The organism is Mycobacterium sp. 1245805.9 (genome assembly GCF_001672915.1).
Taxonomy (GTDB): Bacteria; Actinomycetota; Actinomycetes; order Mycobacteriales; family Mycobacteriaceae; genus Mycobacterium.
In genome coordinates this window covers 57,672-112,766 of sequence record NZ_LZKR01000064.1, presented here as the reverse complement: position 1 = coordinate 112,766, position 55,095 = coordinate 57,672, and the positions used below count along the sequence as shown (strand labels likewise).

General features: G+C 69.6%; 37 protein-coding genes (1 of these 37 cut by a window edge). 13 read left to right on the top strand and 24 right to left on the bottom strand.

Features of this window, described 5'->3' with window-relative positions:
* From A9X00_RS31810 to hrcA, 6 genes are all read right to left on the bottom strand, one after another.
* Positions 1–2,004, bottom strand: a 2,004-nt coding sequence (locus A9X00_RS31810) for a PE family protein (protein WP_232006737.1), incomplete at its 3' end; no start/stop codon positions are given.
* Between the two features lie 188 nt (positions 2,005–2,192).
* Positions 2,193–2,726: an rRNA maturation RNase YbeY gene (ybeY, locus tag A9X00_RS09975; RefSeq protein WP_067152457.1), complete on the bottom strand. Its 534-nt coding sequence runs from the start codon at positions 2,724–2,726 to the stop codon at positions 2,193–2,195.
* A 7-nt stretch (positions 2,727–2,733) separates the two neighbouring features.
* The gene (locus tag A9X00_RS09970) at positions 2,734–3,780 is read right to left on the bottom strand and encodes a PhoH family protein (protein WP_067152431.1); all 1,047 of its coding nucleotides are present in this window, start codon (positions 3,778–3,780) and stop codon (positions 2,734–2,736) included.
* Between the two features lie 141 nt (positions 3,781–3,921).
* Positions 3,922–4,683: a 16S rRNA (uracil(1498)-N(3))-methyltransferase gene (locus tag A9X00_RS09965; protein ID WP_067152428.1), complete on the bottom strand. Its 762-nt coding sequence runs from the start codon at positions 4,681–4,683 to the stop codon at positions 3,922–3,924.
* 18 nt (positions 4,684–4,701) lie between these two features.
* Complete coding sequence (gene dnaJ / locus A9X00_RS09960) at positions 4,702–5,847, bottom strand: molecular chaperone DnaJ (protein WP_067152426.1); 1,146 nt, start codon at positions 5,845–5,847, stop codon at positions 4,702–4,704.
* Positions 5,848–5,917: 70 nt separating this feature from the next.
* A complete protein-coding gene (gene hrcA, locus A9X00_RS09955; protein WP_067152424.1) occupies positions 5,918–6,961 on the bottom strand; it encodes a heat-inducible transcriptional repressor HrcA in 1,044 nt (347 codons plus the stop codon).
* A 164-nt stretch (positions 6,962–7,125) separates the two neighbouring features.
* Between hrcA and A9X00_RS09950 the strand changes: the two genes are divergently transcribed.
* The 3 genes from A9X00_RS09950 (at position 7,126) to A9X00_RS09940 (ending at position 9,108) form a co-directional block, all read left to right on the top strand.
* Positions 7,126–7,440: a type II toxin-antitoxin system VapB family antitoxin gene (locus tag A9X00_RS09950; protein WP_067152422.1), complete on the top strand. Its 315-nt coding sequence runs from the start codon at positions 7,126–7,128 to the stop codon at positions 7,438–7,440.
* A 175-nt stretch (positions 7,441–7,615) separates the two neighbouring features.
* Complete coding sequence (locus A9X00_RS09945; protein WP_067152421.1) at positions 7,616–8,212, top strand: carboxymuconolactone decarboxylase family protein; 597 nt, start codon at positions 7,616–7,618, stop codon at positions 8,210–8,212.
* Positions 8,209–9,108, top strand: coding sequence for a sigma-70 family RNA polymerase sigma factor (locus tag A9X00_RS09940; protein ID WP_156772019.1), 900 nt, complete (start codon positions 8,209–8,211; stop codon positions 9,106–9,108). The genes A9X00_RS09945 and A9X00_RS09940 overlap by 4 nt, the downstream gene beginning before the upstream one ends.
* On the opposite strand, the gene A9X00_RS09935 is transcribed toward A9X00_RS09940, so the two are convergent.
* From A9X00_RS09935 to A9X00_RS09895, 9 genes are all read right to left on the bottom strand, one after another.
* Positions 9,102–9,605: a hypothetical protein gene (locus A9X00_RS09935; protein ID WP_067152419.1), complete on the bottom strand. Its 504-nt coding sequence runs from the start codon at positions 9,603–9,605 to the stop codon at positions 9,102–9,104. The two genes, A9X00_RS09940 and A9X00_RS09935, sit on opposite strands and share 7 nt — an antisense overlap.
* 150 nt (positions 9,606–9,755) lie before the next feature.
* Entirely contained in the window at positions 9,756–10,235 is a 480-nt protein-coding gene (locus tag A9X00_RS09930; RefSeq protein ID WP_067152417.1) for a hypothetical protein, read from the bottom strand.
* 99 nt (positions 10,236–10,334) lie between these two features.
* Entirely contained in the window at positions 10,335–10,550 is a 216-nt protein-coding gene (locus tag A9X00_RS09925; RefSeq protein WP_067152415.1) for an MbtH family protein, read from the bottom strand.
* Complete coding sequence (gene mbtG, locus A9X00_RS09920; protein ID WP_067152413.1) at positions 10,528–11,826, bottom strand: NADPH-dependent L-lysine N(6)-monooxygenase MbtG; 1,299 nt, start codon at positions 11,824–11,826, stop codon at positions 10,528–10,530. The genes A9X00_RS09925 and mbtG overlap by 23 nt, the downstream gene beginning before the upstream one ends.
* The gene (locus tag A9X00_RS09915; protein ID WP_197515115.1) at positions 11,823–16,166 is read right to left on the bottom strand and encodes a non-ribosomal peptide synthetase; all 4,344 of its coding nucleotides are present in this window, start codon (positions 16,164–16,166) and stop codon (positions 11,823–11,825) included. Before A9X00_RS09915 ends, mbtG begins: the two co-directional genes overlap by 4 nt.
* On the bottom strand, positions 16,163–21,328 hold the full coding sequence (locus A9X00_RS09910; protein ID WP_067152411.1) for a non-ribosomal peptide synthetase: 5,166 nt from the start codon (positions 21,326–21,328) through the stop codon (positions 16,163–16,165). The genes A9X00_RS09915 and A9X00_RS09910 overlap by 4 nt, the downstream gene beginning before the upstream one ends.
* A complete protein-coding gene (mbtD, locus tag A9X00_RS09905; RefSeq protein ID WP_067152409.1) occupies positions 21,321–24,317 on the bottom strand; it encodes a mycobactin polyketide synthase MbtD in 2,997 nt (998 codons plus the stop codon). The genes A9X00_RS09910 and mbtD overlap by 8 nt, the downstream gene beginning before the upstream one ends.
* Complete coding sequence (locus A9X00_RS09900) at positions 24,307–25,620, bottom strand: polyketide synthase (protein WP_067152407.1); 1,314 nt, start codon at positions 25,618–25,620, stop codon at positions 24,307–24,309. Before A9X00_RS09900 ends, mbtD begins: the two co-directional genes overlap by 11 nt.
* Positions 25,610–29,836 carry a non-ribosomal peptide synthetase gene (locus A9X00_RS09895; RefSeq protein WP_067152405.1) on the bottom strand — a complete coding sequence of 1,409 codons (4,227 nt, stop codon included), beginning with the start codon at positions 29,834–29,836 and terminating at the stop codon, positions 25,610–25,612. The genes A9X00_RS09900 and A9X00_RS09895 overlap by 11 nt, the downstream gene beginning before the upstream one ends.
* A 100-nt stretch (positions 29,837–29,936) precedes the next feature.
* Between A9X00_RS09895 and A9X00_RS09890 the strand changes: the two genes are divergently transcribed.
* Together A9X00_RS09890 and A9X00_RS09885 are read left to right on the top strand one after the other, a co-directional pair.
* A complete protein-coding gene (locus A9X00_RS09890) occupies positions 29,937–31,583 on the top strand; it encodes a (2,3-dihydroxybenzoyl)adenylate synthase (protein ID WP_067152403.1) in 1,647 nt (548 codons plus the stop codon).
* 81 nt (positions 31,584–31,664) lie between these two features.
* On the top strand, positions 31,665–33,929 hold the full coding sequence (locus A9X00_RS09885) for a S1/P1 Nuclease (protein WP_156772018.1): 2,265 nt from the start codon (positions 31,665–31,667) through the stop codon (positions 33,927–33,929).
* A 61-nt stretch (positions 33,930–33,990) separates the two neighbouring features.
* Here the strand turns inward: A9X00_RS09885 and A9X00_RS09880 are convergent, their stop codons facing one another.
* Both A9X00_RS09880 and A9X00_RS09875 read right to left on the bottom strand, forming a co-directional pair.
* Complete coding sequence (locus tag A9X00_RS09880) at positions 33,991–35,007, bottom strand: acyl-ACP desaturase (RefSeq protein WP_067152399.1); 1,017 nt, start codon at positions 35,005–35,007, stop codon at positions 33,991–33,993.
* 130 nt (positions 35,008–35,137) lie between these two features.
* Entirely contained in the window at positions 35,138–36,490 is a 1,353-nt protein-coding gene (locus A9X00_RS09875; RefSeq protein WP_067152398.1) for a salicylate synthase, read from the bottom strand.
* Between the two features lie 363 nt (positions 36,491–36,853).
* Between A9X00_RS09875 and A9X00_RS09870 the strand changes: the two genes are divergently transcribed.
* From A9X00_RS09870 to A9X00_RS09860, 3 genes are all read left to right on the top strand, one after another.
* Positions 36,854–38,092 carry a sodium-dependent bicarbonate transport family permease gene (locus A9X00_RS09870; protein ID WP_067152397.1) on the top strand — a complete coding sequence of 413 codons (1,239 nt, stop codon included), beginning with the start codon at positions 36,854–36,856 and terminating at the stop codon, positions 38,090–38,092.
* A gap of 236 nt (positions 38,093–38,328) precedes the next feature.
* The gene (locus tag A9X00_RS09865; protein WP_067152451.1) at positions 38,329–39,567 is read left to right on the top strand and encodes a sodium-dependent bicarbonate transport family permease; all 1,239 of its coding nucleotides are present in this window, start codon (positions 38,329–38,331) and stop codon (positions 39,565–39,567) included.
* Between the two features lie 174 nt (positions 39,568–39,741).
* The gene (locus A9X00_RS09860) at positions 39,742–41,574 is read left to right on the top strand and encodes a SulP family inorganic anion transporter (protein WP_067152396.1); all 1,833 of its coding nucleotides are present in this window, start codon (positions 39,742–39,744) and stop codon (positions 41,572–41,574) included.
* Between the two features lie 3 nt (positions 41,575–41,577).
* Here the strand turns inward: A9X00_RS09860 and hemW are convergent, their stop codons facing one another.
* Positions 41,578–42,750, bottom strand: a complete 1,173-nt coding sequence (gene hemW, locus A9X00_RS09855; protein ID WP_067152395.1) for a radical SAM family heme chaperone HemW — start codon at positions 42,748–42,750, stop codon at positions 41,578–41,580.
* 424 nt (positions 42,751–43,174) lie between these two features.
* Here hemW and A9X00_RS09850 point away from each other — a divergent pair, with 424 nt between their 5' ends.
* The 3 genes from A9X00_RS09850 to A9X00_RS09840 are packed head-to-tail and all read left to right on the top strand — an operon-like array spanning position 43,175 to position 46,316.
* Positions 43,175–44,854: a nitrite/sulfite reductase gene (locus A9X00_RS09850; protein WP_067152393.1), complete on the top strand. Its 1,680-nt coding sequence runs from the start codon at positions 43,175–43,177 to the stop codon at positions 44,852–44,854.
* Complete coding sequence (locus A9X00_RS09845) at positions 44,851–45,594, top strand: phosphoadenylyl-sulfate reductase (protein ID WP_067152391.1); 744 nt, start codon at positions 44,851–44,853, stop codon at positions 45,592–45,594. Before A9X00_RS09850 ends, A9X00_RS09845 begins: the two co-directional genes overlap by 4 nt.
* Positions 45,573–46,316: a sirohydrochlorin chelatase gene (locus tag A9X00_RS09840; protein ID WP_082974962.1), complete on the top strand. Its 744-nt coding sequence runs from the start codon at positions 45,573–45,575 to the stop codon at positions 46,314–46,316. The genes A9X00_RS09845 and A9X00_RS09840 overlap by 22 nt, the downstream gene beginning before the upstream one ends.
* A 12-nt stretch (positions 46,317–46,328) precedes the next feature.
* Here the strand turns inward: A9X00_RS09840 and A9X00_RS09835 are convergent, their stop codons facing one another.
* The gene (locus A9X00_RS09835; protein ID WP_156772017.1) at positions 46,329–46,493 is read right to left on the bottom strand and encodes a hypothetical protein; all 165 of its coding nucleotides are present in this window, start codon (positions 46,491–46,493) and stop codon (positions 46,329–46,331) included.
* 199 nt (positions 46,494–46,692) lie between these two features.
* On the opposite strand from A9X00_RS09835, the gene A9X00_RS09830 reads away from it, so the two are divergent.
* Positions 46,693–48,639, top strand: a complete 1,947-nt coding sequence (locus A9X00_RS09830) for a gamma-glutamyltransferase family protein (RefSeq protein ID WP_067152385.1) — start codon at positions 46,693–46,695, stop codon at positions 48,637–48,639.
* Positions 48,640–48,656: 17 nt separating this feature from the next.
* Here the strand turns inward: A9X00_RS09830 and A9X00_RS09825 are convergent, their stop codons facing one another.
* The 5 genes from A9X00_RS09825 to A9X00_RS09805 all read right to left on the bottom strand — a co-directional run bounded on the left by A9X00_RS09825 (position 48,657) and on the right by A9X00_RS09805 (position 52,987).
* Positions 48,657–49,748 (bottom strand): sulfate/molybdate ABC transporter ATP-binding protein, encoded by a 1,092-nt coding sequence (locus A9X00_RS09825; RefSeq protein WP_067152383.1) that lies wholly within the window; start codon positions 49,746–49,748, stop codon positions 48,657–48,659.
* Between the two features lie 21 nt (positions 49,749–49,769).
* Positions 49,770–50,585, bottom strand: a complete 816-nt coding sequence (cysW, locus tag A9X00_RS09820; protein WP_067152381.1) for a sulfate ABC transporter permease subunit CysW — start codon at positions 50,583–50,585, stop codon at positions 49,770–49,772.
* Positions 50,582–51,430 carry a sulfate ABC transporter permease subunit CysT gene (gene cysT, locus A9X00_RS09815; RefSeq protein ID WP_067152379.1) on the bottom strand — a complete coding sequence of 283 codons (849 nt, stop codon included), beginning with the start codon at positions 51,428–51,430 and terminating at the stop codon, positions 50,582–50,584. The genes cysW and cysT overlap by 4 nt, the downstream gene beginning before the upstream one ends.
* The gene (locus tag A9X00_RS09810) at positions 51,427–52,473 is read right to left on the bottom strand and encodes a sulfate ABC transporter substrate-binding protein (RefSeq protein WP_067152377.1); all 1,047 of its coding nucleotides are present in this window, start codon (positions 52,471–52,473) and stop codon (positions 51,427–51,429) included. Before A9X00_RS09810 ends, cysT begins: the two co-directional genes overlap by 4 nt.
* A 310-nt stretch (positions 52,474–52,783) precedes the next feature.
* Positions 52,784–52,987: a hypothetical protein gene (locus A9X00_RS09805; protein ID WP_067152449.1), complete on the bottom strand. Its 204-nt coding sequence runs from the start codon at positions 52,985–52,987 to the stop codon at positions 52,784–52,786.
* An 83-nt stretch (positions 52,988–53,070) separates the two neighbouring features.
* On the opposite strand from A9X00_RS09805, the gene A9X00_RS09800 reads away from it, so the two are divergent.
* Positions 53,071–55,095 carry the 5' portion of a glycoside hydrolase family 15 protein gene (locus A9X00_RS09800; RefSeq protein WP_067152375.1) on the top strand. Its footprint extends 27 nt past the window's final position, so the window shows 2,025 of its 2,052 coding nt (coding positions 1–2,025); the start codon lies at positions 53,071–53,073; the stop codon falls past the right edge of the window.

Genomic DNA, 55,095 nt, shown 5'->3' with positions numbered 1-55,095 from the left:
CGGCGCCCTGGCCCCCCCCCCCCCCCGCGGCCCCCCGGGCCCCGCGCCCGCGGGCGGCGCGGGCGCCCCCGGCGGCCCGGGCGCCACCGGGGCGCGGCGGGGGCGGGGGGCGGGGGCGGGGCCGGCGCCGCCGCCGCCTGGGCCAACAACGCCCCCGTCAGCGGCGGCACCGGCGGGACCGGCACCGCTAGCGGCACCCTGCCCGGCGGCGCCGGCGGTCAGGGCGGTAATGCCAATGGCGGCAACACCACCAACCCGGGCCTGGGCGTCGCCGCCGGCGGCAGCTAGGCCGGCGGTCCCGCTGCTTGTGGAGAGGAATAGGGCTGCGCCGCCGCCGTGGCCGCCAGTGCCGCCATCGCCAGCTACGCCGCCAGCGCCGCCAGATCCGGCGCCCCCGCCGGCGCCGCCGCCGCCACCACCGCCGCCGCTCGCGATGGCGGGAAGACCGGTGGTGGCGCCAATGGTCGAACCGCCCCACCCGCCGGTGCCGCCTTGGCCGCCGTTACCGTTGAAGCCACCATTGCCGGCGCCGCCCTGGCCGCCGTTGCCGCCGGTGCCGCCGTTGCTGCCCAGGGTGACGGCAACGCCGCTGGTGTCGCTCTCGCCGGCCCCGCCGGTGCCGCCCTGACCTCCGGTGCCGCCGGTGCCCGCGCTGCCCGCGTGGCCGCCGGTGCCGCCGGTGCCCGCGCTGCCCCCGGCGCCAGCGGTCCCGCCGGTGCCGCCGGTGCCGCCGGTGCCGGCACCCGAGCCGGTGTCGGCGGCACCGGTACCGCCCTGGCCGCCCTGACCGCCGGTACCACCCACTCCGCCGGTGCCGTTGATGCCGCCGTTGCCGGCCCCACCTGCGCCGCCCTGACCGCCGGCACCACCCTGAGTGCCCGGGCCGCCCAGCCCAGCGTTGACACCACTAACCCCTGCGGTGCCCTGCATGCCGGCCCCACCAGTGCCGCCTTGACCTCCGGTGCCGCCGGTGCCTGCAGCACCATCGACGCCGCCAGCCCCGCCGCTGCTGCCCCCTAATCCGGCTGCCCCGCCCGCGCCACCCTGACCACCGGCCCCAGCACCAGAACCGACATCAGCGGCACCCACACCGCCCTGGCCGCCGGTGCCGCCGTCCCCGCCTGCGCCACCGTCGCCCGCGGTGCCCGCGGGGCCCGCAGTGCCGCCAAAGAATCCTGCGCGCCCACCGGCGCCCGGCGCCCCGCCGCTCCCGCCTTGGCCTCCGGCTCCGGCGTCGCCGCCGGCCACCCCCGTTTGGTAGGCGTTGTAAGCGCCGGCCCCGCCGTGGCCACCCATCGCGCCGTTGCCGCCGCCACCACCGGCCCCGCCGGTACCGGACAGCAGCCCGCCGGCTCCGCCGGCCCCGCCGTTCCCGCCGTTCCCGCCGTCATGGCCGGTCGCGCCTAGCCCACCCGCGGCACCGGACACACCGTCCCCACCGTGACCGCCGAACCCGCCATTACCCACCAGCAGGCCGGCCCTACCTCCAGCACCCCCGGACCCGCCGTTCCCGCCGGCGAGGCTGGCCGTCCCGCCGGCCGCCGAATTGATTCCCGACCCGCCAGCCCCGCCGTTGCCGATCAGCCAGCCGCCGTTGCCGCCGGGTTGCCCCGTCCCAACCGCCCCGGGCGCGCCGTTGCCGATCAGCGGTCGGCCGGACAGCAACAGGAAGGGTGCGTTGACGGCGCCCAGCAGATCTTGTTGCACGCTCTGCAAAGGCACGGCGCTCGCTGCCTCGGCGGCCGCGTAGGCGGACCCCGCCCCACTCAACGCCCGCACGAACTCGGAGTGAAATGCCGCCGCCTGAGCGCTGAGCGCCTGAAAGGCTTGCCCATGCCCGGAGAACAGTGACGCGACGGCCGCCGAAACCTCATCGGCAGCGGCTGCCGCCACCCCCGTGGTGGGCGCGGCCGCGGCATTCGCCGCCGTCAGCGCCGAGCCGATGTTGGACAGATCCGTTGCCGCCGAAGCCAGGAACTCCGGGGCCGCCACCAAATACGACATCGCAATCCTCTCGGAAGATCGTCGACATATCGCGGGGATTTGACGCACGTGTAATTGTGTCGAGAGCGTACGCCCATTCCGGGCCGATATTCCAGTACCGCGCTGAACAATTTCGCACGCGGCGCTAGATCACTTGTACTGCAAGGGATCTTCGGAGAGAGGTGTTGGCTATGCCGCGGTTGCGGAGCTCAATTGTCGAAATACCTTGACTTGTCGAGCAATCGGCGGTCGCGTTCCTCTTGGCGGTCCTGCTGGTAGGCCTCGACCTGTTCGGCGACCCATTCTTCGAGCAACCGGCCCTGCAGGGCGAACATCTCTTTTTCCTCGTCCGGCTCGCTGTGGTCGTAGCCGAGCAGATGCAGCACGCCGTGAATTGTCAACAGCGCCAATTCATGTCCCAGGCTGTGGCCCGCCGCCGCCGCCTGCTCGGCGGCAAATTCCGGACACAACACGATGTCGCCCAGCATCGACGGCCCCGGCTCGGGCGCGTCGGGACGCCCACCCGGCTCGAGCTCGTCCATCGGGAAGCTCATCACGTCGGTCGGCCCGGGCAGGTCCATCCAGCGCATGTGCAGGTCGGCCATCGCGGCGGTGTCGAGCAGCACCATCGACAGCTCCGCGCTCGGGTTGACGTCCATCCTGGCGATGACGAACTTCGCGACGCTGACCAATTCCGCTTCGGAGACGTCGATGCCCGACTCGTTGGAGACTTCGATGCTCATGTGATGCTCATCGGCGGCTTCGGCCACCCGACGCCCGACGGGCCGCCCGGTTCATCCCGGAGCCCGGCTCCTCGTAGCGGGCATAGGCTTCGACGATCTCCGAAACGAGCCGGTGGCGCACCACATCCACACTCGTCAGCTCCGCGATGCAGATATCGTCCACCCTGTCGAGGATGTCGATCGCGGACCGCAGGCCCGATCGCGCCCCGCCCGGAAGGTCGATCTGCGTCATGTCACCGGTGACGACCATCTTCGACCCGAAACCCAGCCGGGTGAGGAACATCTTCATTTGCTCGGCGGTGGTGTTCTGCGCCTCATCGAGCACGATGAACGCAGAGTTCAAGCTTCGGCCACGCATATATGCCAACGGCGCAACCTCGATCACCCCGGCCGACATCAGCTTCGGGATCAGCTCGGCGTCCATCATGTCGTACAGCGCGTCGTACAGCGGCCGCAGATACGGGTCGATCTTCTCGCTCAGCGTGCCGGGCAAAAAGCCAAGGCGCTCACCGGCTTCCACCGCCGGCCGGGTCAGGATGATCCGGCTCACCTGCTTGGTCTGCAGCGCGTGCACGGCCTTGGCCATGGCCAGATACGTCTTGCCGGTGCCCGCGGGGCCGACCCCGAAGACGATCGTGTTTGCATCGATCGCATCGACGTAGCGCTTCTGGTTGAGCGTCTTGGGCCGGATCGTGTTGCCACGCCAAGACAAGACGTCCAGGGTCAGCACCTCGGCCGGTGACTCGTTGCCGGTGCCGACGAGCATCGCCACGCTGTGCCGCACCACCTCCGGCGTCAGCGGCTGGCCACCCGCCACGATGGCGATGAGCTCGGAGACCGCACGCTCGGCCAGCGCCACGTCGGCCGGCTCGCCGGAGATGGTGACGGCATTGCCGCGCACGTGCAGGTCGGCACTGAGGATGCGTTCGAGGGCGCGCAGGTTTTCGTCGGCCGAACCGAGCAGGCCCACGACTAGATCGGGCGGAACGTTGATGCTGCTGCGAACCTGGGAGGTCGATGCTGCGTCAGCAGCGCTGGTCTCGCGGGGCGTCACGTGGTTTCCGATGCCTGCTTTCTGTGCTTCTCAGGGGTTTGCTCGGCCGCCTCAGTCTACGCCGGGCCCTCCGTTGGTCAGCGCTCTATTCCTCGCGAGACTGTAATTTTGCAGGGAAAGTGCGAGTTGCGGCCTGCAAAACTACAGGCTCGACGATACGTCCCAGCGCCCGGTGAGCACGCCCAGCGCCCCAAGCGCCACCGCGGCCGCGCTGGACGTCCGCAGCACCTGCGGGCCCAGCCGGACCGCCACCGCGCCCGCCTCGGTCAGCGCGGCGATCTCGTCCGGCGCGATGCCCCCTTCGGGCCCAACCACCAGGAAAACCGAATCCGCTTGGGCCACAAGGCTATCCGCGAGCCGATCGGTCGCCGACTCATGCAGGGCCAGCACCGCGGCCCCGGCCGCCACCTCGTCGCGAACCCGCTGAGCCAACGCCGCGGTGGACACCACGCCGTCGACGGGCGGGATGTGTGCGCGGCGCGACTGCCGGGCGGCCGAACGGGCGACGGCACGCCACCGGCGCAGGCCCTTGTCGACCCGGGCGCCCTCCCAGCTGGCCACGCAGCGGGCCGCCTGCCAGGCCAGGAACGCGTCGGCGCCGGCCTCGGTGGCCAACTCGATCGCTAGCTCCGAGCGATCGGACTTGGGCAGCGCCTGCACCACCGTCACCGCCGGGCGGGGCGGCTGCACGACCCAGCGCTCCAAGACCCGGGCCCGCAGCCCGTCGCGGCCCGATTGCTCCACCACGCATCGGCCCAGGGTTCCGGCGCCGTCACCGAGCACCAATTCTTCGCCGGGACGAATGCGCCGCACGGTGGCGGCGTGGAAGCCCTCGTCGCCCTCGACGACGGCCAGCTCGCCGGCGCCGGGCAGTGCGTCAACGTAGAACAGCGTCGCCACCATGTGCGGGGCTCCTGGGGACTAGCGCCCGGTAAAGGTCTCGCGGAGCCGGCTGAACAGCCCGCCGCCGGCGTGCGTCGAGCGGACCTCGGCCACATCGCGGCCGCGGCGGTCCTTGAACTCCCGCAGCAGCTCGGTGTCGCGGTGGTCCAGGCGGGTGGGCACCACTACCTCGACGTGGACGTTCAGGTTGCCCCGCACCCCCGAGCGCAGGTGCGGCATCCCGTGGCCGCGCAGCGTGATCACCGTGCCGGGCTGCGTGCCGGGCGGGATGGTGATCTCGCTGGTGCCGTCCAGGATGGCGTCGATGCTGATGGTCACGCCCAGCGCCGCGTCGACCATCGGCACCGAGACCGTGCAGTGCAGGTCGTCGCCGTCGCGGACGAAGATGTCGTGGGCCTGCTCGTGCACCTCGACATACAGGTCACCGGCCGGCCCTCCCCCGGGCCCGACCTCGCCCTGCGCGGCAAGCCGGACGCGCATGCCCTCGCCGACGCCGGCCGGGATCTTGACGCTGATCTCGCGGCGGGCCCGCACCCGACCGTCGCCCATGCACTGGTGGCACGGGTCGGGAATGACCACCCCGACGCCGCGGCAGGTGGGACAGGGGCGCGAGGTCACCATCTGGCCCAGCAGCGAACGCTGCACGGTCTGCACCTCGCCGCGGCCACCGCAGGTGTCGCAGGGAACGGGCACGGAATCGCCGTTGGTGCCCTTGCCCTGGCAGCGGTCGCACAGGACCGCGGTGTCGACGGTGACCTGCTTGGTCACCCCGGTCGCGCATTCTTCGAGGTCTAGCCGCATCCGCAGCAGCGAGTCCGAGCCGGGCCGGACCCGCCCGATGGGCCCGCGCGAGGCCGACCCCGCGCTGAATCCGCCGCCGAAGAAGGCCTCGAACACGTCGCCCAGGTTGCCGAAGCCACCGAACCCGCCGCCGGCCGCGGCGGCGTTCTCCAGCGGGTCGCCGCCCAGGTCCACGATCCGTCGCTTCTCCGGGTCGCTCAGCACCTCGTAGGCGACGCTGATCTCCTTGAACTTCGCCTGCGCGGCCTCGTCGGGGTTGACGTCGGGATGCAGCTCGCGCGCCAACTTGCGGTACGCGCGCTTGATCTCCGCATCGCTGGCGTTTCTGCTCACGCCGAGCAGCCCGTAATAGTCGCGTGCCACGCCTGACTCTCCTGAAACGTCTTAAGCCGCGGCTACGCGGCCGTCCACAAACTCCGGTGCGGGTGCACGGTCATCGGGCACCCAGCACTTCGCCGATATACATCGCAACCGCAGCCACGCTGGCGATAGTTCCCGGATAGTCCATCCGGGTGGGGCCCAGCACACCCATGCCGCCGTACACGGTATCGGAGTGGCCGTAGGCGGTGGACACCATCGAGGCCCCGACGATCTGCTCGGCGGCCGTTTCGTGGCCGATGCGCACCGTCACCTTGCCGGCTTCCTGCTGCGCGGCCAGCAACCGCAGCACCACCACCTGCTCCTCGAGGGCCTCCAGGATGGACCGCAACGAGCCGCCGAAGTCGGCGGCGTTGCGGGTCAGGTTGGCGGTGCCGCCCATCAACAGGCGTTCCTCGCTGTGCTCCACCAGCGACTCCAGCAACACCGTCGCCGATCGGCCGACGGCGTCGCTCAGGCTGGTGGCCAGCCCGCTGCGCCCGTGCAGCTCCCCGGCCAGGTCGGCGACCGCGGTCGAGGCGGCCGCGAGCTTCTTGCCCACCAGGGCCTGGCCGAGCATCTCGCGCAGCTGGGAAAGCTGGTGGTCGTCGATGACGTCGCCGAGCTCGACGATGCGTTGGTCCACCCGGCCGGAATCGGTGATGACCACCATCAACAGCCGCGCCGGCGTCAGCCCGACCACCTCGAGGTGGCGGACCGTCGACGTCGACAACGTCGGGTACTGGACGACGGCCACCTGGCGGGTCAGCTGCGCCAGCAGGCGCACGGCGCGGCGCAGCACGTCGTCGAGGTCCACGCCGGACTCCAGGAAGCTTTGGATCGCGCTCCGCTCCGCCGACGAGAGCGGCTTGACGTCGTCGAGCCGGTCCACGAACTCGCGGTAGCCCTTTTCGGTCGGCACCCGCCCGGAGCTGGTGTGCGGCTGCGTGATGTAACCCTCGGCCTCCAGCACCGCCATGTCGTTACGGACCGTGGCGGACGAGACGCCCAGGTTGTGCCGCTCCACCAACGACTTCGAGCCGATTGGTTCCTTGGTGGCGACGAAGTCGGCGACGATGGCACGCAGCACCTCAAAGCGACGCTCGTCGGCGCTTCCCATCGGCTCCCACCTCCTTGATTGCGTCCATTTTACGGGTCGCGAAAGGTGCCAACCGCCATTAGCGGTCCTCTGGCGGCGAACTCCGGCGGATTCCCGGCTAGCCTGTCCTGCATGTACCGGTCGGGCCGAGGCGACGCTTCGCGGACGCCGAAGAAGGCCCGCCAATGATTTTCAAGGGCGTGCGCGACGGCAAGCCGTATCCGGATCACGGGCTGTCCTATAGGGACTGGTCCCAAATACCGCCCCAGCAGATTCGCCTCGACGAGTTGGTCACCACGACGACCGTGCTGGCGCTGGACCGCCTGCTGTCGGAGGACTCCACCTTCTACGGCGACCTTTTCCCGCACGCGGTGCGCTGGCGCGGCATCACCTACCTGGAGGACGGCCTGCACCGCGCGGTGCGCGCCGCGCTGCGAAATCGAACGGTGCTGCACGCCCGGGTGTTCGACATGGACATGCCGCTGAGCCAGCAGACGTAGTGGCGATCGCAAGCGCGGCGTAGCCGGGCGCAGCGGGTCGCCACCATCGAATTCCGTGGCGATCGCAAGCGCGGCGTAGCCGGGCGCAGCGGGTCGCCACCATCGGGCCAGCCGCGTCACGTTTGGGCGTCTCCGGGTGTCGACCTAAGTAGGACGACATTCAAGGAGGACCGCCATGCCCCGACTGCAAGGAGTCTCGGACCGCGACGCCGGCCTGGGCGCCAAGATCGCCTTCTTCTTCACCAAGCGCAAGCTGGCGCAGATGGCCGGGCTGGAAACCGCGGGGATGCTGGAACCGCTGCGCATCTACGCGCACATCCCGCAATTACTGAACGCCTACGGCAAGCTGGAGCAGGCCGAATCGAAGATGGACATCCTCAGCCCGCGCCACCGCGCGCTGGCCGAGCTGAAAGCGGCGACGACCGTGGGCTGCGAGTACTGCATCGACCTGGGTTCACAGATCGCGCGGCAGTGGGGAATCACCGACGAGGAGCTGCTGGCGATGGCCGACTACCGCAACGCCTCGTGCTTCTCGGAGCTCGACAAGCTGATCCTCGAGTACGCCACCGCGATGAGCCGCACCCCGGTCGAGGTGACCGACGAGCTGTTCGACGCGCTACGCGCCCACTTCGACACGCCGCAACTGGTCGGCCTCACCCATGTCATCAACCTGGGCAACATGCGCGCCCGGTTCAACATCGCGCTCGGCATCGGGTCGGCCGGCTTTTCCGGCAACCGGGTCTGCGCCCTGCCCGAAGCCGGTCGCGCGTGACGGCGGCGCACGCTTCGCTGTCCGCGCGCTTCGAGGCGGCGCGGCCCAGGCTGGGCGCCCTCGCCTACCGCATGCTGGGCTCGGTCGACGACGCGCAGGACGCCGTGCAGGAGGCATGGCTGCGGCTGACCAGCGCGGGGGGCGCAGACGGCCCCGGCGAAATAGCCAACCTCGACGCCTGGCTGACCACCGTGGTGGCCCGCATCTGCCTAAACGCGTTGCGCGACCGCCATGGGCGCGGGCGTGAAGAGCCGGTCGGGCAGCTGCCGGATCCGCTCGTGGATGCCGAGGGCGAATTCGATCCCGAACACCGGGCGATGCTGGCCGACGCGGTGGGGCTGGCGCTGTTCGTCGTGCTGGACACGCTGCCGCCGGCCGAGCGGCTGGCCTTCGTGCTGCACGACGTGTTCGCGGTCCCGTTCGACGAGATCGCGCCCATCGTCGAGCGGACGCCGGAGGCGACGCGCAAGCTGGCCAGCCGGGCGCGCCGGCGCATCGAGGAGGCCGACCCGGCCCCCGACGGCGGCGTCGCCGCGCAACGGGAGGCCGTCGACGCCTTTTTCGCGGCGGGCCGCGCCGGCGATTTCGACCGGCTGGTGTCGGTGCTCGATCCCGGTGTCGTCCTGCGCGGCGATTTCGGCAGGGGCGCCAGCGTGTTCCGCGCCGAGGGTGCGGAAACCGTGGCCAAACTCGCCCGTGGCTACGCGGGACCGGAGCGCGAGGTGCGCCCCGCCATCGTCAACGGCGCCGCCGGCGCGGTCGTGTTCGTTGCAGGGCGGCCCACGGCCATCATGGGATTCGTGGTGCGCGACGGGCTGGTGGCCAGCATCGATGTGCTGGCCGACCCGGAGCGGATCGCCAAACTAGACCTGCGCGCCGTGCGCGCCGATCACTGACCGGCGGCCTGCAGCAACTCCATCGCCGATGCACGCGACAGCACCCAGCCGCCCTGGTTGACGAACGTGACGTTCTGGGTGACCGGCGACGTCAGCTTGGGACCCGAGACCGCCACGTCGGCCGTCGCCGACCCCGCCGCGGCGGGTTGGATGTTGGTCACGCCGAACGCCAGCGGCAAGTCGCCGTTCTTGGCCGCCTTCTGCAGCTTCTTGTCGGCGACGTGCGCTTCGAGCCCGCTGATGCCGCCTTGCACCAGATTGCTCTTGTTGGAGAACGAAACGCTGGGGTCGGCAAGGCTGTTCAGCAGACCGGTCAACTGATCGGCCGTCGGCACGTTCACCGCCTGCGGCGGGTCCAGCGGCAACGGCGCGCCGACCGCGATCAGCCGCACCGAGGCCCACTCACCCGGCGCCACCATCGACGTGACGCCGGCGGCCGCTCCCCCGATGACGGCCAGCGCTGCCGCACCGCCGGCAAAGAATTTAACGGATTTCATGGTCCCCCCTTTGGGTGGGCACGCGTCGACGGACCGTGCCAGTGTGCGTCTTCCGATCGTTGTTTCGTATTAGCGCACCGTGACGTTACGGCCACGCCATGTGAGCAGCCTGTGCGCCCGCTGTGTGGGTACACAGGCTGCTCGACTTTGCTAGTTCGTCGCGGTGGCGGCCTGTATCAGGGCGATCGCGGCGTCGTGCTGCAGGATCCAGTTGCCGCCCTCGTTGACGAACGCGAGGTGCTTTTCGACGGGCCCGGCGAACCTCGGCCCCGAGATGGCCACGTCGGCCTGGGCCATGTTCGGACCGGCCGGCGCAATGTTCGTCACGGCGAACGTCTCCGGGAAGTTTCCGTTGCGGTACGCCTTGCGCAGGTCATGGTCGGCCACGTGGCCCTCGTCCGGAGCGATGCCGTTTTGGACCAGGTTGGTCTTGGTCGTGTACGACACGCCGGGATCGGTGGCTTGAACGCACAAGTTGGACAACTGGTCCGGGCTCGGCAGTCCCGGCGCCGGCGGCGGATCCTGTGGCAGCGGTGCGGCGGCGGCGGGAGCGACGAACGTCACGCCGACGGCCGCCGCGCCCATGGCTATCGCGCCGATCGCCCCAGATTTGAAGGGTTTTGTTCTCATGGCAGGTCCTCCCCCTGGTGAGTAAGAGTTGTGATTCTGCCCGGGGAGCCTGTTGTTCTTGGTCTCGGAGGGGTCACGGTACGGGCACGCTACCGGCGCTCAGTCGCCGGCCATGGCCTCGCGCAGGGTCTTGGGGCGCAGGTCGGTCCAATGTTCTTCGACATAATCCAGGCACTCCGGCCGGCTCGCTTCGCCGTAGACCGCGCGCCAGCCGGTCGGGATTTCGGCGAACGCGGGCCACAGGCAGTGCTGCTCCTCGCCGTTGACAAGCACGTAGAAGGAGCCGCCGTCGTCATCGAAGGGGTTGGTGCTCATCGCTTCTCCTCGTCGTTCGTTGTGTCCCCGAACCTGCTAATAGCTTAGTCGCGCCCAGCACCCGGTCGGAAAGCAATCCGAGGCAGCTCAGGTTGGGAAATCCGGGACCCTGGGTGAGTCCGGAAAGGTTGGGCAGGAACAGCTTTGGGCTGACGTCGGTGACGGCCAGGTCGTAGCCGATCGCCTCCTGCAGGCTGTCGGCGGTCAGCGGACCGCCCAGCCCGAGTTCGAGCAAGTCGAGCACGTCCTGACCGAACAGCGAGGTGAACCACAGCGGGTCCGCGCCGGAGCCGTCGATCACCAGATCGAACCCGTGCACCGTCTCGAGGTTCTCGCTGCCGCGGTTGGTGGACAGCGTCAACCGGATCTGCCCCTCGCGCCCCACGGCGTGGGCGACCCGGCCGCGCAGGTGGTGGATGCGGTCGTCGGCCAGCAGCGCCTCCTGCACGTTCGCCGAGAACACCCCGCGGTCGGTGCGCGCCAGCGCGTCGCGGCGCTCGTCCAGCGTCAGGTCGGTCCAGTCGGTGGGGTCGGAGAACAGCGAATTCTCGAAGAACCCCTCGCCCCGGGTGAACAATGTCGCCTGCGGGGAGATGACGGTGATGCTGGAAACCCGGTGCCGGAACAGCTCGTTGAGCATCGACGCGGCGGTCTCACCGCCACCGATCACCGCCACCCGCTCGGCGCTGATCCGGTCGTCCGCCGCGGCCCGGTCCCAGAACTGGGCGATCGACAGCACGCGCGGATTGCCCGGCAGCAATGACTTTTCGGCCTGGCCGGGGCCGGTGATCATCAGGGCGTCGGCGTGCACGATGGTTTCGTGGGTTTGCAGGAGCCAGCGATCGCCACCGACGGCAAGCCGTTCGACCTCGCCGTGCACCACGTTCAGGCCGACCTGGTCGGCGACCCAGGCGAGGTATTGGCTCCACCGGCGGTGGGTCGGCGCCGGCCGGCCGCGGTCGATCCACTCGGCGAACGACGCGGTTGCGATCAGGTACGACTGCCAGCTGTAGCGGGTCATCCGCTCGTCGAGTTCGGCGTTGCGCCGCGGTACCAGCGAAGAGCGGTACGGGAACCCGACGTCTTTTTCCGGGCTGGTGCCCAGCCGGTGCGCGCCGTCGGTCCATCCGCCGCTGGCCTGCCAATTGGCCGCCACCCCGATGCGTTCGACCGCGACGATGTCGGGGACCTCAACTCCCATGTCGCGCAGCGCCGCTGCCTTGGCCGCGACGGCCACCGCCTTGGCTCCGGCGCCGAGGATCGCCAGTGTGCTCATTCCGCCATCTCCCGCAGTGTCTCGGTCCAAAGTCCTTGCAGCTCACCGATTTCCGCCGCGCTCAGAATGTCCGGCAGCGCCCGCCACTGGGTGGCCAGCACGCGCGCGGCGCCCGTCCCGAGGATGCCCGCCACCACGGTCAGTTCGTGGCGCACCGCCTGTTCGGGCTCGGGCACCCGGCCGACCTCGGCCATCAGCTCGCGGTCCAGCTCGAGGTCCCCGACGCCGACGTGAAGGTTGCCGAGGTAGTTGAGCAGCAGTTGGGGTTCGGGGAGTTCGCGCAGCCGCGTATCGGGCCGCAGGTAACGCAGCAGGCCGTAATCGACACCGCTGCCGGGGATGCGGGCCAAGTCGGTGGGCCCGTCGGAGTGGATGCGCAACGGGTAGATCGCGCTCAGCAGCCCGACGGTGTCGCCGGTATCGGTGTCCAGCCCGAATTCCGTGCGGCCGTGCGTCTCCAGCGCCAACAACGGCGCCGGCGTGTCCTGACCGCGTCGCCGCCGCCACGCGGTGACCGTGCGGGCGGCCGCGGTGATCAGCAGTTCGCCTATCGGCTGCGCCGCCGAGAGCAGCCGACCGGTGACCTCCGGCCCGCAGGCCGAGACGGTGATCGCCAGGTCGCCGGCGCGGTCGGTCTGCGGGCGCAGCCTGCGGGCGCCCAGCGGCGGATCGTCGCCCCGCAGTTCGGCCGCCCAAAATGCTTCGGTGGTCAGCGTTTTGGCCCGCTCGGCGAGTAGACGCGACCACTGTCGGTAGGTGGTGTGCTCGCGGGCCGGCGTGGGCGTGCGTCCCGCGGCCAGGGCGTGCAGGCCCGCGTCGAGTTCGCCCAGCACGATGCGCCACGAGGCCGGGTCCATCGCCAGCACGTGGGCCGTCAGCACCAGAACGCCCGGCTCGTCCGGTCGGCGCAGCCACACCGCGGACAGCAGCCGACCGGCCTGCGGGTCCAGGCTCTCCACCGCCGCGCGGACATGCTTGGCGACGTCGTTGGTCGGATCGCCCCCCACCCACGCCTCGCTGAGGATGTCGACATCCGGCTGTGCGACAAGCGTCATCGCATCGCGGTCCAGCCGGCATCGCAACGCCTCGTGCCCGTGGATCACCGCGCGCAGCAACGCGTCCAGACCGTCCCGGGTGATCGTGTCGGGCAGCCTGATGACTTCGGTCTGCGCGAGCCGCCGGGCATCGCCGTGCTCGTAGAGCCAATGAACGCTGGGCAACACCGGGATCGGTTCACCGGCCTCGGCCGCGCCGTCCGGGGCCGTGCGCCGGGCGGTGTCGGAGTCGATCGCCGCGGCGAGTTCGCGGATGCTGTCACACTCCACCATCGACCTGGCCCGCAGCGCGATGCCGCGGCGGCGGGCGGCCTGCACGACCGACAGGGCCGAGATGCTGTCCAGGCCCAGTTCCAGGAAGCCCGCCGTGACGTCGACGTCGGTGCCGCCCAGGACGTCGGTGAACGCCTGGGCCAGCGCCGACTCGGTCGGCGTCGCGGGCGGGACGGCGGGGCCATCGACGATATCGGTTGCCGCCAAGGCCTTTTCGTCGATCTTGCCGTGCGGGGTCAGCGGCAACTCTTCCAGGACGACGATGTGATGAGGAACCAGGTAACGCGGCAACCGATCGAGCAGCATCGCACGCAGTTCGGCCGCCGCCGGCCGGTCGGGCCCGCCCGCGACGTACGCGGTCAGCCGGGGCCCGTTTGCGTGGTGGCGGGCCAGCACGTGGGCGCCGCGCACCCCGTCATGGCCGCAGAGCACCGCCGCGATCTCGCCGGGCTCGACGCGGAACCCGCGGATCTTGAGCTGGTCGTCGCTGCGCCCGAGGAACTCCAGCCCCCCGTCGGGCATGCGGCGCACCACATCTCCGGTGCGGTACATGCGGGCGCCCCGGCCGTTCGGCTCGGCGACGAAACGCGTTGCAGTCTCGGCCGCGCGCCCCAGGTAGCCGCGGGTCAGCTGGTCGCCCGCCAGGTACAGCTCGCCGGCGACCCCGTCGGGCACCGGCCGCAGCCAGGCGTCCAGGACATAGGCGCGGGTGCTCCGGGTCGGGCGCCCGATGGTCGGCCGGGCGTGTTCGCCGATGGCCGCGACGACGGCCTCGACCGTGGTCTCGGTGGGTCCGTAGCAGTTGAAGGCGGTCATCGCCGTTCGGGCGCATTCGGTTTGGATCGCGCGCCACGCGGCGACGCCGAGGGCCTCGCCGCCGAGCGCGAGGACCGCCAGCGGCACCCGGCGCAGCAGCCCCGCGTTGTGCAACTGGCCGAACATCGACGGTGTGGTGTCGATCATGTCCAGGTCGAAGCGGTCGATCACGTCGACCAGCGTCTCGGCGTCGCGCTGACGCTCGTCGTCGACGACGTGCACCGAGTGCCCATCGAGCAAGGCCGCCAACGGCTGCCACGCCGCGTCGAAGGTGAACGACCAGGCATGCGCGATGCGCAGCGGTCGCCCGATGCGCGCGGCGGCCGGCCGAAGGACGCGCTCGACGTGGTCGTCGATGTACGCGGCTAGCGCGCGGTGCGTACCGATGACGCCCTTCGGCGCCCCGGTGGTGCCCGAGGTGAAAACGGCGTAGGCCGCGTGGTCCGGCGGCACCGTGACCGCGCGGTAATCGGCGCTCCCGGCAGCCGAATTGGTGACGAATCCGTCGTCGACGACGATCGGGGCCGACGTCTGGCGCAGGATCTCGGCGACCCGCTCGCCCGGCATCCCCGGGTCCAGCGGCACGATCATGCCGCCGGCTTTCAGGACGGCCAGCATGGCGGCCACGTAGTTCGGGCTTCGGGGCAGCATGATCGCGACCGGGGTCTCGCTGCCGACGCCCGCCCGCCGCAGCGCGGCCGCCAGCCGGTCGGCGAGCGCGTCGAGCTCGCCGTAGGTCAGCCTTCCGTCTTCCCAGCTGACCGCCGTCGAATCGGGTTGCGCGGCAGCGATTTGGGCGAACCGGGTGTGCACCGCGACCGCCGGCGCCTCCAGAGGGTCCGCGGCGGCCGGGTCGCGCTCGCCGTCGAGCAGAATATCGACCTCGCGCAGCGGCCGGTCCCACTTGTCCACCAGCCGTTGCGCCACCGCCAGCAGCCGACTGCCGAGGTCTTCGGGCGCCAGCGCGCCCAGCGCGCCGTCGAGCACCTCCACCAGCACCGTGAGCCCCTCGGCGCTCGGGTGGGCGGCGATGGTCACCGGGAAATGCGACACGCTCTCGAGCGCCACCGGACGAAACGTCGCGCCGTTTGCGACGAATTCGGTGGCCCCCACGACCTCGCCGGGCGGGAAGTTTTCGTACACCAGCAGGGTGTCGAACAACTCACCGACACCGGCGATGGCCCGCAGCTCGGCGTGGCCCAGGTAGCTGTGGTCCCGCAGCGCGGCGGATTCGCGTTGCAGCGCAAGGCATTGCGTCCCGGCCGGCTCGCGCGGGTCCAGGCGCACCCGCAACGGGACGGTGTTGATGAACATGCCGACCATCGATTCGACGCCCGGCAATTCGCCCGGCCTGCCGGACACGGTCACCCCGAACGTCACGTCGTCGCGGTCGGTGAAGACGGATAGTATTGCCGCCCAGGCTATTTGGACGAGCGTGTTGAGGGTGACGCCGCGGGCGCGGGCGGCGTCGGCCAGCGCGGCGGTGGCCTCGGGGTCGAGGCGCAGCGTGGTGCGGCGGGGCACGCCCGCCGCCGGTGGGGTTGCGGCCAGCGCCGGCGAAAGCAGGGTGGGCCCGTCCATGCCGCGCAGGTGCTCGGCCCACAAGGCGCGGCTGGCCGCCTGGTCCCGGTCGGCAAGCCAGCCGATGTAGTCGCGGTACGGCCGCGGCGGTGGCGGCAACGCGGCGGCGTCTCCCCCGGCCCGATACAGGGCGAGCAGTTCGGACACCAGCAGCGGCAGCGACCACCCGTCGATGACGATGTGGTGCGCGACGATGACCAGGTGCCACCGCTGCTCCGGCAATTCGACGAGCAGGAACCGGATCAGCGGTCCGCGACCCACGTCGAAACGGCGTTGGCGCTCTTCGGCTTCCAGCGCCTCGACCTGGTCCGGCTCGGCGCGCACACAGCGCCATGGCAGCTCGGCGCTGCTCGGTATCACCTGGACGGGCCGGCTCAGGTCGCCGTGGATGAAGCTTGCCCGCAGGTTGGGGTGCCGCATCAGCAGCGTCGCGGCGCATTCGCGCAACAACGCGACGTCGAGCGGGCCCACCACGTCGGCGGCCATCGCGATGACGTACGGGTCGGCGTCCGGGCCCTCTTCGGAGGCCAGCGTCGCCATCGAGAACAGCCCCTGCTGCAGGGGGCTGAGCGCCATCACGTCCTCGATGGCCGGCCGCGGGTCGGCTCGGGTCACGGCCGATCACCCCAGGACGAGGTCAGGGCAGCCAGCTCCTCGGCGGAAAGCCCCGAGGTGCTCATCGGCGCGTGCGAACTTACCTGCGCGCTCTCGGGTTCGGTTTCGGCCGTCGACTTGGCGTCCAGCGCGGCGGCGAGCTCGTGGAGCACGGGGTGTTCGAAGATCATCCGCGGGGTCAGCGGCAGTCCGGCGTCGCGGGCCCGCGCGGCGGCCCGCACGGCGAGGATGCTGTCCCCGCCGAGGTTGAAAAATTCGTCGTGCCGGCCGATTTCACCCGTCCCGAGCATCTCGGCGAGGATTTCGGCGAGTGCCCGCTCGGTGGCGGTGCCGGGCGGTTCGGCCGGGCCCGCGGGCGCCGGTGCCGGCGCGGGTGGCTCGACATCGGCGACCAACTGGAGTTGACCGTCCTCGGTCCAGATGCCGCGCTCGCCGTTGCGGTACAGCCTCGAACCCGGTTGGGCGGCAAACGGATCGGCGACGAAACGTGTCGCGGTGAGCGATGGCCCCGCCAGCCGGCCGACGACCGCCGGGGTGCCACCGTAGTAGACGTCCCCCACCACCCCGGCCGGGACGGGGTTCAGCCAGGAGTCCAGCAGGTACACCCCGGCGGCCCCGGCTCCCGCGTCGGACCGGGCCAGAATGCGCTGTCGTTCTTGCGCGTCGGCGATCTCGACGTCGCGCAACCGTTGATCGGGATCGTCGGCGAACGCCTCGATGACACGGATCAGCCACTCGGCGAACCGTTCCGCGGTGGCGCGCCGGTACAGCTCGGGGCGATAGATGACGTGGCCGCGGTAGCCATCAGACAACGAATCGGGTGCGAAGAAGTTGACCGACATGTCGGCGTGCGCCACGTCGAAGTCCGGCTCGAGCGCGGTGAAGGTGGTGTCACCGTCCGGCCCGCTGTCGATCACGCGGTCTTGCGGCAACTGTTCGCGAACGTGGACCACCACGTCGAACAGCGGGTTGCGCGACAGCGCGCGCGCGGGACGCACCGCGTCCACCACTTGGTCGAACGGCAGATCCTGATGTGCGTACGCGGCCAGCGCCATGTCCCTGGTCCGTAGCAGCAGCTCACGCAGGGTGGGGTTGCCGCGCAGGTCATTCCGCAGCACCACGATGTTGATGAAAAACCCGACGAGGCGATCCAGGTCGGATTCGTTGCGCCCGGCGACGGGGGTGCCGAGCGGGACGTCGGCGCCGCCGCCGGCCTTGTGCAGCACCACCGCGACGGCGGCCTGCAGCAGCATGAACTCGGTGATGCCGAGCTCGCGGGTCAGGGCGGCCAGCTTGGCGCGGGTGGCGGGGCCGAACCCGAACTCGACGGCATCACCGGCGCCGGAGAGCGCGGCCGGCCGCGGGAAGTCCGGGCGCAGGCCGTTTCCCTGTGCCAGCCCCTCCAGCTGGCGGGTCCAGTAGTCCCGCTGCGGTCCGGCGATGCCGGCGCTGTCCTCCAGCAGCGCCGCCTGCCACGCGGCGTAGTCGGCGTATTGCACGGGCAGCGGTTCCCAGTCGGGAGCGCGGCCGCCGCGGCGGGCCCGGTATGCGGTGAGCAGGTCGGTGAACAACACACCGGCGGACCAGTGATCGCCGGCGATGTGGTGCGTCACCACCGACAAGACATTGCGGTCGGGCGTGCCCAGCACCGCCGCCCGGATCGGCAGGTCGGTCTCCAGGTCGAAGACGTAGCGGCGCTCCGCATCCAGTTGGGCCCCAAGCCATTCCTCGTCGGGCCCGTCGGCGCGGCGCACCGGAACCACGGCGGGCGGGCGGACGATCTGGTGTGGGACGCCGTCGATCTCGCGGTAGGTGGTGCGCAAGATCTCGTGTCGCGCCACGACGTCAGTGACGGCCGCCGCCAGCGCGTCGGTGTCGCAGGGGCCCCGCAACGCCGCCGCGAACGGGATGTTGTTGACGGCGTTGGGCCCGTCGAAGCGATAGGTGAACCAGCTGCGCAGCTGCGACGGCGAGAGCCGAGCCGGCCCGCCGTGGTCCAGCGCGATCAGCCGTGGCCGCGCCGACGCCTGATCCGTGGCGTCGATGCGCGCGGCAAGCCGCGCCACCGTCGCGAGTTCGAAAACGTCGCGCACGCCGATGTCGACGCCGAATGCGGTACGGACCGACGCGACCAACTTCGTCGCGAGCAGCGAGTGGCCACCCAGGTTGAAGAACGAGTCGTCGGCGCCGACCCGGTCGCGGTCGAGCAGCTCGGCGAACAGGTCTGCGACCCGCCGCTCTGTCGCCGATTCCGGTTCGCGGAACTCCGCGCCGGAACTCACCTCCGGGGTTGGCAGCGCGGCCCGGTCGATCTTGCCGTGCGCGGTGATCGGGATCTCGTCGAGCACAACGTATGCCGCCGGGACCATGTACTCGGGCAGCGCCGCGGCGACGCGGGCCCGGATGCGGTCGAGGTCGACCTCGGGCGTTCCCGCGGCGGGCGTCACGTAGCCGACCAGGCTCTTGCCCAGTCCCGGCAGGTCGCTGACCACCACGACCGCCTGGCCGACCGTCGGGTCGACCGAGATGGCCGCGGCGACGTCGCCCAGTTCGATCCGGAAGCCGCGGATCTTGACCTGCTCGTCGGCGCGGCCCACGAACTCGACGTCGCCGTCCGCGTTGCGGCGCGCCAGGTCCCCGGTCCGATACATGCGGGCGCCGGGATTGAACGGGTCGGCGACGAACCGCTCGGCGGTCAGCCGGGCACGGCGATGGTATCCGTGCGCCAGATGCGTTCCGCCCAGGTATATCTCGCCGATCACGCCGACCGGCACCGGTCGCAGCGAATCGTCGAGCAAGTGCATCGTGGTATTGATCTTGGGCCGGCCAATGGGCACGATGCGGGTGCCTTGCGGCCCCTCGACCTTGAACCGGCTGGCATTGATCACGGTTTCGGTCGGACCGTAGAAGTTGTGCAGCAGCGCGTCGAAGGTCGCGTGGAACTTGTCGGCCACCTCGCCGGGCAGCGGTTCGCCGCCGATGGGCACCCGCTGCAACGTCCGCCACTGGTTGACGCCGGGGAGCGACAGGAACAAGCCGAGCAGCGAGGGCACGAAATGCATTGCCGTGATTCCCTCGTCGCGCAACAGGGCGGTGAGGTAGCCGATGTCGTTGAGTCCCCCGGGGCGCGGGATCACCATGCGCGACCCGCAGGCCAGCGTGCCGAAGATCTCGGCGATCGACACGTCGAAGCTTGGCGAGGCGACCTGCAGCAACCGATCGGAGTGGTCCACCCCGTACTCGCCCCGGAACCAGACGAAGTATTCGGCGACGGGAAGGTGCGGCACCGCAACGCCTTTGGGCAGCCCGGTGGTACCCGACGTGTAGATCAGGTACGCGGTGTTGTCCGGCCGCAGCGGCCGGACCCGCTCCGCGTCGGTGGGGTCCTCGGCTCGGTAGGCGTCCAAGCCGGCCATCGGCTCGCGCAGCACCAGCTTCGCGTCGCAATCGTCGAGGATGAACTCGAGCCGGTCGCGCGGGTAGGTGGGGTCCACCGGTACGTACACCGCACCGGACTTGGCGATGCCGACCGCGGTGATCACCAGGTCAGGCGACCTGTCCAGCAGCACGGCGACGCGGTCCTCGCTGCCGATCCCCTTCTCGATCAACCAGTGCGCCAACCGGTTTGCCGCCTCGTTGATGTCGCGGTAGCTGAACCGGCGGCCCTCGTACGCGACGGCGATGGCGTCGGGGGTCCGCGCGGCCTGCTCGGACACCAGGTCGGCGAGGGTCCGGGGGGCGGTCCGGAACGCCTCGCCGTGCGACACCTCACGCAGCCAGGCGGCGTCGGCCTGGTCCAGCAGCGCCAGCCCAGATAGCGGCCGGTCCGGTTCGGTCAGCGCATCGTCGAGCAGCACGGCGAAGTGCTGCAGCATCTGGCGCACCAGCGCGGGTTCGAGGATCTCGAGCAGGTGTTCGGCCTCCACCAGCGCACCGGTGCCGTCGAATTCGACCATGAAGCCCAGCGGCAGCTGAGTCACGTTGCTGCGCAACCCGTAACGCTCGCACTCGACGCCGGGTGGCCGGAACCCGCCGCCGTCGGGCTCACGGAACCCGAAGCTGACCCGGGTCATCCGCTCCGCGCCGTGGCGGCGATCGGGGTTCAGTTCGCGCACGGCGCGGCCGAGGCCGACCCGTTGGTGCGCGAACGCCCCGGTCGCCACGTCGCGGGTGGACTTGAGCAACTCGCGGAAGCTCATCGCCGGCCGCGGTCGCAGCCGCAGCGCCACCGTGTTACCGAAATATCCGATGGCATCGTCGGTTCCGGCGCCGCGGTTGAGCACCGGTGCGGCCACCAGGAAGTCGTCGCTGTGGGTATAGCGATGCACGAGGGCGCCGAAGGCGGCGAGCAGCACCATGTATGGGGTGCAGCCGGTGTCGCGCGCCACCGCGATCACCCGCTGGGCGGTGTCGCCGGACAGCCGCAGTTCGGTGCGGGCGGCCCGCCAATTGGTCGGCATGGTCGTCCCGGCCGGCCCGGGGAGCTCGAGCGGTTCCGGCGGGCTGGCCATGACGGCGCGCCAGTAGTCGAGGTCGGCGTCGGTGGTGTCGGGTGCGGGTGGCGCCGAGCCTCGGTAGGGCGCCAGTTGGGCGCCCCGGTAGGCGTCGGTGAGGTCGTCGAAGAACACCCGCCACGAGCCGTCGTCCCAGGCGATGTGGTGGGCCACCAACAGCAGCACATGCTCGTCGGCCGCGATGCGCACGGCGGTGATCCGCAGCGGCGCGTCGGTGGAAAGGTCGAAGGGGGTGGAGAATTCGCGCTGGGCGAGCACCTCGAGCCGAAGCCGGCGCGCGTGTTCCGACAGCGCGGTCAGGTCGTGTTGTGCCCAGCCCGGGCGCAGATCGTCGTGCACGGCCGGCCGGGGGGTGCCGTCGTCGCCGCCGGAGTAGGTGGTGCGCAGGATCGGATGCCGACCGGCGACCGCGTCGACGGCGTCGTGCAGCCGCGCGAGATCGATGTCGCCGGTGAGCCGATAGGAGACGCACACGTTGAGCAGCGCGCCGCTCGGATCGGCCAGGTGCACGAACCACATTCGGGCCTGGCCGTCGGAGAGTCGGTCGTCGGGAGCATCGGGTTCGCCGGTGTCCGCCGAGAGGCCGCGATCGGCCAGCCTGCGACGAAGCAGTTCCAGGCGGGCGCCGGTGTCGGCGATGTCAGTCACGCGAAACGTCCACCTTCTGTGCTGTGTCGGGGCGCTCGTCGGCGCCCTCGAGTTGTTCGACAAGTTCGGCGCCGGTGATGTCGCCCATCAGCGTCGCCAGCGAGACCGTTCGGCCGATCGTCCGTTTGAGGCGCTTGCGCAGGTCCAGCGCCAGCATCGAGTCGACGCCCAGGTCGAACAGCGATTCGCCGAGGTTCAGTTCGCCGGTCCGCTCGATGCCGAGGACGGCGGCCAACTGGCTGCGCACCGCGTCGACGACGGGCAGCTCGGTGGCGCTGGAGCGGTGGTCGGTCGGTTCGGACCGCCTGCCGCTCAGGAAGATTCGCAGCCGGGCCGCGTCGGCGGAGAACACCAGCGGGTCGTCGCGCCAGTCGCGCAGGCTGGCCTCGATCGCGTCCCGCGGCGCCATCGGGCGCAGGCCCGAACGCTCGATGTTTTCCACCTCGGCCGCAGCCACGATGCCCCGCCCCGACTCGCCGCTCGCGGGTTGCCACAGGCCCCACCGCACCGCCACGCAGTGCCGGCCCGCGGCGCGCAGCTCGGCGGCCAGGTGGTCCAGCAGGCGGTTGGCCGCCGAGTAGGCGGCGTGCCCGCGTCCGCCCCACAGCCCGGATACCGACGAGCACACCAGCATTCGCGCTTGCGCGCGGGCGGGCCACAGTTCGGCGAGGTGGGCCAGGCCGGTGATCTTGGCGGCGAAGGCGTCCGTGAGGGCGGCCTCCGTCGGGGTGGCCCCGGCGCCGAAGCCGGCGCTGCCGGCCGCGTGCACGATCAACGACGCGCCGGCGCCCCCGTATTTTGTTGCGGTGAGCGCCAATTGGGCCCGATCGGTGATGTCGCAGGGCGCGGCCACCAGCTCGGTGCCGTGCTCGGTCGCCAAGGCCTTCAGCACCCCGGGATCCGCGCTGCGGCGGCTCAGCAGGACGATGCGCCGCGCGCCGCGCTCGGCGAGATGGCGGGCATAGTGCAGGCCGATGGCGCCGGCACCGCCGGTGATGACGACGTCGTCGAGCACCCCGGAGTCGAGTGGCCATGGCGCCGCGGCCGGCACGTCGCGAAACGAGCGCTCGAACAACGCGTGCCCGCGCAGCGCGAGTTCGCCCGCGCCGGACAGCAACGCGTCGACGGCGGCGGACCCGGCCGCGGGCGTCAACTCCCACGACGGCAGGTCCACGTGGGTGAAAGCCCGCTCGGGGTGGTCGAATCCGGCGCTGCGGTGCATCGCGGCCAGGGCCGCGTGGGCGGCGGACGGCGGCGCGTCGTGCGGGCCGACGCGCTCGGCGGCGACGGTGAGCAGGCCTACCGTGTGGCAACGGGGACCCAGCGCGTCCGCGTAGTCGAGCAGCCCGGCCGCGGCCAGGCCGGTGAGCGCCTCGGCGGCCCGTTGCGCGTCGGCCCCGTCGAAGGCCGGCGCGATCACCGCGACGATCTCCGCGTCCCGAGGTGCGCTGAGGGCGGCGGCGGGATGCGAATCGATCGCCGCGCGCAGCGGTCGGGCCAACGGGCTTTCGGCGCCGAGTTCGATCACCGCGACCCGCGCCGACGATCCCGCGACCGCGGTAGGCGGCGCCACCCGCTCCCAGTGCTCCATCGCGACGTCGGGCGCTCCGGCAGCGGCCACGGGTGGCAGCGGCGCCGGGTGCGCCCACATAGGGACCGCGCGCATCGGTGCGTTCGGAAATCCCCGTAGGCCAACGTCGCCGGCGGTCGGGCCGCCGAGGTAGTCACCCCAGGCGTAGCCGGGGTCGGCCGCGGCGGCGGCGACGATGTTCGCCGACAGCGCCTCGAGCACCGGCTCGTCGCGGTGACCCGAACCGACCAGCACCGCCGGGCCGTCCGGCGCGTCCGCCTCGAAGATCTGGCCGATCGTGAACAGCAGCGCCGGATGGGCCGACAACTCGACGAAGGACCCCGCGCCGCGCCGGATCGCCGCCGCGAACGCGCGGTCCAATCGCACGGTGTTGCGCAGGTTCGCATACCAGTAGTCGGCGAAGGGCTCGTCGGACGCGACCACGTCGCCGGTGGCGCCGCCGATGAATTGCACGGGGGCCTCGATGAATTCGGAGGCCGGCAGCCGCGCCGCGAACTCCTCGCGCAGCGGCTCGAGCACACTGGTGTGCCCCGGGAATCCCGCGGTGATCTCGCGGGCGAACTGACCGCTCGAGCGAACCGCGTCGGCGATCGCCAGCACGGCGTCGCGTTCGCCAGACACCGCCACGGTGGACGCGGAGTGCACCACCGCCAGCTCGACCCAGCCGTCCGCCGCCGCAATGAGCGCGCCGGCCGCGTCGGCGCCGACGCCCAGTGTCGCCATCGCGTAGCGACCCGGAAGGCGGTCCACCACGGCGGCCCGGGCCGCGACGACGGCAACGGCGTCCGGCAATGTCATGGTGCCGGCGACGAAGGCCGCGGCCACCTCGCCGAGGCTCTGGCCGACGGTGAGGTCGGGAAGCACGCCGCACGACCGCCACACCTCCGCCAGCGCGACCGCATGGACGAATTGCCCGCCCTGCACCTCGATTTCGGAGAAGGCCTGCGATTCGTCCGCGGCCGTCAGGTAGCGCAGCGGTGACACGTGGCCGGCGGCCTCGAAGGCCGCGACGCAGTCATCGGCCGCCGCCCGATAGCTCGGCAGCGCCCGGTACGCGACGGCGCCCATGCCCGGCCAGTGGACACCCTGACCGGGAACCACAAAGGCCTGCCGGGGCGCGGAATTCAGCGCGGAACGGACGACCAGCGGATGCTCGCGCCCAGCTTCCAGCGCCCGCAGCCCGCCGATGAGCTCGGCCCGGTCGGCGGCGCGCAGCACCGCGCGGTGTCGGCGCACCCGCCGGGTCCTCAGCAATTGACCGCCCACCTGGGCCACGGTCGTTTCCGGACACCGCTCCAGGTAGTCGGCGATCGCGCCGGCGTTCGCGCACACGAGATCGTCGGCGTGCGCGCTGAGGAGCACCGGGACGCGACCGTCGGGCAGTCGTTTAAGGGGCATCGGGCGACCCGTTATCCGGCATCGAGACGATCAGATGGGTGTTGGTGCCGCTCATCCCGAACGCGGACACCGCCGCGGTTCGCCACCCGTCGACGGCCCGCCACGGTGTCAGCTTGTCGGCCAGCCGCAAACCCTGGTTCTCCCAGTCGATTTCGTGGCTGGGCTCGTCGACGTGCAGCGTCGGGGGCACGGCGGCGTGCTCGGCGGACAAGATCACCTTGGCGAGGCCCAGCCCGCCGGCGGCAGCTTGGGCGTGGCCGATGTTCGACTTGACCGAACCCAGGAGCGGCCCGCGCCCGGGCGGCGCGGTGCCGTAACTGGCCGCCAATGACCACAGTTCCGTCCGGTCGCCGAGCCGGGTGCCGGTGGCGTGCCCCTCGACCATCCCGACGTCGACGGGCTCGACTCCGGCCTGCACGATGGCGCGCCGGAACAGTCGCAGCTGCGCGTCGTCGCTGGGGGCCATCAGCCCGTCGCTGCGTCCATCGGAGTTCAGGCAGCTGGCGCGCACCTCGGCGAGGACGCGACGCCCGTCGGCCACCGCCCGGGACCGGCGCTGCAGCACGAACATGGCCGCGCCCTCCGCCCAGACGGTTCCGCTGGCGAGCGCGCTGTACGGTCGGCAATGGCCGTCGTCGGACAGCGCGTGCTTCGAAGAGAATTCGACGAAATAGCCGGGGCTACCCATCACGCACACGCCGCCGGCGAGCGCGAGGTCGCAGTCGCCGGCCCGGATCGCCTGGACCGCGGTGTGAAACGCCGCGAGCGCCGACGAGCAGGCGGTGTCTATCGTCAGCGCCGGCCCCGCCAGGTCCAGCGTGTAGGCGATGCGGCCCGAGATGACACCCAGCGACGTCCCGGTCATCAAATGTCCGCTGTGGTCGGAGAACTCGGAAAGCGCCGGGCCATACTCCAGCGCGGAGGCGCCGACGTAGCAGCCCACATCGTGACCGGCGAGGTCGTCGGGGTTGATGCCGCTGTTCTCCACGCTCCGCCACGCCACCCGCAGCCCGACCCGCTGCTGGGGGTCCATGGCCGTCGCTTCCCGTCGTGAGATGCCGAAGAACTCCGGATCGAATGTCGTTGCGCTGGACAGGAATCCGCCAAGGTCGTGGATGGGCTTGAAGCCGTCCCGGCGGGATCCGTCGAACACCTCACGAAGCTCCCAGCCCCGGTCGGTGGGGAACGGGCCGAGCGCCTCCCGCTGTTCGGACAGCAACGCCCAGAAGTCGTCGGCGGTTTCCACGCCGCCGGGCGCCTCGAGGGCGAACCCGACGATAACGACCGGGTCGTTATCGGACATCGGCGCTCACCATCCGGGCCACCGCGTCGAGGTGATCATCGAGGTAGAAGTGGCCACCGTCGAATTCCGACACCGTGAATCGGCCGGAGGTGTGGGCTCCCCAGCGCGCCAGGGTTTCCCGGCTGATCCGGTGATCGCGATCGCCACCGACGGCGTGAATGTCGGCGGCGATGCGCACGTCGGGGCGGCATGAGTAGGCGTTCAGGGCGCGGTAGTCGGCCTGCACCGCCTGGACCAGGAGTTCGACGAATTCCTCGTCGTCCAGCAGCTCGGGGTCGGTGCCGCCGAGATCGATCATGTCCGCCAGCACCCCGCTGCCGCTGGTCGGCAGCGGTCCGTAGGCGTCGACCGTGGAGGGGGCCTGCCCGGCCGAGGCCCACAGGACGCGCACCGGCACGCCGTTGCGTTCGGCGACCCGGGCGAACTCGAACGCGACGACGGCGCCCATGCAATGGCCGAACAGGCTCAGCGGAGCCGCCGAGCTCCAGTCGCCGGCCTCGAACAACTCGTGGGCCAGCTCACCGATGCTCTCGGCCGCTGGGTGGTTCCGCCGGTCGGCCCGCTGCGGGTACTGCACCACGTAGGTGTCGACGCCGTTGGCCGACAACGCTTTCGCCAGTGGCCGATACGCCGCGGCGGCACCGCCGGCGTGTGGGAACACGACCACCGAGCCGCGCGCGGTGGCAGCGGTGAACCGCTTCACCCACGGCTTGAACTCGCGCCGCGCCGGCTCGGGCTGGTCGAGCGCGGAGAACACGTCGACGCTGGACATGTCCGCGATCTCGAGATACACGTCGGCCACCTGCTCGAGCCGGTCGCCGTTGGCTTCCCGGCCGGTCAGCAACTCGGCCAGCGTGGCGACGGTCCGGGCGGCAAAGACGTCGGCGACCATCACGCTCGGCGAGTCGAGCCACTGGCGGATGCCGACGACGGCCTGCGTGGCGTGCACGGAATCGCCACCGAGCGAGAAGAAGTCGTCGTGCACACCCACCGCATGGGTGTCCCGGTCGAGGAGGTCCGCGATGATGTGGCACAGCGCCCGTTCCAGTTGCGTGCGCGGGCCCTGGTACGGCGCGGACGCGTCGCCGGAGGCGACCGCCGCGGCCAGCTGACGGCCGACCGCGCGCCGGTCGATCTTGCCGCCGTCGGTGAACGGGATGCGGTCGGCCAGCGATATGTGCTGCGGAACCATGTGCGCGGGAACGAGATCGGTGAGAAGCTCGCGGATCCGCGGTGCGGTCAACGCGGCGTCGTCGAGGCGGACTGCGGCCGCCAGCACGTCGGCGCAGCCGGAGCCGGGCACCAGGGCGGCCACGGCCGCGCGCACCCCGGGCACCCGCGCCAGCGCCGCCTCGATCTCGCCGAGCTCGACGCGATACCCGCTGATCTTGATCCGGTGATCGGCGCGGCCGACGAACTCGAGGGTGCCGTCCGGCCAGTAGCGGGCCAGATCGCCGGTGCGGTACCAGGTTCGGCCGTCGTGGACGACGAAACGCTCGGCGGTCAGCTCGGGGCGTCCGCGATAGCCCCGGGCGATGCCGCGGCCGGACACCCACAGCTCACCGGCCACCCAGTCCGGGCAGTCGGCGCCGGTGTCGCCGACGACGCGGCAGGCGATGTTGGGGAACGGCTTGCCGTAGGGCACCGCGGTCCACTCCCCGGGCATGTCGGCGTCGACCTCGAAAATGGTTGCGTGGACCGCCGTTTCGGTGGCGCCGCCCAAGCCGGCGAAGCGCAGGTGCGGTGCACGCGCCAGCAGCCGGCGGGCCAGGCCGGGCCGCACCCAGTCGCCGCCGGTGGCCACCACCCGCAGCGACGACAGGCTGCTGGCCTCGACCTCGACCAGCATCTCCAGCCAGCCCGGCAGGAAGTTCAGCACCGTGACCTGATGGGTGTCGATGAGCCGGGCCCACGCGTCGGGATCGCGTCGCTGCGCCTCGTCGACCACGACGATCGAGCCGCCGGCCCGCAGTGTTGCGAAGACGTCGAGCACCGACAGGTCGCATTCCAGCGTCGAGAGGGCAAGGCAACGGTCCGCCGTGCCGATATCGAAGTGGCGGCTGAGGAATTCGACGGTGTTCATGGCGGCGTCGTGGGTCAGCTCGACGCCCTTGGGTTCGCCGGTCGAGCCCGACGTGAACAGCACGTAGGCGAGCTCGGCGGGATCGGTTGCGGCGGCCCGGAAGTCGGTGACCGCGGGTGCCTCGCGGAGAACGTCGGCGATCACCAACGCGGGCACCGGCACCGACAGCGGCTGCCCGCCGCACACCAGGGCCAGCCGCACCCCGCCGGTGTGCAGGATGCGCTCCGCGCGATCGCGCGGTTGGTCGACGCCGATCGGCAGGTACACCCCGCCGGCGGCCAGGATGCCCAGCAGCGCCGGCAGCTGTTCGGCGGTCTTCGGGCCCATCACCGCGACGGTGTCACCGTCGCCGATTCCGGCCGCCCGCAACGCGGCGGCCAGGGCCAGCGCCTGCTCGCGCAGCTGTGCATAGGTGAGGTCACCGGAGCTCGCGAAGACGGCGGGCGCGTCGGGTTGCTGCTCGGCGCGCCGGAAGAAGCCGTCGTGCAGGGTCTCCCCGCTCGGCGGGGCGCTGCAGCCGTTGACCGCCTCGCGCACCGCGCGCTGCGCGTCCGGCAAGTCCCGCACAGCGGCGGCGTCCCATGCGTCGTCGCTGGACGCCAACCGCAGCAGTTCGTCGATGTGGTGGGCGAACATCGCGTCGATGACGCCCGGCGCGAAGACGCCGTCGCGCACGTCCCAGTTCACCAGGACGCCGCCGTCGAACTCGGTGACCTGTGCGTCGAGCAGTACCTGCGGTCCCTGGGAAATGATCCACGCGGGTGTGCCGAATTGGCTTGTGACGTCGGCGCCGAACAGTTCCCCGAGGCCCAGCGCGCTGGTGAAGACGACCGGCGCCAGGACCTGGGTGCCGCGGTGGCGGCTGAGGTCGCGCAGCACGGACAGCCCGGGGTAGGAGGAATGGGCGGCGGCGGTCCGCATCGCGTCCTGCACCACGCGCGCCCGCGCGGCCCGGGTGTCGGCCTCCGTCAGGTCGACATCGAGCAGCAGCGACGAGGTGAAGTCGCCGACCAACTTTTCGACGTCGGGGTGCAGCGCCTGGCGCCCGAACAGCGGCACGTTGAGCAGGAACCGCGGCGAGGACCAGCGGGCCAGCGCGTCGGCGAACGCCGCGGCCAACGCCATCGCCGGGGTGATGCCGCGGGCTCGGGCGCGGGCGAAGAGCGCGTCGCGCGTTGCCGGGTCGAGCCAATGCCAGCGGCGGGTGCTGGTGTGTGAGTCGCGCGTGCCCGTCGACGGCGGCGTGGGCGGGTCCGGCAGGTCGGGAATGCGCTGGACCCACCAATCCCGGTCGGCGTCGCGCTGCGGCTGAGGTTGCGCATCCTGGCGCGCGATGGCAAGACGGTATTCGCGGTAGGTGTAACCCAATTCGGGCAGTTCCCGGCCGAGATAGAGGGCGGCCAGGTCGGCCATCAGCGTGCGGTAGCTCATCGCGTCGGCGGCCTGCATGTCCAGATCGACGTGCAGCCGGGACCGCCCGTCGGGCAGGAGCGTCACCGCGAGTTCGAACACCGCGCCGTCGAGCTGCTGGTGCGATTTGGCCTCGCGCAGGGCAGCGAGGCGCGGCTCGACCAGGTCGCGCTGGTCGCGCAGGTCCACCACCGTGACGGGGAAATCCCCGCATTCGTCGGGCGCGGCGATGCGTTGCGTGCCGTCCGGTGAGAATCGCACCCGCAGCATGGGATGGCGGAGCGCCAGCCGGTTGGCCGCGGCCCGCAGCCGGTCCGGGTCGATCGGGCCGCCGTCGAACTCGACGTAGAGGTGCCCGGCGACACCACCGAACTGCTGGTTGTCCTCGCGGCCGACCCACATCGCGTGTTGCATCGGGGCGAGCGGAAAGGGCTCGCCCTCCGCGGATGGTTCGGCGTCGGCGGGCGGAACTTCGGCCGCCGGGGCGCCCGGGCTGGCCGTCACCAGCTCGGACCAGGCCTCGATCGTCGGCGCCGCGGCCAGGGCGGCGAAATCGACGGCGATGCCCTGGCGGCGCCAGCGACCGGCGAGCGTCATCATCCGGATGGAGTCCAGGCCCTGGCCGATCAGGTTGCTGCCCGGGTGGATCGCGTCGGCGCGGACGCCGAGCAGCTCGGCGACCTCCGCGCGGATGTCCTCCGAGCCTGCCGGGGCACGCACCACGAATTCCTCCCTGAATTAGCAAAGGCTGCCCTAACTTGTTCGGCTACCCTATCCTCATCCCTGGCGCCGCCGCTACCACCCCCCGAGCCCGAGGAGACAGATGGTCTCGAACACCGCGCGACCTTCGGCGGGCCTGGCGGGATTCGTGCCGTTCCCGGCCGGCCGGGCCGAGTCCTATCGCGCGGCGGGCTACTGGGCGGGAGGGACCCTGGACACGATCCTCACCGACGCCGCGCGGCGCTGGCCGAACCGGACCGCCGTCGTCGACGCCGGGGCGGACACCGGATTCAGTTACGCCGAGCTCGACGAGCGGGCCGACCGCGCGGCCGCCGGATTACGCGCGCTGGGCGTGGCGCCCGGCGACCGGGTCCTGCTCCAGTTGCCGAACGGCCGCGAATTCGCCACGGCGCTGTTCGGGCTGCTGCGGGCCGGCGCGATCCCGGTGATGTGTCTTCCTGGCCACCGGGCCGCCGAATTGGGCCACTTCGCCGCCGTCAGCGAGGCATCGGCTCTCGTGATACCCGATGCCGCAAGCGGTTTCGACTACCCGGCGATGGCGCACGAGCTCGTCGAGGCTCACCCGGCGCTCAGGTACGTGATCGTCGACGGCGACCCCGGGCCGTTCACGGCGTGGACGGAGCTGTGCGAGCAAGGCACCGTCGCACCGCCGGCCGACCCGACCGACCCGGGACTGCCTGCGCTGCTGCTGGTTTCGGGTGGCACCACCGGCACCCCCAAGCTGATCCCCCGCACGCACGACGACTACGTGTTCAACGCGACGGCCAGCGCCGAGGTCTGCCGGCTCGCTGCGGACGACGTCTATCTCGCGGTGCTGCCCGCGGGCCACAACTTCCCGCTGGCCTGTCCCGGCCTGCTCGGCGCCATGTCCGTCGGCGCCACGACGGTGTTCGGCGCCGATCCCAGCCCGGAGGCCGCCTTTGCCGCCATCGCCCGCCACCGCGTAACCGTGACGGCCCTGGTGCCGGCCCTGGCCAAGCTGTGGGCCCAGGCCTGTGAGTGGGAGCCGGTGACGCCGAAGTCGTTGCGGCTCTTGCAGATTGGTGGGGCAAGGCTGGAGCCGGCGGACGCCCGCCTGGTGCGCGACGCGCTGACCCCCGGCGTGCAGCAGGTGTTCGGGATGGCGGAGGGGCTGCTCTGCTACACCCGCCCGGACGATCCGGCGGAAATCGTCGAGAACACCCAGGGCCGGCCGCTGTGTGCCGCCGACGAATTACGCATCGTCGACCGGGACGGCCGGCCGGTGGCGCCCGGCGAGGAGGGCGAACTGCTGGTGCGCGGGCCGTACACGCTCAACGGCTACTTCCGCGCCGAACGCGACAACGAGCGCTGCTTCGATCCCGACGGCTTCTACCGCAGCGGCGATCTCGTCCGCCGCAGGGACGACGGCTACCTGGTGGTCACCGGCCGGATCAAGGACGTCATCTGCCGCGCCGGTGAGACGATCGCGGCGGCCGACCTCGAAGAGCACCTGCTGAGCCATCCCGCGATCCGTTCGGCCGCGGCGGTTGCGCTGCCCGATCCCTACCTGGGCGAAAAGATTTGCGCGGCGGTTGTTTTCGACCGGGCACCGTTGACCCTCGCCGAGCTCAACGCCCACCTCGACGGGCGCGGCGTGGCCGCCCACGCCCGGCCGGACGTGCTGGTCGCACTGGCGGCGCTGCCCACGACGCCGATCGGCAAGGTCGACAAGAAGGCGATCGCGCGCCAGCTCAATTCGAGTAGTTGATTACTCATTACAAGCCTCGCCGGGCGAGCCGATACTGCGTAGCGAACCGCCGCACGTCGCCGCACCGCCGAGGAGATGGCCATGACCAACCGGTTTGTCAACCGTGTCGATTTCAACGCGCTGTCGTTGCGGGACCTGGCCGACGCGCGCGACGCCTACCACGTGCATCTGGCCAACCTGACCAACGTCGTCGGCACGGCGTTGGGCCGCTACCTAATTCGCCGCGACGATCCGCGGTTCACCAATCCCGACGCTCCGGAACCGGCGTGGTCGAAGAAGCCGCGCACCTTCACCAACAGCGCGATCACGAAATGGTCGTGGCCGTGCGTGCTGGTCTTCGTGCGGGAATGGATGGTCGATCCGCCGGGCGCCGAAGGGATCGATCAGGTCATACCGAATCGGCTGTATCTGCCCGACGGGCGACAGGTCCCGACCTGCGTGGTCCACACGCCGCTGGCCTACGACGCGGATCGCCAACCACAGATGCGGTTCGGATCGATCACCAAGGGGCCGGGCACGCCCCTGTTCGCCTATGAGCAGGGACGCCAACGAATGGGGACGATCGGCGCGCTGGTCACCGACGGTTCGCTCGTCTACGCGTTGACTTCGCGCCACGTCCTGGGACCCGCCGGATCGGAAGTCACCGTCGCACAACGGGGCCGGACCGTACCGATCGGTCGGGTCGCCACCGAAGCGGCACGACGCTCGCTGCAGAGCCTGTATCCCGGCATCGCGGCCACCCGCGCCGAGCTCGACGTCGACGCCGGACTGGTCGAGCTGGAGTCGGTCGACGGCTGGACCAGCCAGCTGTACGGGCTCGGCGTGATGGGCGAACTGATCGACCTGAACGTCGATACGGTCGGGCTGTCGCTGATCGGCTGCCCCGTCAAGGCGACCGGGGCGGCGAGCGGAGCGCTGCGCGGGTCGGTGCTCGGGCTGTTTCACCGCTGGCGCAGCGTCGGCGGGGTCGACGAGATCGCCGAATTGCTGATCGCCCCGCGGGCGGGGGACGAGGACATCGCCTCGCGCCCGGGCGATTCCGGTGCCCTGTGGGTGTGGGACGAACAGGCCGAGCCGACCGCCGACGGCGAGCCCGAGGTGCGCCGGTTCGCGTCACGCACGCTGCCGGTGGTCCACCCGCTGGCGATGCAGTGGGGCGGTCAGGTGGTGCTCGACGCCTCCGGCGGCCAGCCGACCGACTACGTGCTGGCTTCGACCCTGGCCGGCGTGGTACAGACCCTGGGCGTCACCCTGCTCAACGACGACTCGCTCGCCGATCACAGCCTCTATTGGGGAAAGGTCGGGCACTACAAGATCGCCGAGTCGGCGTGCGAACTCGGCCAGCCCGGTACCAGGCTGGCGAAGCTGCTGGCGGCCAACCTCGATCGCATCGCGGTGCCCGATGACGACATCGCCAACGGGCGGCTCCCGTCGGCGGCGAATCGCACCGATTTCATCGCGCTGGCCGACGTGCCCGATCTGGTGTGGCGATCGAGCCGACCCAAGGACGCGCCCAGCCACTTCGCCGACATGGACGAGCCGGGCGGCGCCGTCGCCGGGCACCGCACGCTGTTGGAGCTGTGGGACACCGGCGACCCGAAGTGGCGCACGCCGCAGGGCTGGACCGACTTCTACAACGGCCTGCCCAAGCCGCCCGAAGACAAGCATCGGGGCTCGCTGCCCTTCCGGGTGGCCCAGCTCTACGACATCATGGTCGGCTCCGTGCGGCAGCAGGACGTCACCCAATATGTCGCGGCGGCGGGCGTGCTCGCGCACTACGTCGGCGACGCCTGCCAGCCGCTGCACGTGTCGCGGCTGCACCACGGCGAACCCGACGACCCCTCCGACGACGGCGTCCACGAGGCGTACGAAACCACCATGCTGGACCAGTTCGCCGCGGCAGTCGTCTCCGGAGTCAACGACGCCCTCGACGGCTACCACGCCGGTGACGCGGGCGGCCCGGACCTGATCAAGGGCTCCGACCATGCCGCCGATACGGTCGTCGCGCTGATGAAGCGGACGTTTGCGGCCATCGCGCCGCGCGACATCCTCGACGCCTACGACGGCCATCCCGGTGCCGGGCGCACCAAGGCGCTGTGGGATGCGTTCGGCCCGGCCACCATTCAGCGGCTCGCCGACGGCGCGCGAACCCTGGCCGTGATCTGGCGTTCGGCGTGGGAGGAAGGCGGCGGCGAGGAGCTGGCTGCGTCGAAGATGACGGCGCAACCCACGTCGGCGTTGCAAAAGCTGTACGAGGACAGGACATTCGCGCCCAACGCGTGGCTGAAGGACTGGTCGGAGCTTTCCCAGCCGGTGGGCCGGCGGGTCGTGAGCCCGCGAGCCTAACCTCACTGCGAAAATCCGCGCGAATATTCGCAACCAGGTCAGGCTCGCGAGCGGACGAGGGCTAGCGTCCGCTAAGGGTCAGCGTTCCTTCGGTTTTGAGGACCTTGTTCGCGGTGATCCGCTCGGTCTTGCGGACCTCGCGCTCGAGGTAGCGCTGCTTGGATTCGTCGAATTTGTCGCTGGCCACTTCGAGTTCCTTGACCAGCACGCCGAGATCGTCGCGCATCCGGGCCGCCTCGCCGGTGAAGTCATCGCGTTCGAAGATGCGCCATTTCTTCAACACCGGCATGACCACCTCGTCGAGATGGATGCGCGGGTCGTAGACACCGCCGACGGCGATGATCACGGCCTTGCGCCGAAACTCCGGCACGGTGAACCCGGGCATCTTGAAGTTGCGCAGGATCCGGTGCACCGAGCGCATCGCCTGGTTGGGCGCGATGTCCAGACCGGCGGCGCTCACGTCCCGGTAGAAGATCATGTGCAGGTTCTCGTCGTGCGACACCTGCGCCATCAGCTGTTCCGCGATGGTGTCGTTGGCGGCCTTGCCGGTGTTGCGGTGCGCGACGCGGGTGGCCAACTCCTGAAACGACACGTACATCACCGAGTCGAACAGGCTGTCAGCGAACATGTCGCCCTGGTGGTTCTGGCCGGGGCTGAATCCGCGGGTCATTTGCTCCAAACGGAGCTTCTCCAGCTCGACCGGGTCGACCGCCCGCGTGACCACCAGGTAGTCGCGTAGCGCGGTGCTGTGCCTGTTCTCCTCGGCGGTCCACCGGTTCACCCACTGGCCCCACGGCCCGTCCATGCTGAAGTTCATCGCGATCTCGCGGTGATATGACGGCAAATTGTCCTCGGTCAGCAGGTTTTGCACCATCGCGACCTGAGCCACGTCGGATAGTTGGCTCTGTCCCGGCTCCCAGTCCTGGCCGTCCAGCGCGTAGAAGTTCTCGCCGTCCGACCACGGGACGTAGTCGTGCGGGTTCCATTCCTTGAACAGCGAGAGGTGGCGGTTGAGCAATCGCTCGACCACAGGCTCGAGTTCGTGAAGTAGCTGCAGGTTGGTCAAGCCAACGGACACGGAGTCCTCCCAGTTATGTGTGTCGATCAGTATCTGTGTCGTGTGGTTACACAAAGATGACACGCGGGAGGGCCGGCCGACTAGGGACCAAAGTCCCCGGGCGACGGGATCGGCGATGGAAGGTCAGGCGCTATTGCCGGGGGATCAGGTACGGCGCGAGCGTGGACAGCTTTTCGCAAGTCTCCTCGAACTCGCGCTCGGGCTCCGACTCTTCGATGATGCCCGCGCCGGCGCGCAACCACGTCTTGCCGTCGCATTCGTAGGCCGCGCGCAGCGTCAGCGCAGCGTCCAGGCCGCCGTCCGCCGAAACCATCACGACCGCACCGGAATAGAGGCCGCGCGGTCCTTCGTCGAGGCGCAGGATGGCCTCGACGCCGGCCGCCTTCGGGATGCCCGACGCCGTGACGGCCGGAAACAGCGCCTCCAGCGCGTCCATCCGGTCCCTCGACGCGTCCAGGCGGGCGCTGACCGTCGAGCCGAGGTGCTGCACGCTCCCCCGCTCCCGCACCGTCATGAAGTCGCTGACGACCGACGTCCCCGGCTCGGCGATCTCGGTCATCTCCCGTAGCGAGCTGCGGACCGAAATGGCGTGTTCGACAATCTCTTTGGAGTTCGACTCCAATTCGTCGCGGGCCTGACGATCATGTGCCGCGCCGCGACCGAGCGCGCGTGTCCCGGCCAGCGGCTCCGTCACCACCGTCCCGTCGTGGTGAACCGACGCCACGAGCTCGGGGCTGTAACCCACGGCGCGCATGCCGCCGAGCCGCAACAAGAAGGACCTGACCGGTGTGTTGTGCCGGCGGCCCAGCCGATAGGTGGACGGAAAGTCAAGCGGGAAGGGCACTTCCACGCATCGCGACAGGATCACCTTGTGGTACCGGCCCTTGGCGATCTCGCCGACGGCCGCCGCCACTCGGGTGCGGTAGCCGGACGGGTCGTCGCTCAAGTCAATGGGGCGGGCGTCCGGCATGCTGGCGACGCCGTCGCTCAACAACCGGCGCACCGCCTCGCCGTGCGCGACGTCGGCGCCGTGCAGGCGAACGCCCTGCTCGCTCACCACGATCCGGGTGCGGGGCCAAAACAGCCGCGCCAACGGGGTTCGCGGCGCCAGCCGTTGCTGCAGCCCGTAGCGGTAGACGCCGAACTCGAAGGCGACCCAGCCGAACAGCTGATCGGTTTCGAGCAGCAGCCGGTCGATGGCCTCTCCCAGCACGGGCCCGGGCCGTCCGGACCACTGTTGCCGTTGCGTGGTGCCGTCGCGGATCACCCGCAGCTCGTCGCTGTCCAGCTCGACCATCGCCCGCACACCGCTGGCCAGCACCCATTGCCCGTCGCGCTCGTAGAGCAGGTACTCCTCGCCCGAACGCTCGGGCAGCGCGGCCGCCAGCCGGGCCGCGAGATCGGCCGGAGCGATGCCGGGAGGCAGGGGAATCGGTGGTGACGTGGAGCCGGCGGGATTCGTCTCGACGCTGACCTCGGTCACGGTTAGTAAATGTAGCCTAACCTATGTAAGGCTGCGCAACCCCTCCCGGCGCGGGTCGGCATCGGGCCCAGAAACCCTGCCGGCCGCCGCCACGCCCATCCCCACAGTGAATCCCCAGAAAAGTCACAGAGGATTCACGCCAAGCGGGCTCCACCTATCCCTACCAGCACCGCTGTGACCTCCGGCTTTGGCGAAATCCGATATTGCGTCACGCCGACGTTAAACGCGGGATTCTCGGGCGAAATCCGAGTGGCGGACCCCCAACGGCGGGGCTAAATTCTTGCACGATCATCGGGATGTTCGTGGTGGCCCGCTCGCGGACGGTGCTTTTCCCTGGTCAGCGGATCACAAAGAGAGGCACCAATGCTGCAGGAGTTCTGGCACAACTTCACCCACAACCTGTTCAAGCCGCTGCTGCTGTTCTTCTACTTCGGGTTCCTGATCCCGATCCTCAAAGTGCGGTTCGAGTTCCCGTACGTGATCTACCAGGGCCTGACGATGTACCTGCTGCTGGCCATCGGCTGGCACGGCGGTGAAGAGCTCGCCAAGATCAAGCCCGACGAGATCGGCACCATCACGGGCTTCGTGGTCGTGGGCTTCGTGCTGAACTTCATCATCGGCGGGCTGGCCTACCTGCTGCTCGGACGCATGAGTTCGATGCGACGAATCGACAAGGCGACGGTCGCCGGCTACTACGGGTCGGACTCCGCGGGGACCTTCGCCACCTGTGTTGCGGTGCTGACCGCCGTCGGCATGGCGTTCAACGCCTACATGCCGGTCATGTTGGCAGTCATGGAGATTCCGGGCTGCCTGGTCGCGCTGTACCTGGTGGCGCGGCTGCGGCACCGCGGCCTGAGTGAAGCCGGCTACATGCCCGACGAGCCCGGCTACGTCGCGCCGGTCAAAGTCGGGATCGGGCCCGGCACCGCGGCGCGCCCCCCGCGCGGCCAGAGCCTCGCGGACGAGAACGAGCGCGGCGTCGAGCAGGAGCTCGAGCTCTCGATGGAAAAGCTGGAGCACCCGAACTGGGAGCCCGATCGAAGCCCGGCGTTGGGCAAGCCCAAGCGGATGCCGATCTTCTCCCGCGAGCTGTTGCAGGAGGTCTTCCTCAACCCCGGGCTCGTGCTTCTGATGGGCGGCATCCTCATCGGCCTCATCAGTGGGCTGCAGGGCCAGAAGGTCGTCGCGGACGACGACAAGTTCTTCGTGCTGGCATTCCAAGGCGTGCTGTGCCTCTTCCTGCTCGAGATGGGCATGACGGCGTCGCGCAAACTGAAGGACCTGCGTTCGGCGGGCCTCGGTTTCATCTTCTTCGGCCTGCTCGCCCCGAATATCTTTGCCCCGCTTGGAATCTTGGTCGCGCACAGCTACGCCTACCTCACCCACAGCGATTTCAAGCCGGGAACGTACGTGCTGTTCGCGGTGCTTTGTGGCGCGGCGTCCTACATTGCCGTTCCGGCGGTGCAGCGGCTGGCGATTCCCGAAGCCAGCCCCACGCTGCCGCTGGCGGCCTCACTCGGTCTGACGTTCTCCTACAACGTCACCATCGGAATCCCGCTGTATATCGAGATCAACCGCATGGTCGGGCACTGGTTTACCTAAGGACTGGACGAAGCCCGGTGGCCCACAACGTCGTTGGCCGACGGGCCGCCAGCCCCCGGGGCGGTGCGACTCACGGGATGTTTGTGCACCGGCGTTACGCGCTGTTAACGGTTCGTAAAGACAGCTTCACTCCGCTGACCCAAGTCCCGTGAGCCCCCAAGGTATTAATGATGTCGTGAGCTCCCCGGCGTCGAATGCTGCCCGCAGCACCGCCGAATCAGCCGTCGGAGGCGCTAGTGCTTCATGAGTTCTGGGAGAACTTCACCCACAATCTCTTCAAGCCGCTGCTGTTGTTCTTCTACTTCGGTTTCCTGATCCCAATCATGAAGGTGCGGTTCGAGTTTCCCTATGTGATCTATCAGGGACTGACCATGTACCTCTTGGTGTCGATCGGCTGGCAGGGGGGCGAAGAGCTCGCCAAGATTCAGCCCGCCGACATCGACAACATCGCCGGCTTTGCGGTGATGGGCTTTCTATTGAACTTCGTCATCGGAGTTCTGGCCTACGTGGTGCTGAAATACACGACCACCATGCGTCGAGTCGACCGCGCGACGGTCGCCGGCTATTACGGTTCGGATTCGGCGGGGACCTTCGCCACCTGCGTGGCCTTTCTGGCGGGCGTAGGCATCGCGTTCAACGCCTACATGCCGGTGCTGTTGGCCATCATGGAGATTCCCGGGTGCCTGGTGGCGCTGTACCTGGTGATGCGGCTGCGCCATCGCGGTCTCAACGAATCGGGCTACATGCCCGACGAGCCCGGCTACGTCGCGCCGGTAAAGGTCGGCCCGGGCACCGCCGCGCGGCCCCTGCCCGGCGAGAGCCTCACCACCGAGCGCGCACGAGGGATCGAGCAGGAGCTCGAGCTCTCGCTGGAAAAGCTGGAGCATCCGAACTGGGAGCCCGACAACAGCCCGGTCCGCGGGAAGGCCACGAGGATGCCGATCTTCTCGCGTGAGCTCATGCAGGAGGTGTTCCTCAATCCCGGGCTCATCTTGCTCATCGGCGGCATCATCATCGGCTTCGTCAGCGCGCTGCAGGGCCAGAAGGTGGTTCACGACCAGAACGAGCTTTTCGTCGCGGCGTTCCAGGGTGTGCTGTGCCTGTTCCTGCTCGAGATGGGCATGACGGCGTCCCGCAAGTTGCATGATCTCAGGCTCGCCGGGCGCGGCTTCATAGTCTTCGGTCTTGTGGCTCCGAACTTCTTTGCGGCGCTGGGGATCCTGGCCGCCTACACCTACGCCGACCTCACCGACACCCACTTCCAGCCGGGCACCTACGTGCTGTTCGCGGTGCTGTGCGGCGCGGCGTCCTACATCACGGTTCCGGCGGTGCAGCGGCTCGCGATCCCCGAGGCCAGCCCGACGCTGCCACTGGCGGCCTCACTCGGTCTGACGTTCTCCTACAACGTCACCATCGGAATCCCGCTCTACATCGAGTTCAATCGCTTCGTCGCGCACTGGTTCCCCGGCGTCTGAGAGACGTATCTCACTGGTCAGATGCGCCTTGTCAATTGCTCGTAAACGCGGCGTCAATTGCTGGTAAAGACCTGTTCACTGGGGCCGCCGCGGCCCGTGAAGGGAGGAAACTGCATGAGTTCCAAATGAATTTGAACCACAACCAGACGAACCGTTGTCGAGAGGGCGCCCAACGTGCTACAAGCCACATCCGTTCCGGCAACCGTTCCGACCGAGAAGCCCCGCAATGGTCTGGCCGGTCTCAAACACTGGCGCTACGACCTTCGCTCGGGTTTCACCGTGGCCATGATCTCGCTGCCGTTCTCCATGGGTATCGCGATGACGTCGGGTGCGCCGCCGATCTGCGGCATCATGTCGGCGATCATCGCCGGTTTCATCCTGCCGTTCGTGGGTGGCTCGTATGTCACCATCAGCGGCCCGGCCGCGGGGCTGGCGCCGGCCCTGTTCGCCGGCATGATCTCCCTGGGACACGCCCGCCTGGGCCACGGCGGCTCTACATCCGAGTTGCTCGCCGTGGGATACCCTCTGGTCCTTGTCGCCATTGCCATCGCGGGCGCGTTGCAAGTGGTCCTTGCCAAGTTGAAGGTCGCGCGCCTGAGCGCCATCTTCCCGGCCGCGGCCATCCACGGCATGCTGGCGGCCATCGGCCTGATGATCATCGTCAAGCAGATTCCCCTCTTCATGGGAGTGAAGTTCGAAGCCCACGAATTCTGGGCGGTCCTGGGCGAAGTGCCCAGCCATTTCCACTCGATGAACCCGAAGGTCTGCGCGCTGGGGATCGGCTGTCTGGCAGCGATGTTCGCGCTCGCGGTCGTGCCCTGGCGGCTCCTGAAGATGCTGCCGCCACCGGTCTGGGTGTTCTTGGGTGGCACGCTGGTAAGCACATTCGTCCTGAAGTTGGACAAGCACTTTCTGATCAACATTCCCGACTCGCTCGAACACGGGATCGTCTTCCCCCACTTCGGTGAGGCATTCACCAATGCCGCAATCTGGCTGCCCCTGGCCTACCTGGTTATCACCCTGCTGTTGATCGACGCGACCGAGTCCCTGGCGACGATCGCGGCCGTGGACAACATCGACCCCTTCCGTCGCCGATCCAATCCGGACAAGACGTTGCTGGCCATGGGCATGTCCAACGGCGCCTCGAGCCTGCTCGGTGGCTTGACCATCATCCCCGGCATGGTCAAGAGCACGGCGAACGTCCTCGCCGGCGGCCGGACCCAGTGGGCCAACTTCTATAACGCGTGCTTCCTGCTGACGTTCGTGCTGGTCGGCCGCTATGTAATCGACATGGTCCCGATGGCCGTCCTGGGCGCCATCCTGGTGTTCATCGGCTACAAGCTGTGTAAGCCGGGGCTCTGGGTCAAGATCGCGCGGATCGGGACGGAGCAGCTCGTCGTCTTCGCCACCACATTGCTGGTGACCGTGACCACGGACCTGCTCATCGGCATCGTCGTCGGCGTCGTGCTGGAGTTGGTCTTGAACCTCTGGTACGTCGGCCTGTGGCACACGCTGAGCAATGGGTCGGATTTCGCCAAGCCGAATTTCGCCAGGCGCTTCCTCAGTCTCTTCCGGAATCCGGTGTCCACGCGGGAAGTCGAGGAAGGGATGTACCACCTGTACCTGGACGGCCCCCTGGTGTGTTTCAACCTGTTCCACGTGATTCGGGAGCTGGGGCAGCTTCCGGACGGTACTCGGGTCGTGTATCTCCACTTGAGCTCGCGGGTGCCGCTCGTCGATCACACGACGGGCGAATCCCTGCGCTATTACCTGGAAGAGTTCAGCGGCCACGACCAGAGTCCGAGGCTGGTGATCGAGGGATGGGACCACATGCGGCCCCTGTCCAAACATGAGACGAGCACGCGGATCGCCATCGCCACCGTCGAGAAAGCGGCCTTGACGGATCGAGCCAAGCCCGAATTGCGGATCGCCATCGCCACCGTCGAGAAGGCGGCCTCCGCGGAGCGAGCCGAACAAGAACTGCGGGTCGCTCAGACCACGGATTGACGACTACCCCAGCAGCGTGCGGACCACCGCGTCGGCCAGCAGCCGACCGCGGGGGGTGAGCACCAGCCTGTCGCCCTCGGATACCAGCAAGCCGTCCGCGACCGAGATTTCGGCGCGTTCGCGCTCGGCTGCGCCCAACCGCCCCAGCGGAAGCCCTTGGCGCAGCCGGGTTTTCAGCAGCACCTCCTCGGTGTGCAACGCGTCGCCGTCCAACTGCTCGAAGCCGGCCACCGGCAGTTCGCCCCCGGCCAGCTTCTCGGCATACGCGTTGGGGTGCTTGACATTCCACCAGCGCGTGGCCCCGACATACCCATGGGCACCCGGGCCTGCGCCCCACCACTGGCCGCCGTCCCAGTAACCGAGGTTGTGCCGGCACTCACCACCCGGTCGGCACCAGTTGGACACCTCGTACCAGTGCAGCCCCGCCCCGGACAGCCGGGCATCGACCAATTCGTAGCGGTGCGCCAGCACGTCGTCGTCGGGGGCGGCCAGTTCCCCGCGCCGGACCCGCCGCGCCAGCGCCGTGCCCTCCTCCACCACCAGCGCATAGGCGGAGACATGGTCGACGCCGGTGTCGATCGCGGTGTCGACCGAGCGCAGCAGGTCGTCGTCGGACTCCCCCGGCGTCCCATAGATCAGGTCGAGGCTGACGTGTTCGAAGCCCTCCGCCAACGCCTCGCGGGCCGCGGCCGCCGACCGGTTCGGGGTGTGTATCCGGTCGAGGACGCCGAGCACCCGCGGGGACACCGATTGCATGCCCAGCGACACCCTGGTGAACCCCGCGGCGCGAATGGCCGCGAAAAAGTCGGGCCACGCCGACTCCGGGTTGGCCTCGGTGGTGATCTCGGCGTCCGGCGCGAGGGCAAAGTGCTCACGCACCATGTCCAGCAGCTTGGCCACGCGGGCGCCGCCCAGCAGCGAAGGCGTGCCCCCGCCGACGAACACCGTGCTGACGGTCGGCCCGTCCAGCCGCGCGGCGGCCAGCCGCAGCTCCGTTCCCAATGCCTGCAGCCAGGCGTCGGGGTTGACGCCGCCCAGCTCGGCCGGGGTGTAGGTGTTGAAGTCGCAGTATCCGCAGCGGGTGATGCAGAACGGGACGTGGATGTACAGCCCGAACGGCTGCCCGGGGTTCGGCCGCAGGGCGGGCAGGTCAACCGGGGCCTCGGTGAGGGGCATTGCCGAATTTTCCCACGACGACCGCCACCGCCGTCGAGCGAGGGAATCGGCGCAGGTCACACGGGGTAAGGGGCGCTCGATCGACCGGAGCCGATTTCCAGGCGATTCCTCGCGAGGTCTGCTCGGGCGTCCAGGGTCGCCCCGTACTTTGGGTCAGCGTGAGGAAAAATATGACCTGATGGCGAAGCTTGTCGCCGTCCATGGCACAATGGCTGCCGTGACTGTCGCCAATCGCAGCCTGCGTATCGCCCTCGTGGCTCGGCGGCACATCGATCTCAAGCGCGTATGCAGCTGTTGTTGTTGCTGTCTGCCTTGATGCCGTAGACCCGCCCCACCTGTACTCAGCTGGCTGCCGGATCTGCGCAGCCGAAATAAATGCGGTGTGCTGCGCGTCCAAGCCTGCGACGTTCGCGAAGGAGACCCGATGACCACAGCCCGTCCCGCTGGGGCCCAAAGCAAGGCCCGGAGTGAGGGTCAGTGGGCGCTGGGCGATCGCGAGCCGCTGAATCCCAACGAAGAGATGAAGCAGGCCGGCGCCCCGCTTGAGGTGCGCGAACGCATCGAAAACGTCTACGCCAAGGCCGGATTCGACAGCATCGAGAAGTCCGATCTGCGGGGCCGCTTCCGCTGGTGGGGCCTCTACACCCAGCGCGAGCAGGGCTACGACGGGTCATTCACCGGCGACGAGAACGCCGATTTGCTCGAGGCCAAGTACTTCATGATGCGGGTGCGCTGCGACGGCGGCGCGCTCTCCACCGCCGCGCTGCGCACGGTGGGCCAGATCTCGACCGAATTCGGCCGGGACACCGCCGACATTTCCGACCGGCAGAACGTGCAGATGCACTGGATCGAGGTGGAAAACGTCCCGGAGATCTGGCGTCGGCTGGACGAGGTCGGCCTGCAGACCGCCGAGGCGTGCGGGGACTGCCCGCGCGTGATCCTCGGCTCGCCCCTGGCCGGCGAGTCGCTGGACGAGGTGCTCGACCCCAGCTGGGCGATCGAAGAGATCGTGCGCCGCTACATCGGCAAACCCGACTTCGCCGACCTGCCCCGCAAGTACAAGACCGCCATCTCCGGGCTGCAGGACGTCGTGCACGAGATCAACGACATCGCGTTCGTCGGCGTCAACCATCCCGAGCACGGTCCCGGCCTGGACCTGTGGGTGGGCGGCGGCCTGTCGACCAACCCGATGCTGGCCCAGCGCGTCGGCGCCTGGGTCCCGCTGGACGAGGTGCCCGAGGTGTGGGCCGCGGTAACCTCGATATTCCGTGACTACGGCTATCGGCGGCTGCGGGCCAAGGCCCGGCTGAAGTTCCTGATCAAGGACTGGGGCATCGAAAAGTTCCGGGAAGTTCTCGAGACCGAATACCTCAAGCGCCCGCTGATCGACGGCCCCGCCCCCGAGCCGGTCCCGCACCCGATCGATCACGTCGGGGTGCAGCGGCTCAAGAACGGGCTCAACGCCGTCGGGCTCGCGCCGATCGCCGGGCGGGTGTCGGGCACCATCCTCTCGGCGGTGGCCGACCTGGCCGAGCGGGCCGGTTCGGACCGCATCCGGTTCACCCCATACCAGAAGCTGATCATCCTCGACGTGCCCGACGACAGGCTCGACGACCTGATCGCCGGCGCGGAGGCGCTGGGGCTTCAATCGCGCCCGTCGCGCTGGCGCCGAAACCTGATGGCCTGCACGGGGATCGAGTTCTGCAAGCTGTCGTTCGCCGAAACCCGTGGCCGCGCACAGGGTTTGGTGCCCGAGCTGGAGCGCCGGCTGGAGGACCTCAACGCCGCGCTGGACGTACCGATCACGGTCAACATCAACGGTTGCCCCAACTCGTGCGCGCGGATTCAAGTCGCCGACATCGGGTTCAAGGGTCAGATGGTCGACGACGGTCACGGCGGCTCGGTCGAAGGCTTCCAGGTGCACCTGGGCGGCAGTCTCGGCCTGGACAGCGGTTTCGGCCGAAAACTGCGTCAGCACAAGGTCACCAGCGACGAGCTGGGCGACTACATCGAGCGAGTGGTACGCAACTTCATCAAGCACCGAAGCGACGGTGAACGATTCGCGCAGTGGGTCGTTCGCGCCGAGGAAGGCGATTTGCGTTGAACGGAGAACTGACGAGGCCGACGGAAGCCCAGCTGCGCGAGTTGGCTGCCCGCGGCGCCGCGGAACTCGAGGGCGCCAGCGCCACCGAACTGTTGCGTTGGACCGACGAGAACTTCGGCGGGATCAACGGGCCACGCGGGTGGGCGACGTGTAACTACGTCGTGGCGTCCAGCATGCAGGAGGCCGTGCTGATCGATCTGGCCGCCAAGGTGCGCCCGGGCGTGCCGGTGATGTTCCTGGACACCGGCTACCACTTCGTGGAGACCATCGGGACCCGGGACGCCATCGAATCCGTCTACGACATCCGGGTGGTCAACGTCACGCCCGAGCACACGGTCGCCGAACAGGACAGGCTGATGGGCAAGGACCTGTTCGCGCGCGACCCGGGCGAGTGCTGCCGGCTGCGAAAGGTCGCCCCGTTAGGCAAGGCGCTGCGCGGCTACTCGGCGTGGGTGACCGGGCTGCGCCGCAGCGACGCACCGACGCGCGCCAACGCCCCGGTGATCAGCTTCGACGAGGGATACAAGCTGGTGAAGATCAACCCGCTGGCCACGTGGACCGACGACGACATGCAGAACTACATCGACGAGAACGACGTGCTGGTCAATCCCCTTGTCTACGAAGGTTATCCGTCGATCGGTTGCGCCCCGTGCACGGCCAAGCCGGTCGACGAGGCCGACCCGCGCAGCGGCCGCTGGCAGGGCCACGCCAAGACGGAATGCGGGCTGCACGCGTCGTGAGCACGCTCCTGCTTGTCGCGCACGGAAGCGAGGATCCACGGTCGGCGGCCAACGCGAAGGCCGTCGCCCGGCGGGTGGCGCGCATGCGACCCGGCCTGGACGTGCGCCTCGCCTTCTGTGAGCTGAACAAACCCGGCCTGGTCGACGTGCTTTGCGGGCTATCGGCCGCCGAGGATGGGGCCGTCGTCACCCCGCTGTTGCTGGCCAACGCGTACCACGCCAGGGTCGACATTCCCCGCCAGATCGCCCGGTCCGGTGTCGATGCCGGCCAAGCCGGCGTGCTCGGCGAAGATCCTCGGCTTATCTCGCTGCTGCGACGGCGGGTGACGGAGTTGGGCATATCCCCGCACGACGAGCGGGTCGGCGTGCTCGTGGCGGCGATCGGGTCATCCGACCCCGCGGCCAACGCGCGGACTCGGCAGGTGGCATCCCGTCTGCTGGCGGGCACGAGCTGGGCGGGTGCCACGACGGCGTTGGTGACCCGCCCGCAACCGTCGCTGGCCGAGGCCGCCGGCCGGTTGCGGCGACAGGGCGCCCGACGGGTGGTCATCGCGCCGTGGTTCCTGGCGCCGGGGCGGCTGCCGGACCGGGTGCGGAGGTTCGCCGACTACGCCGGCATCGAGTTGGCGGCACCGTTGGGCGCGCACCCGTTGGTGGCCGAGACGGTGCTGGATCGCTTTGACCAGGCATGCAAGGCTCGGATGCGCCCCGTCGCCGCCTGAGCCGCAGGGAACCTAAACGTCGGCCAAACCGGACCGCTCGCGAAGCTGCCTCATCAGGTCTTCAAGTTGGTCGTCGGTCAGCTCTGGGTTAAGCCGGCGGAGTATCGCTTCGATTTGCTCCATCCGCTCATGCTTTTCGCGCTCCAGCAACCTGCGGTGCGTGTCGTCAGGGACCACGACGACCTCCTCGCATTGCGAGCCCCGGCCCCGAACGGCCTGGACAGACCCATTCACTCGATCCCGGACGCCCACGTCCCGCCGAATCGGACGGACATCGATGACGCTACACCCGGCGGCCGGGCCGCACAGCCAAACGGATTTTGCTGGCAGGCCGGAGTCCCGGAAAATGGGCTTAAGCCGCCCGCCCGGTTCCCGTATGCTTCGTGCCTTGAACACCCGCTCGATCGCAGCCCTGCTGGCCGTGCTGGTGCTGGGGCTGGCCGGGTGTGGCGGCGGCAGGCACGCGGCCACGCCCACCGCGCCGGGTCCGTGCGAGATCGTGCCCAACGGCACCCCGGTTCCGCAAAAGCCTTCGGCGCCTTCGGCTTCGGCGGGCACCGCGGTGAACCCCGAGAACGCGACCGGCTACCGCAGCGACATGACCGTCGTGCGGACGGCTCACTACGCCGTGGCCACCGCGAACCCGCTGTCCACCCAGGCGGCATGCCGGGTGCTGCGCGACGGCGGCCCGGCCGCCGACGCGATGGTGGCCGCCCAGGCGGTCCTGGGTTTGGTCGAACCGCAGTCGTCGGGGCTCGGCGGCGGCGGGTTCGCGCTGTATTACGACGCCCGCACCGGTTCCGTCCAGGCCTACGACGGCCGCGAGGTCGCGCCCGCGGCGGCGGGCGAGAACTACCTGCGCTGGGTCAGCGACGCCGATCACGCGGCGCCCATCCCCGACGCGCGGGCCTCCGGGCGCTCGATCGGGGTTCCGGGCATTCCGCGGATGCTCGAGCTCGTGCACAACGACCACGGCCACCTACCCTGGCGTGATCTCTTCGCCCCCGCGGCGGCATTGGCGGACAACGGATTCGACGTCAGCCCCCGGATGGCCGCCGCCATCTCGGACTCGGCGGCAGCGCTGCGCGTCGACCCGCAGGCGCGCGGATACTTCCTCAACCCGGACGGCAGCCCGAAGGCGGCGGGCACGCGGCTGACGAACCCGGCATACGCAAAAACCTCGTCCGCCATCGCCTCCGCGGGCGCCAACGCCTTCTATACCGGCGACATCGCCCACGACATCGTCGCGGCGGCGCGCGACACCTTGGCGGGTCGCACGCCGAGCCTGCTGACCGACGAGGACCTGGCGGGCTACGTCGCCAAGAGGCGCGACCCGCTGTGCATGACGTATCGCGGCCGGCAGATCTGCGGCATGCCCGCGCCGTCGTCGGGCGGCGTCGCGGTGGCCGCCACGCTGGGAATCCTCGAGCATTTCCCGATGGGCGACTACCCGCCCGCCAACGTCGACCTCAACGGCGGTCGTCCCAGCGTGATGGGTGTCCACCTGGTCTCCGAAGCCGAGCGACTGGCCTACGCCGACCGTGACGAATACGTCGCGGATCCCGATTTCGTCGGGATGCCCGGCGGCGCGCTCAGCACGCTGATCGACCCCGGCTATCTGGCCGGACGCGCCGTGCTGATTTCACCGCAGCGCAGCATGGGGAGCGCCCGGCCCGGCGATTTCGGCCGGCCCACCGGCGCCGCACCGCCGGGGACGGAGCACGGCACCAGCCACGTCAGCGTCATCGACTCCTACGGCAACGCGGCCGCGTTCACGACGACCGTCGAGTCGGCGTTCGGTTCGTTCCACATGGTCGGCGGGTTCATCCTGAACAACCAGCTCACCGATTTCGCCGCCGACCCCCGCGCGGCCGACGGTTCGCCGGTGGCCAACCGCGTGCAGCCCGGCAAGCGGCCGCGAAGCTCGATGGCGCCGACGCTGGTGTTCGATGCCGCGCCGGCGGGGCGCGGCGCGCTGTACGCGGTGGTGGGGTCGCCGGGCGGTTCGATGATCATCCAGTTCGTCGTGAAAACGCTTGTGGCGATGCTTGATTGGGGCCTAAACCCGCAGCAGGCGGTGTCGCTGGTCGACTTCGGTGCGCAGAACTCACCGCAGACCAACGTCGGCGGCGAGGATCCCGAAATCAACTCCTCCGACAACGGCGACCACGACCCGCTGGTGGCAGGTTTGCGCGCGCTGGGACATCAGGTCAACCTGGCCGACCAGTCCAGCGGGCTTTCGGCGATCACCCGCAGCACCGGGCAATGGACCGGGGGCGCCGACCCGCGCCGCGAGGGTGCGGTCATGGGCGACAACGGATAACGCCGGCTCGCCGTGACTCAGGCCGACGTCAGCGTGCTCTGGTCCTCGTCCGCGTCGCCGACACCGCCACGGGGAACCACGACGTCGCTCGGGAGGGGTGGCACGCGGGTGGCGCGGACGTAGACGGTGTCGCCGTCGCGCAGCGCCAGGGCCTCGGCGTCACCGCGGGTGATCTGCGCGGTGAAGGGGCCCCCGGTCGCCGCGCTGGTCAGTTCCACGCGCACCTCGAAGCCCAGCGCCACCACGCGGTCGACGGTCGCGCGCACCACCCCGATGGATTCGGCCGTGGCGTCGGCGGTGGCCACCGCCATGTCGGGCTTGCGGCCCACCCGGATGTCGTGCGGGCGCACCAGCGCGCCGTTCAGCTCGGACACCGCGCCCAGGAAGGACATGACGAACGAACTCGCCGGGGAGTCATAGACGTCGGTGGGCGAGCCGACCTGCTCGATGCGGCCCTTGTTGAGCACCGCGATCCGATCGGCCACATCCAGCGCCTCCTGCTGATCGTGGGTGACCAGCACCGTCGTGACGTGCACCTCGTCATGCAGGCGGCGCAACCACGCCCGCAAGTCCTCACGCACCTTGGCGTCCAGCGCCCCGAACGGCTCGTCGAGCAACAACACCTGCGGATCCACCGCCAGCGCGCGGGCCAACGCCATGCGCTGGCGCTGACCCCCGGACAGCTGATTGGGATAGCGGGTCTGAAAACCGCTCAGCCCCACCACCTCCAGGAGGTTGTCGACCTTCTCTTTGATCTCGGCCTTGGGCCGCTTGCGGATCTTGAGCCCATAGGCCACGTTGTCGCGCACCGTCATGTGCTTGAACGCCGCATAATGCTGAAACACAAACCCGATGCCGCGCCGCTGCGGCGGCACCCGCGTGACATCCCGGCCATCGATCGTCACCGTCCCACTGTCGGGCTGATCCAGCCCCGCAATGGCCCGCAACAGCGTCGACTTGCCCGAGCCACTGGGACCCAACAAGGCCGTCAACGACCCCTTCGGCACCACGAAGTCCACGTGATCCAACGCCACGAAATCCCCATAGCGCTTGTAGGCGTCACGCACCGTGATCGCGTGGTCGCGGGGCTCGGTCGGATTGTCGGTCATCTGCCAGTCTCCTTGTCCGGCTTATTTGGTCGCTCGTGCCCGGCGAACGTCGAGAACCAGCTGGAAGATCAGCACCAGCACGGCCACACCCATCAGCAGCGTCGAGAGCGCGTAGGCGCCGTACTCGGCCCCGCGGTTGTACCGGTCCGCCACAAGCAATGTCAGCGTTTGCGACTTGCCCGGCAGGTTGGACGACACGATGATCACCGCGCCGAACTCGCCGAGCGTGCGCGCGACGGTCAGCACGACGCCGTAGGTCAAACCCCACCGGATGGACGGCAACGTGATCCGCCAAAACGTCTGCCACCAACTCGAACCCAGGGTGGCGGCCGCCTCCTCCTGATCGGTGCCCAACTCGTGCAGCAACGGCTCCACTTCGCGCACCACGAACGGCAGCGTGACGAAGATACTGGCCAGGACGATCCCCGGCAGCCCGAAAATGATCTTCAGGCCGAGGTTGTTTTCGACGAACCCGAAGGCGCCGCCCGCGCCCCACAGCAGGATCAAGGCCACGCCCACGATGACGGGCGAGACCGCGAACGGCAGGTCGATGACCGCCTGCAGCACGCCCTTCCCCCGAAACCGGTTGCGCGCCAGCACCAACGCGGTCGGAATGCCGAAGACGACGTTGAGCGGCACCACGATCGCCACCACCAGCAGCGTCAAATTCAGCGCCGATACCGCGGCTGGTGTGCTCACCCAGTCGAAGAACTGGCCGATCCCGGGGCGGAAGGTCCGCCACAGGATCAGCGATACCGGAACGACGAGCAACACGAAGATGTATGCCAGCCCGACGAATCGGATGAGGTAGCGAGACCTCGTCGAGGACGCGGTCATCTCGCCAACTCCTCGCGTTTGGCCGCGCGCCCGCCCACGATGCGCAGGATGAACAGCACGGTAAACGAAATCGCAAGCAGCACGATGGATATCGCGGCGGCTCCGGTGCGGTCGTCGTTCTCGATCAGCGTCCGAATCCACTGGGAGGACACTTCGGTCTTGCCCGGCACCGCGCCGCCGATCAACACCACCGACCCGAATTCGCCGATCGCTCGCGAGAACGCCAGGCCCGCACCGGATAACAGGGCCGGGGTCAGCGACGGCAACACGACCGAGGTGAAGATCTTCGGGCCATTCGCGCCCAGCGAGGCCGCCGCCTCCTCGGCCTCCCGGTCGATCTCCAGCAGCACCGGCTGAACGGCCCGCACCACGAACGGCAGGGTGACGAAGGCCAGCGCCACCGCCACACCCCAAGCGGTGTGCTGCAGGTGCAGCCCCACCGGGCTGTTGTTCCCGTACAGAGCCAGCATCACCAGGCTGGCGACGATGGTCGGCAGCGCGAACGGCAGGTCGATGATGGCGTCGACCAGTCGTTTGCCGAAGAAGTCGTCGCGCACCAGCATCCAGGCGATCACCAGCCCGAACACCAGGTTGACCGCCGTCACCCCGGCGGAGATGGTGAGCGTCACGCGGAACGACTCCAGCGCGGCGTTCGACGTGACGGCGAGCCAGAAGGCGTGCCAGCCGCCGCCGGCGGCCTGCCACGCGATGGCGGCCAGCGGCAGCAGCACGATCACCGACAGCCACAGCGTCGCGACGCCGACCCGTAACGACGTGGTGCCCGATCCGCGAGGGCGCCGGGTGGCTCGGACCTCGTGCGGGACGGGCGTGACGATGGCCGTCATCCCGTCGCCTTCGTGTAGATCTTGGTGATGCTGCCCGTGTTCTTGTCGAACAGCTGCGGGTCCACCGTGCCCCAGCCGCCGAGTTGGGCGATCGTCCACAGCTTCGCCGGCACGGGGAACTGGTTGCGGAAATCCGCGGCGACGGCGGGGTCGACCGGCCGGAAGCCGGCCTGCGCCCACACCTTCTGCGCCGCAGCGGTGTACTGAAAGTTCTTGAAAGCCACGGCGGCATCCAGGTGCGGGCTGGTGGTCACCACCGCCAACGGGTTCTCGATCTTGAACGTCTGCGGCGGGTTGACGTGCTCGACCGGCTTGCCCGCGCGTTCGGTCGCGATGGCCTCGTTCTCGTAGCTGATCAAGACGTCACCGCTGCCCTGGACGAAGACGTCGGTGGCCTCCCGTCCCGAGCCGGGGCGCAGCTTGACGTGTTCGCTCACCAATTTGTGGATGAAGTCGATGCCGGCCTGACCGTTGGCGCCGCCTTCGCTCTTGACGGCATACGGGGCAAGCAGATTCCACTTGGCCGATCCCGAACTCAGCGGGCTGGGCGTGATGACCTCAATGCCGGTCCGCAGCAGGTCATCCCAGTCCTTGATGTTCTTCGGATTTCCCTTGCGCACCACCAACGTGACGACCGACCCGAACGGGATTCCCTTGGTGGCGTCGGTGTTCCAGTCCTTGGAGACCTTGCCCGCCTTGACCAACCGGGTGACGTCGGGTTCGACCGAGAAGTTGACGAGATCGGCCGGCTTACCCTCGGCGACGCCGCGGGACTGGTCGCCGGAGGCGCCGTAGGAGGTGATCACCTGGATGCCCTTGCCCTCGTCGGAGGCGTTGAAGGCGGGGATCACCTTGCTCCAGCCGGGTTCCGGGGCGGAATAGGCGACCAGGGTGAGACTCGTGCGCGCGTTGCTGGGACCGCTCCCGCCCACCACGTCGCTAGGGCCGCCCTGACACGCGGCGACGACGCCGACGATCAGCGCGAGTATGGCGATGCCTCCAGCAGTCCGCCAGCGTCTTGCACTGCCGATGTCGGTGGGCATTGGTGGCCTTTCATTTGCTGTTTCGAGCGGGATGGTCTGGATCCCGTTGCAGCGGAAAGGCGATAAGACTTCAGGCGAGTCGACGACTCCTGACCAAACCGCGCACGGGTATGGGAGTCAGCGACAACAGTGCACAAGGACAGCGCATTCCATAACGCCGGTTGCCGTGTGCATGTCGCGAAGCCTAACAGGAATTCGCGGGGCCGCCACCGCGCACCCAATGAGCGTCAGTGCGTCGCTAGCCATGTGACGATCACCAGCACCACGAGCGTGACCAGAATCAACGTCACGTGCGACCGAGGCATGCGCGTTACCCGGGCGCCCCATCGGCGTGCCGAACACGGCGCATCAACCGGATGCCCCTTCCGAGCAGGCGATCCAGCAGGCCCGCCGTAGCGTAGGCCACCGCCAAAACAACGGGCATCACGATCATGGCTTGCAGCACGAACGCGAGGCCCGAGAGCCACAGCTCGTTGCCGTCCCACCAATTCAGAAACCCTGTCACCGGGCTCAGCCTATTCGCCGCGGCACCCGAACCCAACCGACACCTAATGGAAACATTGGACGCCGGGCAGGTTGACAGTCGATGATGTCGGCATGGTCCTGCACGCCCAACCCGCCGACCAGCCGGCCGACGGCGCTCCCGCGGAGGCACCCCTGGAAGCGTTCCAAGCGCCTCCCGAAACGGCGCTGGCATCGCCGATCGACTTCAGCGCGCCCGCGCCGCTCGCGCCCAGCGCGTCGCTGCGCAACCCGTTTCCGCCGATCGCCGACTACGCATTCCTGTCCGACTGGGAGACGACGTGCCTGATCTCGCCCGCCGGGTCGGTCGAATGGCTGTGCGTGCCCCGACCCGACTCCCCCAGCGTGTTCGGCGCGATCCTGGACCGCAGCGCCGGCCACTTCCGGCTCGGCCCGTACGGCGTCTCGGTGCCCTCGGCGCGCCGCTACCTTCCGGGCAGCCTCATCATGGAGACCACCTGGCAGACCCACACCGGGTGGCTGATCGTGCGTGACGCGCTGGTGATGGGCCCGTGGCACGACATCGAGCGCCGCTCCCGGACGCATCGCCGCACCCCGATGGACTGGGACGCCGAGCACATCCTGCTGCGCACGGTGCGCTGCGTCAGCGGCACGGTCGAGCTGATGATGAGCTGCGAGCCGGCGTTCGACTACCACCGCGTCGGCGTCACCTGGGAGTACTCCGCCAACGCCTACGGCGAGGCCATCGCGCGCGCCAGCAAACAGCCCGACGCGCACCCGACGCTGCGGCTGACCACCAACCTGCGCATCGGGCTGGAGGGCCGGGAAGCGCGGGCGCGCACCCGGATGAAGGAGGGCGACGACGTGTTCGTCGCCCTCAGCTGGACCAAGCACCCGGCGCCGCAGACCTACGAAGAGGCCGCCGACAAGATGTGGCAGACCACCGAGTGCTGGCGGCAGTGGATCAACATCGGCAACTTCCCCGACCACCCGTGGCGCGCCTACCTGCAGCGCAGCGCGCTGACGCTGAAGGGCCTGACGTATTCGCCGACGGGCGCGCTGCTGGCCGCCAGCACCACGTCGCTCCCCGAGACGCCGCACGGCGAACGCAACTGGGACTACCGCTACGCCTGGGTCCGCGACTCGACGTTCGCGCTGTGGGGCCTCTACACACTGGGACTCGACCGCGAGGCCGACGACTTCTTCGCCTTCATCGCCGACGTGTCCGGCGCCAACAGCAACGAACGGCACCCGCTGCAGGTGATGTACGGCGTCGGCGGCGAGCGCAGCCTGGTCGAAGAGGAGCTGCACCATCTCTCCGGGTACGACCACGCCCGGCCGGTGCGGATCGGCAACGGCGCCTACGACCAGGTTCAGCACGACATCTGGGGCTCGATCCTGGACTCGTTCTACCTGCACGCCAAGTCGCGGGAGCAAATCCCGGAGACCCTGTGGCCGGTGCTCAAGAAGCAGGTGGAAGAAGCCATCAAGCACTGGCGCGAGCCCGACCGCGGCATCTGGGAGGTGCGCGGGGAGCCGCAGCATTTCACGTCGTCGAAGGTGATGTGCTGGGTGGCGCTCGACCGCGGGTCCAAGCTCGCCGAGCGGCAGGGCGAGAAGAGCTATGCCCAGCAGTGGCGGGCCATCGCCGAGGAGATCAAGAACGACATCCTCGAGCACGGGGTGGACTCCCGCGGCGTGTTCACCCAGCGCTACGGCAGCGACGCGCTGGACGCCTCGCTGCTGCTGGTGGTGCTGACCCGGTTCTTGCCGCCGGACGACCCGCGGGTGCGCAACACCGTGCTGGCGATCGCCAACGAGCTCACCGAGGAAGGCCTGGTGCTGCGCTACCGGGTCGAGGAGACCGACGACGGGCTGTCCGGCGAGGAGGGCACGTTCACGATCTGCTCGTTCTGGCTGGTGTCGGCGCTGGTCGAGATCGGCGAGGTGAGCCGGGCCAAACGGCTGTGCGAGCGGCTGCTGGCCTACGCCAGCCCGCTGCACCTCTACGCCGAGGAGATCGAGCCGCGCACCGGACGGCACCTGGGCAACTTCCCGCAGGCGTTCACCCACCTGGCCCTGATCAATGCCGTGGTCCACGTCATCCGGGCCGAGGAGGAGGCCGACGGTTCGGGGACG

Bases quoted from the DNA above. Each gene is read 5' to 3' on its own strand.
- ybeY (WP_067152457.1), bottom strand. From the start codon at position 2,726: ATGAGCATCGAAGTCTCCAACGAGTCGGGCATCGACGTCTCCGAAGCG.
- A9X00_RS09965 (WP_067152428.1), bottom strand. From the start codon at position 4,683: ATGGTGGCGACGCTGTTCTACGTTGACGCACTGCCCGGCGCCGGCGAG.
- hrcA (WP_067152424.1), bottom strand. From the start codon at position 6,961: ATGGGAAGCGCCGACGAGCGTCGCTTTGAGGTGCTGCGTGCCATCGTC.
- A9X00_RS09950 (WP_067152422.1), top strand. From the start codon at position 7,126: ATGATTTTCAAGGGCGTGCGCGACGGCAAGCCGTATCCGGATCACGGG.
- A9X00_RS09945 (WP_067152421.1), top strand. From the start codon at position 7,616: ATGCCCCGACTGCAAGGAGTCTCGGACCGCGACGCCGGCCTGGGCGCC.
- A9X00_RS09935 (WP_067152419.1), bottom strand. From the start codon at position 9,605: ATGAAATCCGTTAAATTCTTTGCCGGCGGTGCGGCAGCGCTGGCCGTC.
- A9X00_RS09930 (WP_067152417.1), bottom strand. From the start codon at position 10,235: ATGAGAACAAAACCCTTCAAATCTGGGGCGATCGGCGCGATAGCCATG.
- A9X00_RS09925 (WP_067152415.1), bottom strand. From the start codon at position 10,550: ATGAGCACCAACCCCTTCGATGACGACGGCGGCTCCTTCTACGTGCTT.
- mbtG (WP_067152413.1), bottom strand. From the start codon at position 11,826: ATGAGCACACTGGCGATCCTCGGCGCCGGAGCCAAGGCGGTGGCCGTC.
- mbtD (WP_067152409.1), bottom strand. From the start codon at position 24,317: ATGCCCCTTAAACGACTGCCCGACGGTCGCGTCCCGGTGCTCCTCAGC.
- A9X00_RS09900 (WP_067152407.1), bottom strand. From the start codon at position 25,620: ATGTCCGATAACGACCCGGTCGTTATCGTCGGGTTCGCCCTCGAGGCG.
- A9X00_RS09890 (WP_067152403.1), top strand. From the start codon at position 29,937: ATGGTCTCGAACACCGCGCGACCTTCGGCGGGCCTGGCGGGATTCGTG.
- A9X00_RS09885 (WP_156772018.1), top strand. From the start codon at position 31,665: ATGACCAACCGGTTTGTCAACCGTGTCGATTTCAACGCGCTGTCGTTG.
- A9X00_RS09870 (WP_067152397.1), top strand. From the start codon at position 36,854: ATGCTGCAGGAGTTCTGGCACAACTTCACCCACAACCTGTTCAAGCCG.
- hemW (WP_067152395.1), bottom strand. From the start codon at position 42,750: ATGCCCCTCACCGAGGCCCCGGTTGACCTGCCCGCCCTGCGGCCGAAC.
- A9X00_RS09850 (WP_067152393.1), top strand. From the start codon at position 43,175: ATGACCACAGCCCGTCCCGCTGGGGCCCAAAGCAAGGCCCGGAGTGAG.
- A9X00_RS09840 (WP_082974962.1), top strand. From the start codon at position 45,573: ATGCGGGCTGCACGCGTCGTGAGCACGCTCCTGCTTGTCGCGCACGGA.
- A9X00_RS09830 (WP_067152385.1), top strand. From the start codon at position 46,693: ATGCTTCGTGCCTTGAACACCCGCTCGATCGCAGCCCTGCTGGCCGTG.
- A9X00_RS09825 (WP_067152383.1), bottom strand. From the start codon at position 49,748: ATGACCGACAATCCGACCGAGCCCCGCGACCACGCGATCACGGTGCGT.
- cysW (WP_067152381.1), bottom strand. From the start codon at position 50,585: ATGACCGCGTCCTCGACGAGGTCTCGCTACCTCATCCGATTCGTCGGG.
- cysT (WP_067152379.1), bottom strand. From the start codon at position 51,430: ATGACGGCCATCGTCACGCCCGTCCCGCACGAGGTCCGAGCCACCCGG.
- A9X00_RS09810 (WP_067152377.1), bottom strand. From the start codon at position 52,473: ATGCCCACCGACATCGGCAGTGCAAGACGCTGGCGGACTGCTGGAGGC.